The organism is Thermobrachium celere DSM 8682 (assembly GCF_000430995.1).
GTDB lineage: Bacteria > Bacillota > Clostridia > Clostridiales > Caloramatoraceae > Thermobrachium > Thermobrachium celere.
On the sequence record NZ_HF952018.1, the window covers coordinates 516,113 to 573,783 of the forward strand.

Here is a 57,671-nt window from a genome sequence, read left to right on the forward strand (position 1 = left end):
TGGAGGAAAGACAGCAACATGTGTTGTAACTGTTGCAAATGCAACTACTACCATAAGCAGTTTGAGAATAGAACCATCATCGGTGAGCAAAGCACCAGGTGAGACAGAACAGCTAAAAGTAATAGCAACAATGTCGGATGGAAGTACAAAGGAAGTAACAAGGGAAAGTGGAATAATATATACAACAAATAGTACATCAGTAGCAACAGTAAATGGGAATGGAGAAGTGACAGTATCACCTTCAGCAAGTGTAGGATTTAAAGCAACAATAACAGCAAAGTATGGAGGAAAGACAGCAACATGTGTTGTAACTGTTGCAAATGCAAATTAGAAATTTAATGGGGTTGCACATTTGAATTCTTAAAGTAACCATAATACCTACTAGCGCCACCCAGGTGAAAATAGAAGTGAGGGAAATAATGGAATTAACATAATAAAACTAACTAATCAATTAATCTTATAAAAATCTATACTTAAGGAGGCGTTACTATGGACATAGTAACGCCCTATCAATTAACCTTAATCAATTAAGGTAGTACAGAAAACCAGCCTTGCAGTAATGAAACTTGCAATGGACACAGGAAAACAAACAGCTAATGAAACTGTAAAGATGATTCAAGAAAGTATAGATTTTTGTTAATTAATATATATAATTATATTATATAATACATTAAAATTTTAAAGGTGGTGTTTTGGTGAACAAAAAATATAAATTCTTATCTTCTTTACTATTATCGTTGACGTTATTGTCAAACACAGCATTTGCTGGAACTTACACTATAACAACAAAAGATGATTTATATAATGCTTTAAAAACAGATGCATTAAATTTAGATACAACAGGTACTTACACATTTAAAGGACTATCTTCATCTACAGTAAATAGTTGGCTAAAAGATGCTGCATATATTATACCAGAGTATGGAAACAGTACAAAGGGTTGGGAAGGCTCATACACAATTAATGGCTCAGATGTAGTATATAATCTTCAGTTTAACAGACATCTTACAAAAGAACAATATAATCAAGTAGTAACAAAAGTTAGAGAAGTATTACCAAATATCATAAATGAAAATATGAATACATTAGAAAAAGAAAAAGCAATACACGATTGGATTATACAAAATGTTGATTATGATTATACTTATAATAGTTATGATGCATATAAAGCATTATTTAGTCAAGAACATAAAACAGTATGTAATGGGTATGCTATGTTAGCAGATATAATGTTTAGAGAGGCAGGCATAGATTCAAAGATAGTATTAGGTTATGCATATCAAAATGGTAAAAAAGTTGGTCATGCATGGAATATGGTAAATTTAGATGGAAATTGGTATCATGTAGATTTAACTTGGGACGATTTACAAAATGGAAATGTTAGATATGACTATTTTAATTTAAGAACAGAAGAAATTAAAAAAGACCATATACAAACAAGTATATCACCAGCAACTTCAACAATTCCATTTGACCAATATATAGTAAATGTATATGGCAGTGATACATCTAAATATTTAGGTTTATATGGAGACCAAATATTAGATAAAGTAGATACTATAGATGATTTAGCGACATATTTAAAGAAAGCATTAGATGAAAATAAAACGAGTGTTAAATTTGCATATAAAGGAACATTTAGCTCGGCTATTAATACTTTAAAAATATATCTTCCACAATTAACAAGCTATAGATATGCACAAACAACAATTCCAAGATTAAATGGCACAGGATACAATGTAGTAATAGTACAAGACATAGTAAAAAGCCAAACAACTCCAAAAAGTTTAACAGCTATGAAGTTTACAAAAACAACAATAGATGTTAGAAGCGGACAAACATATGATTTAAAACAAATTCTAAACATTTATCCACTTGGGATAGATACCCCTGAATTAAATTGGGAAAGCAGCAACACCAAAATACTAACAGTAACAAACGAAGGAATAGTAATTCCAGTAACAACAGGAGTAGCATACGTAAAAGTATCAAGCAAAGCAAATCCAAAAATAGCAGCGTATATAAAAGTACAAGTTCCAGTAGAAGTACAAAGCGTATCTCTAAAACAAGATAATATTTATATGAATGTAGGTTCATCTACTATACCATATGTAATATTTAATCCAACAAATGCTACTTATAGAACATTTACAATGTCATCAAATTATAGTAGCATAGTAGACGTATATAATGGTAAATTAGTAGCTAAATCAGTAGGACAAGCTACAATAACTATAACATCTACTGATAACCCTTCAGAAACAGCAACATTAACAGTATATGTAGTAAAACCAGTAACAAGTTTAACTGTAAATAAAACATCAACAATGATAAAAGCAGGAAAGACAGAAGCTATAGAAACTACTGTATTACCAGCAGATGCAACAGATAAGACATTAATATGGGAAAGTAGTAATCCTACTGTAGCAGAAGTAAGTCAAGATGGTATAATTACAGCAAAAGCACCAGGCACAGTAAGAATAAAAGTATCAAGTAAAACAAATCCAAATGTATATAAAGTGATAAATGTAACAGTTCCAGTGGATTTACAAGGAATATCAACACCATATTCAAATTTTTATGTTAAATTAGGTTCAACTTATACACCATCTATAACTTATAATCCAACAAATGCAACAATAAAAACAGTAACTTATGAAAGTGACAATCCATCTGTATTATCAATAGTAAATGGTAAGCCATTAGCAAAGGCTTTAGGCACAGCAAACTTAACAGTTAAAGCAGTAGATGGAGATTATAAAGTTACAATAAAAGTAACTGTTATACAAACACCTGTAACATCAATAGGTTTGAATAAAACAACTATGAATTTAGCAGTAGGAGGTTCAGACACATTAACAGTAACAGTATATCCAACCAATGCTTCAATAAAAGATTATTACTTTATTAGTAGTAATGAATCTGTAGCAAAAGTAGATGAAACAGGAAAAGTTACAGCTGTATCAAAAGGAACAGCAGTAATAAAAGTTGTATCAGTGCAAAATCCTTCAATAACAAAAACTTGTTATGTGTATGTTAAATAATTTTTATTTACCCAATAGTGTCACATAGGTGAAAATGGAATTGCGGAAAATAATGGAATTAACACAATGATAATCATTAATCAACTAATTTGCTAAAAATCAATACTTAAGGAGGCGTTACTATGGACATAGCCGCCCTATCAATTAATCTTAATCAAGCAAAGGTAGTACAGGAAACCAGCCTTGCAGTAATGAAACTTGCAATGGACACAGGAAAACAAACAGCCGATGAAACTATAAAGATGATTCAAAAAAGCATAGACTCAAACCTTGGCAAAATATTAGATATAAGCGTGTGATAAAATGGATGAAAAAGAACCCTAAAAGAAGGACTACAATGGGTAAAATACAGAATAAAGATGCTTGATTTGATAGAAGAAAAACTACACATAATGAGAAGCTTAGTTGAAAGAGTAAAGGATAATGAATTAAATGAAGCAGAAAGAATTGAGATAAATAAAAAGATAGAACAACTAAGACTCTTTGTCAAAGCTAAGGGTGGGTATTTGCTTAGAATGCCTGTCCTTTCTTATTTGAGAAAGATTTTAGAAAGATAGATTGGTTTTGAGGGAGTTTATCTAAAAATTTGCGTGGCAAAAATATCAATGGCAGTCAAAATATCTAATATAATTATCAGCACATTTTTGGAATTCCTTAAGACCACTATTTTGAGCAAGTTTTATCCATTCTTTTAATAAAGCACGAGCTTCTGCAGAAGAAGATGCAGTTTCGGTAATTTTTAATAGTTTTTCTTTTAATGTATGGGCGATAGCTAATTCGCTAAATCTCTTACCACACGAATTACAACGATACCTACGTTTTTTAATAACAAGAATAGTAGGTTTTAAGAATAAAGGAAGGTGCTTAATGCGTTGAGTTTATAATAACATATTTAAAATCGAGTAAATTTTTGATAGAACTATTAGTGTGCACTTGTTGGATGCCTCCTTTCGGGTGATATGTTGTTGTATATAATTTATTTTATCAGGCATCTAAACAGGTGCATATTTTTTTGTAAAAAAATATGCTGGGGCTACGCCCCAACATTTATTATAGAACCATTTTTTATATCCTTCATCATTTCTTAATGTTTCAATGTGCATGAAATATTAAAATAAATTAAAATATAACAAATTTCTTTAAATAATAATTTTCTTTTGATATAATATATAAAAAGCTGCTGTATAAACAGCGGATTATTGAAAAAAATAATTTCTAGATATTTATAAGGAGGTTATATTATGCCTAGAAGGACACAGACAATGGATGGCAATACCGCTGCGGCTTACATATCCTATGCATTTACCGAAGTAGCAGCAATTTATCCAATAACTCCATCATCTAATATGGCAGAGCTTGTAGATGATTGGTCTGCAAATGGGAAGAAAAATATATTTGGACAGAGAGTAAAGGTTGTTGAAATGCAGTCAGAAGCTGGTGCAGCTGGTGCTGTACATGGTTCTTTGCAAGGTGGAGCATTAACAACTACCTATACAGCTTCACAGGGGCTTCTACTTATGATTCCAAACATGTACAAAATAGCAGGAGAGCTTCTGCCAGGTGTTTTCCATGTAAGTGCTAGAGCAATAGCAGCTCATGCTTTGTCAATTTTTGGAGATCACCAAGACGTCATGGCAACAAGACAAACTGGATTTGCACTACTAGCTTCAAACAACCCTCAAGAAGTTATAGAACTTGGGGCAGTAGCACACCTTTCAGCAATTAAATCAAGGGTTCCATTCTTGCACTTCTTTGATGGATTTAGAACATCACATGAAATAAAAAAGGTTGAACTTTTAGAATATGATGAACTTAAAAAACTTATAGACTACAATGCATTAAATGAATTTAGAAAAAGAGCTTTAAATCCAGAACATCCAGTTACAAGAGGAACTGCTCAAAATCCAGATATTTACTTCCAAGGAAGAGAGGTTGCAAACAAGTTCTATGATGCAGTACCTGACATAGTAAATTACTACATGCAGGAGATAAATAAACTTACAGGAAGAAACTATAAGCCTTTTAATTATTATGGTGATCCAAATGCTGAATATATTATAGTTGCAATGGGATCAGTATGTGATACAGCAGAAGAGGTAGTAGATTATTTGATGTCAAAAGGACAAAAGGTAGGATTAATTAAAGTTCATCTATATAGACCATTCTCATCAAAATATTTCTTTGATGTTCTACCAAAAACAGTAAAGAGAATAGCGGTCTTAGATAGAACAAAGGAACCAGGATCAGCAGGAGAACCTCTATATCTTGATGTTGTTAAAATGTTCTATGATTATGAAAATAAGCCTCTTATAATAGGTGGAAGATATGGATTAGGTTCAAAGGATACAACTCCAGCCCAAATAATAGCTGTATATGAAAACTTAATGAGTCAAAATCCAAAGAACAACTTTACAATTGGAATATTAGACGATGTAACATATACATCACTTGAAGTTGGAGAAGATATAGAAACAACTCCAAAGGGAACAATAAGCTGTAAATTCTTTGGTCTTGGTTCTGATGGTACTGTAGGTGCAAACAAGCAAGCTATAAAGATAATTGGAGAGCATACAGATCTTTATGTACAAGGTTATTTCTCCTACGATAGTAAAAAATCAGGTGGAACAACTGTATCCCATTTAAGATTTGGAAAGGAACCAATTAAGGCTCCGTATCTAGTTAACAATGCTGATTACATTGCATGTCACAACAAAGCATTTATATACAACTATGACTTATTAAAGGGATTAAAGAAGGGTGGAACATTTGTATTAAATTGTCCTTGGGATGTTGCTGAACTTGAAGAAAAACTTCCTGCCAAGATTAAAAGGTATATTGCTCAGAATAATATAAACTTCTACATAATTGACGCTATTAAGATTGCACATGAAATAGGACTTGGCGGAAGAATAAACATGATTATGCAAGCCGTATTTTTTAAGCTTGCTAATATAATTCCAATAGAAGATGCAGTAAAATATCTAAAGCAGTCTATTGAAAAGACATATGGTAAAAAAGGTGCAAATATAGTTGAAATGAACCAAAGAGCTGTAGACAAGGGACTTGCAAGTGTTGTAAAAGTAGATGTTCCGCAAAATTGGGCAGATGCTAAGGACCAAGAAGAAATAAGTACAAAGGATGAACCTGAATTTATAAAGAATATATTAAGACCTATGGCAAAACTAGAGGGAGATAATCTTCCAGTTTCAGCCTTTGTAGGTATGGAGGATGGAACTTATCCAAATGGTACAACAGCCTACGAAAAGCGAGGTATTGCTGTTTTAATTCCAGAGTGGCAGTTAGATAAATGCATACAGTGTAATCAATGTTCATTTGTTTGTCCGCATGCAGTTATAAGGCCAATACTTCTTGATGAAGAAGAGGTAAAGAAAGCACCTGAAACCTTTAGGACAAAGCAGGCAACAGGTAAGGGATTTGAGCATTTACAATACAGAATCCAAGTAAGTCCATATGATTGTACAGGTTGTGGCAACTGTGCAGATATATGTCCAGCTCCTGGTAAGGCGCTTGTAATGAAGAGTGCAGAAGAACAAATAGAAAAAGAGGCAGAAAACTGGGAATTTGCAACTAAAGTAAAGGTTAAAGATAATGTTATGAACAAGTTTACTGTAAAGGGAAGTCAATTTGCACAGCCTCTATTTGAATTCCACGGTGCATGTCCAGGTTGTGGAGAAACTCCATATATTAAGCTAATTACTCAACTATTTGGAGATAGAATGATTATTGCAAATGCTACAGGATGTTCGTCAATATATGGAGGAAGTGCACCATCAACTCCTTATACTAAGAATGCATTAGGAAAGGGACCAGCGTGGGCAAATTCATTATTTGAAGATAATGCAGAGTTTGGATTTGGAATTGCAATTGCATATGCACAAATAAGGGATAAGATTGCAGAATTGATGCAAACAGCAATTAAGGAAAACATAGGCGAGCCATTTAAGAGTGCCTTTGATGAGTGGTTGAAGGTTAAAGACAATGGAGAACTATCAAAGGCTGCAAGTGATAAGGTGCTTAAAGCGTTTAAGGAGGAAAACTTTAAAGGAAATGATATATTAGAACAAATATATGAAAGAAAGGATTATTTAGTAAAGCCGTCAATATGGATAATTGGAGGAGATGGATGGGCATATGATATAGGATTTGGAGGATTAGATCATGTAATTGCCCAAGGTATAGATGTAAATATACTAGTGCTTGATACAGAAGTTTACTCAAATACAGGTGGTCAATCATCCAAGGCAACACCAACCTCAGCTGTTGCAAAATTTGCAGCTGCAGGAAAGAATATTAGAAAGAAGGACCTTGGAATGATAGCAATGAGCTATGGATATGTTTATGTAGCTCAAATTGCCCTAGGAGCAAATATGAACCATGCATTAAAGGCTATAACTGAAGCTGAAAATTACAATGGACCATCTTTAATAATTGCATATTCACCATGTATTAACCATGGTATAAAGACTGGTATGGGAACAACAATAAATCAAGCAAAGAAGGCAGTTGAAACAGGATATTGGCATCTATATAGATTTAATCCAGAACTTAAAGATCAGGGCAAGAATCCATTTATACTTGATTCAAAAGAACCAAAGGGATCCTTTAGAGATTTCCTAATGAGTGAAATAAGATATACATCATTGATGAATACTTTCCCAGAAAGAGCAGAAGAGCTATTTAAAATGGCAGAAAAGCATGCTAAAGAAAAATTTGAAACCTACAAGCGTCTTGCAGAAATGCAATAAAAAAGTGGCCCCTTAAATTGGGGTCACTTTTTATTTTCCTCTACATATTCCTTTGCGTTTTCAACGTCTATTATATCGGGAATAGGTACATTAGATTCAGGTTTTGTCTTTTTTATATTTGCCCATGCTGCTGTATCATGCTTTTCTACAGGTTGTCTTTTCTTTACCATATCAAAACCTCCTTCCTATATATTATGAGCTCATACAGTCTATTTTATATAGTGCCACCCAGGTGAAATGTGAAATTATCCAAAAATTGTAATATAAAATTCAAAAAAAATATAACTAGTGTAGAAATGTTAATATTAACACTTTATGATGTATGATGTATTATTTGTTTTTCATTATGCATATTATCCTTAAACTTTAGATTAAATAAACATATTGTAAGTCTCCTACTTAGTGTTAGTATTTGCTAAAGCTAACAGTAAGTGATAAAATCAATGGGGTAGGTTTTGTTTTATTTGTTCACTTCAAAATAATGGATGTAAAACGAAGAAAGATATTTAAAAACAAATGGGTGAAAATGGGAAATGTCACATTTCACCTGGGTGGCACTTAAGGGAGGAGTGTTTATGAAGTTTCATAGAGCTGTTGCGGTGTATATTTTGAATTCAAAGAACGAAGTTTTGCTTCTTTATCATAAAAAGCTAAAGACGTATCTTCCACCTGGAGGGCATGTTGAGGATGGAGAGTTGACACATGAAGCAGCCCAAAGAGAGGCTAAAGAGGAGGCAGGAGTTAAAATAAGGTTTATACATATTAACGATAAACTTGGTGATGATAGGGCAACTCCGCTGCCAACACCTTTTCTTGTTCAGCTGGAGGATTTAGGAGACCACTATCATGAGGATTTTGTTTATTTAGCAAGGGCAGAGAGTGATGAACTTGAAAATTGTGAAAACCATGAAGATATAGGTTGGTTTTCAATTGATGAAGCGTTAAATCTTAAGCTTTTTGAAAATGTAAAAAGACAGCTCATACATTTAAAGAGCATAATAGGAAAGTCTTAATTACAAAATGATTTCTAGGTTATTTTAAATAATTAATTTTAGTTGCAAACTTAAGGGGCTTGGCATATAATAATATATGAACAATTATTCATATGTTCAAGTGAGGTGAATTTATGGATAAAAGAATAGATACATGTTCCTGCAATATAATACATGATGAAATTGTAAATGAAGTTAAAAAGAAGATGCCAGAGGAAGAAGTTTTATTTGACTTAGCAGAGTTTTTTAAGGTTTTTGGAGATAGTACAAGAATAAAAATAATGTATGCACTGTTTGAACATGAAATGTGTGTATGTGATATAGCAGCTCTTCTAAATATGACTCAATCTGCTGTGTCACATCAATTAAGAGTGCTAAAACAGGCAAGGCTTGTAAAATATAGAAAGGAAGGAAAGGTTGTTTATTATTCTCTAAATGACGAACATATAAAAGATATTGTTAAAGAGGGGCTTGAACATATCAATGAAGGGAGATGAGGGTTTTGAAATATGAATTTTATCTTGAGGGGCTTGGATGTGCTAATTGTGCAGCCAAAATGGAAAAAAAGATAAAGGAACTTGAAGGTGTGAATTTTGCAAGTATAGATTTTGTTAATAAAAAGTTGGTTATTGAAACTGAAAATGTTGATATAGTTTCCAAAAAGGCAGAGGAGATAATAAAAGGTATAGAATCTCATGTTAATATGGTAAGTATTAAGGATGAAGTAGAAAAAGAGGATAAAATTGATAAAGGGATTATTATAAAGTATTTGATTGGAGTAGTCTTATTTATATCAATGCTTTTTATGAAAAATGGTACTAGTAAATTAATATTTTCATTAACATCGTATGTATTAATCGGTGGGGATATTGTATATAGGGCATTTAAGAATATTTTAAAGGGACAAGTTTTTGATGAAAATTTTTTAATGACAGTTGCAACATTTGGTGCATTTTTAATTGGAGAGCTACCAGAGGCTATATCAGTTATGCTTTTTTATAAAATAGGAGAGACGCTTCAAGATATGGCTGTAGATAAGTCAAGAAAATCAATAAAAAAACTTTTATCTTTAAAGGCTGAATGTGCAAACCTAGTAAAAGGTGAAGAAATATTAAAGGTAAAACCAGAGGAGTTAAACTTAGATGATATTATTTTAATCAAACCAGGTGAAAGGGTTCCTGTTGATGGAGTTATAATAGATGGAAGAAGCTCTCTTGATGTAGCTGCACTTACAGGAGAGTCAATACCTTCTTATGTAGAACAGGGAAGTTATATTTTATCTGGAAGTATAAATCTAGAAGGTGTATTAAAGGTTAGAGTATTAAAAACTTATCAGAATTCAACCGTAAAAAAGATCTTAGATCTTGTGGAAAATGCAGCTTCTAAAAAGGCAAAAACTGAAAATTTTATAACTAAATTTGCAAGATATTATACACCAGCAGTTGTTGGGTTAGCCTTTATATTAGCTGTTATTCCGCCTGTTTTAGGCTTTGGAGATTTTAAAAGATGGATATACAGAGCATTAGTCTTTTTAGTTGTATCTTGCCCATGTGCCCTAGTTATATCAATTCCACTTAGCTTTTTTGGTGGAATTGGACTTGCATCAAAAAGGGGTATATTAATAAAGGGCAGTAGTTTTATAGAGGCTCTTTGTGAAATAAAGGCGGTAGTTTTTGATAAAACTGGTACATTAACATGGGGAAGATTTGAAGTATCAGAAATTGTTCCACTAAATGGATTTAGTAAAGAAGAAGTTTTGAAATATGCAGCTTTATTAGAAAGTTTTTCAAATCATCCGATAGCAGTATCAATTGTAAAGGAGTATAAAGATATAATAGACAAAACAGAAGTAAAAGATTTTAAGGAAATTTCAGGATGTGGAGTTTGGGGTAAGATTTTTGATAAGGAAGTAGCTGTAGGAAACTCCAAGTTAATGAGACAATTAGGAATAAATTTAGAAGAAAATATTAATTTAACCACTGTCTATGTTGCTGTAAATGGAGTTTTAGCAGGGGTTATTAAGGTTACTGATAGCATAAAAAGTTCAGCAAAAGAGGTTATTGATAATTTAAAGAAACAGAATATCAAAACATTTATATTAACAGGTGATAATAAAGCATCTGCTTATTATGTAGCAGATAAGCTAGGAATAGATGAGTACTACTTTGAACTTCTTCCTCAAGATAAGGTAGAAAAGTTTAATGTGATAAAAAATTCACTAGATGGCAAAGTTGCCTTTGTTGGAGATGGAATAAACGATGCACCTGTATTAAAGCTTTCAGATGTTGGAATAGCTATGGGGGCTTTAGGGCAGGATGCAGCAATTGAAGCAGCAGATGTTGTAATAACAACTGATGAAATAGAAAAGGTATATGAAGCTATAAAGATTTCAAAATACACAAGAAAAATAGTGGTACAAAATATAATACTTGCCCTATCAATTAAAGTATTAGTATTAATTTTAGCAGCTTTTGGTCTTTCTAACATGTGGGAGGCAGTGTTTGCAGATGTTGGAGTAGCCTTACTTGCGGTAATAAATTCTAGAAGGATAATAAAATAGTGCATGTAAAAAGCTCGCCATTTGGCGAGCTTTTATTACTTAATTTCCTTTAAGACAGCAAGTAGATAATCCCACATTCTCTTTACAGATGAGATGCTTATATGTTCATCTGGTGTATGAACATCATATAGGTTTGGTCCAAATGAAATCATATCAACATCTTCTCCAAGCTTTTCTTTAAATAGTCCACATTCTACACCCGCATGAATTGCAACTATTTCAGCATCTTTTCCAAACATTCTCTTATATACATCCATAAATAGTTGTCTTAGTTTTGAATCTGGGTCATATTGCCATTCTGGATAGTCTGAATCTGCAACAAGTTCAGCACCTAGAACTTCAGCAACCTTCTTTGCTTGATTTAATATGTTGTATTTTAAGCTTCTAACTGAGCTTCTTACAGCTGATTGGAATATAACTTCATCTTCTCTTGTTTCAACAACTCCAAGGTTTGTAGAACTTTCAACTAGTCCTTCAATTGCCATGCTCATTGTTTGGATACCATTTGGAATTAAAACAAGTGAAGCAATAACCTTTTTCTTTGTTTCTTCATCAAAGCATCTTTCAACTGCATTTTCAAGTTTAGTTACAAAAACATGCACATTTGCATCTGAACTTCTAAGTTCGTTCTTTAGAGTCTTATCCCATTCTTCTATTTTATCTTGTAGCTTTTGAACATCGCTTTCATTAATAAGTATAGTTGCGTCGCATTCTCTTGGAATAGCGTTCATCTTAGAACCACCATTTATTTCAGCTAGGTCAAAGTTTATAGTATTTAAAAGATCATCAAGAATTCTTCCCATTATCTTGTTGGCGTTTCCTCTGCCTTTGTCTATTTCCATTCCTGAATGTCCGCCCTTTAATCCTCTTATGCTGATTGTATATGCTACCTTGTTCTTATCAGCACTTACATATGTAGCCTTAACTTTATGAGTTGTTCTAACACCACCTGCACAGCTAACTAGAAGTTTTCCTTCTTCTTCAGAGTCAATGTTAATAAGCATCTTACCACTTAAGTTCTTTCCATCAAGTGCCATTGCACCGCCCATACCTGTTTCTTCTTCCACAGTAAGAAGAACTTCAATTGGTGGATGTGGAATATCATTTGAAGCTAATATAGCAAGTGCATATGCCATTGCAATTCCATTATCAGCACCAAGAGTTGTTCCATTTGCATATATGTAGTCATCAACTATTCTAAGTTCAATAGGATCCTTTTCAAAATCATGTCTTTTATCCTTATTCTTTTCACAAACCATATCCATATGGCCTTGTATTATTACAGTTGGAGCATTTTCATATCCAGGTGTACCTGGTTTTTTAATTATTACATTTAGAGCTTTATCTTGAATAACCTCAAGGTTATGCTTTTTTGCAAAGTCTACAAGATAATCACTTATAGCCTTTTCGTTTCCTGATCCTCTAGGAATTCTAGAGATTTCTTCAAAATAGTGAAAAACTGATTGTGGTTCAAGATTTCTTAATACTTCTGCCATTTTTATACCTCCCTATAGGTTTATTACATTATAATTATATGAAATTAAAAAATATTAATCAATCTTATTATTTAGAAAAATTCTAATAATATATTGACTTCAAAATTCAGATAATTTATAATAAAATCAAACACAAACAAACACAAATGAACATAAAATATAATAAAAACAAACATAAACAAACATGAGGTGAGTAGATGAAGATTATAGAATACACATTTAAGAACGAAATGGCTCTACATGCACGACCAACAACTATTCTCATATCAGAGGCCAATAAATTTAAATCAGATATTATAATAGAAAAAGATAATATGACAATAAATGCCAAAAGCCTTATAAGTGTTTTAAGCCTTCTTATTGAAAAGGGAGATACAATAAAAATAAAGATTGATGGACCAGATGAAGATAAAGCAGCAGATGCTATAAAAGAAATACTAAAAAATATTGAAGAATAGGTGGTATTATGTTTGCTGAAGAGAGAAAAAGTAAAATTTTAGAAATAATCAAATCGGATAATAGCGTTAGGGTTTCAGAACTTTCGAAGCTCTTTAATGTATCAGAAGCTACAATAAGGCGTGACTTGATAGAATTAGAACAGGCTGGTTGTATTGTAAGAACCCATGGTGGAGCTGTTTCAACAAACAGTACAAATTTTGAGCCATCCTTTAAAGAAAAGCAGGATAAGTTTTTAAAGGAGAAGGAGCAAATAGCTAAAAAAGCTGCTTCACTTATAGAGGATGGAGATACTGTAACAATTGATTCAGGTACGACAACACAATTTATTTCAAGATACATTACTGCAAAGGGAGTTACTGTTGTTACAAATTCAGTAAATTTGGCAGATGAATTATCAGATAGAGAAGATATAGAGGTTATTGTAACAGGTGGAATTTTAAGAACCAAAACTAAGGCAATGGTTGGACCACTTGCAGAAGAAATATTAAAACAGCTTAAAGTAGACAAACTCTTCTTAGGTGCAAACGGAGTATCCATAAAATCAGGAGTTACAACTCCTAATATAGTTGAAGCAAGTACTAAAAGGGCAATGATAGAGGGAGCAAAGGAAGTATATCTTGTAGTTGATAGTTCTAAATTTGATGAAGTCAATTTTTCTCTCATATGCAATGTTTCAAGAATTGATTACATTATAACAGACAAGCTCCCTAAGGATTATGAAAAATATGAACATTTAGGGGTTAAATTTATTCTAGCATAAGAAGGTGATAAATTGATTTACACGGTAACATTAAATCCAGCAATAGATAAAACAATAGTACTTGATAGTTTAAATTTAGGACATGTAAATAGAAGCTTATTCTCCCGTGATGATATTGGTGGGAAAGGAATAAATGTTGCAAAAGTAATTAAAAAATTAGGACATAATGTTGTTGCTATGGGGTTTATTGGGAGAGAAAATAGCAATTATGTTTATAAAAAACTTTATGAATACGGAATATGTTGTGATTTTATTGAAGTAGATGGAGAAACAAGAACAAATATAAAAATAGTAGAAGAAAGAGAAGGAAGGTTTACAGATATAAATCAGTTAGGTTTTGAAACAGATAATTTTGATTTAGAAAACCTAATAAAACGAATAAAAAGCAGAGTTAATTCTAATGATGTTGTAGTTTTATCAGGAAGTCTACCTAAGGGACTTAATGTTGACACTTATAAGATAATGATAGAAAAACTAAAGGAAATAGGTGTAAAGATAATATTAGATGCAGAAGGTGAAGCTTTAAGAAAGGGAATAGAGGCAGGACCATTATTAATAAAACCAAATTTAAATGAGTTAAAAACTATTGTAAATTGTGGAGAGAGTTTAGAAGATATTAAAAAAGCAGTTTCTGTAATAGTAGATAAAGGAATAACAACTGTTGTCTCAATGGGTGAAAAGGGAGCAATTTTATTTAATAAGGACGAATGCTTTTATTCAAAACCAATAAAGGTTGATGTAAAAAGTACTGTAGGTGCTGGCGACTCAATGGTTGCAGCATTTGCCATAGGTATACATGATAATTTACCTTTTGAAGAATCATTTAGGCTTTCTATTGCTGCATCGACCGCCAAAGTCACTAAAGAAGGTAGCCAAGCACCAGACAGGAATGAAATACTAAAATATCTAGAATTAGTAGAAATACAGAGGAGGTAACTAAAATGGAGCTACAAAAAATTTTAACACCAGAGAGAGTAGAATTTAATCTTAAATCAAAATCAAAACTTGAAGTAATAGATGAATTGATTGACATTTTATATAGAGACGGAAAGATAAAAGATAAAGAAAGATTTAAAGGGGTGGTGATAAAAAGAGAAGAAGAGTTTACAACTGGAATTGGAATGGGTGTTGCTATACCTCATGGAAAGGACGAAAGTGTAGTTGAACCTGCACTAGCTTTTGGTTTATCTAAGGAAGGAATAGAATATGATTCTATGGATGGTAAGCCAGCACACATATTCTTTTTAATAGCAGTACCTAATAATGCAAATAATGAACATTTAACAATATTAAGTATGCTATCAAGAAGGCTGATGTATGATGAGGTTAGAAATAGGCTTTTTAATGCCTCAAGTTATGAAGATGTAATAAATGCATTCAAAGAATGATGGGGGGAAAGTATATGAAACTTTTAGCAGTGACTTCATGTCCAACAGGTATTGCCCATACTTATATGGCTGCTGAAGCTTTGAAGATTGCAGCAAAAGAATTAGATGTTGATATTAAAATTGAAACAAGAGGTTCTGTAGGTGTTGAAAATGAAATAACACCAGAGGATGTTAAAGAAGCACATGCTGTTATTATTGCTGCAGATACAAAAATTGATAAAACAAAATTTAATGGACTTCCAATGATTGAGGTATCAGTAAAGGATGCTATTAAAGATGCAAAGGGTTTAATTGAATCAGCAATGAAGCTTGAAAAGAAAAATAATTATGTTGATAAGGTATTTGAGGCAAAACAAGAGGAGAAGAAAAAGATAACAGGTGCATATAAACATCTAATGACTGGTGTATCCTTTATGATTCCTTTCGTTGTAGCAGGTGGTATATTAATTGCTCTATCCTTTGCCTTTGGTATTAAAGCATTTGAACAAAAGGGAACACTTGCGGCAGCACTTATGGACATAGGTGGTGGAGGAGCATTTTCACTTATTGTTCCGATACTAGCAGGATATATAGCATATTCAATTGCTGATAGACCTGGTCTTGTTCCTGGTATGATAGGTGGTGTTCTTTCAAGCAAACTAGGTGCAGGTTTCTTAGGTGGTATTATTGCAGGTTTTGCTGCAGGATATGTAGTTGAATTTTTAAAGAAGACTATAAAATTACCAAAAACTATGGAAGGTTTAATGCCTGTTTTGGTTTTACCATTGTTATCAACTTTAATTGTTGGTTTGGGAATGATTTATGTAGTTGGTACTCCAGTTGCTTCTATAAATAAAGCAATGGAGGGATGGCTAAATAGTTTAAGTGGAGGAAGTGCAATAACCCTTGGAATAGTATTAGGACTTATGATGGCATTTGATATGGGTGGTCCGGTAAATAAAGCTGCATATACGTTTGCTGTAGGTACTATAGCATCAGGACAACCATCAACTGTTATGGCAGCAGTAATGGCAGCAGATATGGTACCACCACTTGGGGTATTCTTAGCAACAAGAATAGCAAAAAATAAGTTTACTAAAGAAGAAATAGAAGCAGGTAAAGCAGCATTTTTCCTAGGTATATCATTTATTACAGAGGGTGCAATACCATTTGCTGCAGCAGATCCATTAAGAGTTATACCTTCAATTATGTTGGGTTCAGCTGTAACTGGTGCATTATCAATGGCATTTAAATGTACACTTGCTGTACCACATGGAGGAATATTTGTTCTTCCAATACCAAATGCGGTTGGGGGCTTGTTATTATATACAGTTTCAATAATAGTAGGTACAATAGTATCAGGAGTTATGATTGCAACTTTAAAGAAATAAAAAGGGACCACATGGTCCCTTTTTTATTTACATTCAAAGCTTCCACAGTCAGTTGCTTCTTTATCCTTGGCTGGATTATGATGATTTACTATTTGAATTGCATTTAGTGTGCAATAGTTTTCATTTCCAGCATGATGTCTACAATCACGAACAGTACAAGCAATATTTCTATTAACCATAAGTTTCCCTCCTAAAAATTAAATTTTACACGATTATTTTGCACATTTAAAAAACAAAGTATTCATTAATTAAAGTTTAAAGTCATATTTTATAATTAAGTGATTAATTGGGGGGAGACGATGAAAAGGAGGTATATTGCACTTTTTATAATAATTTTAATGTGTATTGTTGTTGCAGTTGGTGGAACACTAATATTTGTAAGAAGCGACAGCGTGTTTAAAAAGGATAAAAATTCAAGTTCAAGGTATTATATTTTTGTTGATGTAACAATTAATAGATTGTATTTATATAAAGATAATGAACTCATAAAAACATATCCAATAGCATCAGGAAGACCAAATACGCCTTCACCAATTGGGGTGTGGAGGATAATAAGCAAAGACACATGGGGTGAAGGATTTGGCGGAAGATGGATGGGATTTAATGTACCATGGGGTAAATACGGTATACATGGTACTAGTGAGCCATGGTCAATAGGGCATGATGAGTCAGAAGGATGCATTAGAATGTTTAACAAAGATGTTAGAGAGCTTTATAAAATAGTTCCAATAGGCACAACAGTTAGAATATATGGTGGTCCATATGGACCTTTTGGAGAAGGTTTTAGAATTTTAAGACCAGGAGATAGAGGAGCAGATGTATACGAAGTTCAAAGGCTTTTAAAGGAAAAGGGTTATTTTAAAGGATATGTAAATGGAATTTATGGTGAGGATATGAAACAAGCTGTTTTTAATTTTCAAAGAAAAAATGGTTTGAGAATAAGTAATGAAATTGGATATAGTTTTTATGAAAAATTAGGTATAAAACTAATGGATTAATGGGCATGCTTTTTTATGCATGCCTAAATTAATTGTTCACATAGGAAAATTTTATATTATAATTAGAATATAAATACTTTTAAGGGGTTGGCTGCTATGTTTGATATTAATAGTATGATATCAATCTTAAAACATTTAACAGTTCTTAATGTTATAGACATTACAATAGTTGCCTATATTTTTTATAAACTTTTTATACTGATTAGAAAGACAAGAGCTGAACAGCTAGTTAAGGGACTTGTACTTATTCTGCTTGTAATGAAAATAAGTGAAATATTAGGACTTATAACACTTCATTGGCTTATACAAAATACATTGACTGTTGGTTTAATTGCACTTATCATAATATTTCAACCTGAACTTAGAAAGGCATTAGAGCATCTTGGAAGAAGTAAGATATTAAATAGGAGATTATTTGATAGTGATGAAGAGGTTGAGAAGGTTGTAAATGAAATTGTAATTGCTGCAGATAATCTTTCAAAAAATAGAACAGGTGCACTTATTATAATAGAGCAGGATACAGGTTTAAATGATTATGTAGAGAGCGGTACAGTTATAGATGGAATAGTATCCTCACAACTTCTTGAAAACATTTTTGTAGAAAATACTCCTCTGCACGATGGTGCTGTTATTATAAGAAAGGATAGAATAGTTGCTGCATCATGTGTTTTGCCTCTTACAGAACAGTTTGTATCAAAGGAGCTTGGAACAAGGCATAGAGCAGCAATTGGTATAACAGAGACATGCGATGCTATAGCAGTTGTTGTTTCAGAAGAAACAGGAACAATATCTATATCTATAAATGGTAAGCTTGTTAGGGGATATAATGCTGAGAGGTTGAAGAAGGTATTATATGGAATACTGAAAAAGAACATAGAGATAGATAATACATTTTTTAAGAGGGTGAAAGAATGGCTAACAAAGATAAACAACAAATAATGGCAATAGTACTTTCAGTATTTATTGCCTTTATACTTTGGCTTTATGTGATGGGGGAGAAAAATCCAGTTCAAATAAGAACAATAGAGGATATTCCTGTTACTTTATACAATGTTGAAAATGTAAAAAATTCAAATCTAGTTATGCTTCCAAATCAAAACTTCACAATTAATTTAACAATAAAAGGTAGAGCCCTTGATGTTTTTAAAGTTACTAAAGAGGACTTTAAAGTAGAAGCTGACATGAGTGGTTATTTAAAAAGGGGAGATAACAATATACCTGTTGAAATAAAGAAAAAACCTCAAGGGGTGGAAATTGTAACTGATGGAATATATCCTTATATAAGGGTAAAACTTGATAATCTAGTGGCAAAATCTTATCCTGTAAATATAAATATTACAGGTATACCAAAAGAGGGATATGATACATTAGAGCCAGTTGTTAGGCCTTCTGAAATTATTGTAATTGGACCTGAAGAATACATAAACAAGGTAAGCTATGTTGAAGGTCAAGTGGATGTTACAGGAGCATTTTCAGATATAAGCAATTCAATAATTGTCAAGGCCTACGATAGAGAAAGAAAGCAGGTTTCTAATGTAGAAACTGATCCTAAATATGTAGACGTTTTAGTCAGCGTAAAGCCTACAAAGGAAGTACCTATAAACGTTATTACAAAAAATACACTTCCTAAGGGTAAGGTTATAAAGTCTATAAATCTATCACAACCTAAGGTATATATTTTAGGAGATGTAAATGTTATAAATAAAATTAAAGAAATTGAAACAAAACCTATAGATTTGCAACAGATAGGACAAAGCACATCCCTACAAGTAGAACTTAATTTGCCTAAGGGAGTATATGTAAAAAGCAAAGATAAAAGTATACAGGTGGATTTAGTTGTAGAAAATATCATACAAAGGGAGATAAAAATTCCTGTACTTATGAAAAATCAAGTTGATACATATAGCTATACACTTTCACAAAACGAAGTTACATTGACTGTTAGAGGAAGTGAAAGCCAAGTAAATGCACTAGATGAAAAACAACTATCCTACGAATTAGATGTTTCACAATATGATGAGGGTGAACATACTGTTCCAATAAAGATAACAAAAATATCAAATATAGATGTGATTGATATTAATCCAACAAGTATAAAACTAAGAGTAAACAAATGATAATGGAGGGTGTATATGACAGTAAGAGTTAATAATATAAGAATTTCGCTAGATGACAGCATAGATAAGGTTATGGATATTGCTTGTAAAATGGCTAAGGTACATAAAGATGACATTTGGGATTATAAAATATTAAAGGAATCTATTGATGCAAGGCGTAAAAATAAAATTGATTTTGTTTATCAAGTTGAGTTTAAGTGTAATAATGAATCAAAAGTTGTAGCAAGAGCAAACAGTAAAGATGTTTTACTTGATCAAACTATGCTTGATGATAATTTTGATTTTGGAAGTCAGAAGTTAGAAAAAAGACCAATAATAGTTGGGACAGGACCGGCAGGGTTATTTGCCGGTCTTATTTTGGCAAAAAACGGTTACAAACCACTTATATTGGAAAGAGGATCAAGTGTTGAAAAAAGAACCAAAGACATACAAAATTTTTGGAATACAGGAGAGTTAAATTTAGAGAGTAATGTACAGTTTGGTGAAGGTGGTGCTGGAACATTTTCAGATGGAAAGCTAACCACAAGAATAAAAGATACAAGAATAACATATGTACTTGAGGAGTTTGTAGAGGCTGGTGCACCAAAGGAAATAATGTATTCAGGCAAACCACATATTGGAACTGATATACTACAGACAGTTGTAAAAAACATTAGAGAGAAAATTAAGGCACTAGGTGGAGATGTAAAGTTTGATTCAAAGGTTACGGATATTATAGTAAAGGATGGACACATAAAGGGTGTAATTGTTAATAATGAATATGAAATATATTCAGATGTTGTTGTGTTTGCAATAGGACATAGTGCAAGGGATACCTATGAGATGCTTTTAAAAAGAGGGGTAGAGTTTGAACAAAAACCATTTGCTATAGGAGTTAGAATTGAACATCTACAGAAGATGATAGATGAAAATCAATATGGCAAATTTGCAAACCATCCAAAGTTAAGAGCGGCAGACTATAGATTAACTTATACAAGCAAAAACTATGGAAGACCTTGCTATAGTTTTTGTATGTGCCCTGGTGGACTTGTCGTTGCTGCAGCTTCAGAGGAAAAAAGGCTTGTTACAAATGGAATGAGTGAGTATAGAAGAGATAGAGAAAATGCCAATAGTGCTATAGTTGTTGGAGTAGGACCAAATGACTTTGCAAGTTCTCATCCACTTGCAGGTATGGAGTTTCAAAGACATTATGAAGAGTTGGCATATAAAGTAGGTGGAGGAGGGTATATTGCACCTGTTCAGCTTGTTGGAGACTTTTTAAAGGATGAAGTTTCAAAGAAAATAGGAAAGGTAAAACCAAGCTATACAAGAGGATATAACTTTGCAAATTTAAAGGACTGCTTACCAAATTATGTTATAAACGTATTAAAAGAGGCTTTAGTTGATTTCGACAGAAAAATTAAAGGATTTGCAAGTTTTGATGCAGTTTTAACAGGAATTGAAACTAGAACTTCAGCACCTGTTAGAATTATAAGGACAGAAACCTTCGAATCAAGCACAATTAAGGGGCTTTATCCATCAGGAGAAGGCGCTGGTTATGCTGGAGGAATAATGTCTGCAGCAGTTGACGGAATTAAAACAGCAGAGAAAATAATGCAAAAGTATGCACCAATAGAGTGAAATATATTTTGCAAATTATTAAATAAACATAATAATTTATAAATATTTTTGTTGCATTTATGTACCATTATACATTAAAATAAGAATAGAGAAAGTTTTTAGAAAATTAAATAACATATTTATTCATAGGGGTGGAGATTTTATGAGGGGACTAATTCTTGCAATAAATCCAGGGTCAACATCAACAAAAATTGCAGTATTTGAAAAAGACGTGAAGGTTAAACAGACAAATATTACTCATGATGCAACAGAACTTGCAAAATATGAAAGGATTGCAGATCAGTTTGAATTTAGAAAACAACAAATTATTACATATTTAAACCAAGAGGGGATAGACATTAGAGAATTTGACTGCATTGTAGGACGTGGTGGACTATTAAGACCAATGCCATCAGGTACATATAAGGTAACGGAAAAGATGATAGAGGACTTAAAAATTGGCTATCAAGGGGAACATGCATCAAATTTAGGGGGAATAATTGCAAAATCAATAGCAGATGAAATAGGAAAAGAGGCCTACATTGTTGACCCTGTGGCTGTTGATGAGTTTGAAGATATAGCTAGAATCTCAGGTATACCAGAGATACAAAGAAGATCACTTGTGCATGCACTAAATATCAAAGCAGTATCAAGAAGGGTTGCTAAGCAGCTTGGCAAAAAACTTGAGGATTGCAATTTCATAGTAGCTCATTTAGGTGGGGGGATTTCAGTTGCACCTTTAAAAAGGGGTAGAATAGTTGATGTAAACAATGCAAATGAAAGTGGTCCATTCTCACCAGAAAGATGTGGGCAGGTACCTGTAGGAGACCTAGTAAAACTTGCTTTTTCAGGAAAATATACATATAAAGAGCTTAAAAAGAAGATGGTAGGTCAAGCAGGGCTTGTTGGTTATCTTGGTACAAATGATGCTAGAGTTGTAGAAGAGATGATTAAAAACGGCGATGAAAAGGCAAAACTAATATTTGAAGCAATGTGCTATCAAATTGGTAAAGAAATAGGTGCGGTTAGTACGGTGTTGTTTGGGGATGTTGATAGAATAATTTTAACTGGAGGTCTTGCTTATTCAGAAAGACTTGTAAACTATGTAACAGATATGGTTAAGTTTATTGCGGATGTGGTTGTAGTGCCAGGAGAAGATGAAATGCAGGCACTAGCAGAGGGGGCCTATAGAGTTCTAATTGGAGAAGAAAAGGCTAAAATTTATGAGGAAGAGGTGAAAATATGATTAGAACATTTGAAGAAATTTTAAACAAAGTAAAATGTGGTGAGAGAAAGAAGATAGCAGTTGCAGTAGCACAAGATGAACCAGTTTTAGAAGCAGTTAGAGATGCAAAGGCTATGGGGCTTGCTGATGCTGTATTAGTTGGTGATAGGGAAAAGATCGAAGAGATTGCAAAAACATTAGGAATTAACTTAGATGAATTTGAAGTGATAGATGAAAAGGATAATGCAAAGGCAGCAATGAAGGCTGTTGAGCTTGTATCAACAAAGAAGGCAGATATGCTTATGAAGGGACTTATAGATACAGCAACCTTCTTAAGAGCAGTTCTTGATAAAGAAAAGGGATTAAGAACAGGAAGAGTATTATCACATGTTGCTGTTTTTGAAGTTCCAGCACTTCAAAGAATTCTACTTGTGACAGATGCTGCTATGAATATAGCACCAGATTTAAATACTAAGAAACAAATACTAGAAAATGCTGTAAAGGTTGCTCATGCTATTGGAATTGAAGTTCCAAAGGTTGCACCAGTATGTGCAGTTGAAGTAGTAAATCCAGATATGCAGCCAACACTTGATGCAGCAGCACTATCAAAGATGAATGATAGAGGACAAATAAAGGGTTGTATTGTTGATGGCCCACTAGCAATAGACAATGCTCTATCAGAAGAGGCAGCAAAACATAAGGGAATAAAGAGCCCAGTTGCAGGTAATGCAGATATCATACTTGTTCCAAATATCGAAACAGGAAACGTTATGTATAAGACTTTAACATATACAGCAAATGCGAAAAACGGAGGAATACTTGTTGGAGCAGCAGCACCAGTAATATTAACTTCAAGAGCTGATAGCAATGAAAGCAAGCTCTATTCAATAGCTCTTGCGTGCCTTGTTGCATGCCTATAATTTAAAAGGAGGATGTAACATGAATAGAATGCTAATTATAAATCCAGGTTCTACATCAACTAAAATAGCAGTTTACGATGATTTAAACCCAGTATTTGTAGAGACACTAAGACATTCAGCAGAAGAGCTTGCACCTTATGCAACAATATTTGATCAATATGAATTTAGAAAGAATGTTATTATAAAGGCTGTTGAAGATAAGGGAATAGATTTAAGTACATTAAATGCAGTAGTTGGACGTGGTGGATTATTAAAACCAATTGAAGGTGGTACATATTCAGTAAATGAAAAGATGCTTGAGGATTTAAAAATAGGTGTACAAGGGCAACATGCTTCTAATTTAGGTGGAGTAATAGCTTATGAAATAGCAAAGAAGTATAACATACCTTCTTTTATTGTAGACCCTGTTGTAGTTGATGAAATGCAGGATGTTGCAAGAATATCAGGTATGCCAGAAATTGAGAGAAAGAGCATATTCCACGCATTAAATCAAAAGGCTGTTGCTAAAAGATATGCAAAAGAAAAGGGAGTAAAATACGAAGACCTAAATCTTATAGTTGCACATATGGGTGGTGGAATTTCAGTAGGTGCTCACAAAAAAGGAAGAGTTGTTGATGTAAACAACGCACTTGATGGTGAAGGACCTTTCTCACCAGAAAGATCAGGAGGACTTCCAGTAGGAGACCTTGTTAAGATGTGCTTCTCAGGAAAATACACACAAGATGAAATAAAAAAGAAAATTACAGGCAAAGGTGGACTTGTTGCTTATCTTGGTACAAATGATGGAAGAGAAGTAAAGAAGATGATGGATGAAGGTAACAAGGAAGCAGAACTTATATATAAGGCTATGGCATATCAAGTATCAAAGGAAATTGGTAGCTGTGCAGCAGTTTTAAAGGGTGAGGTAGATGCAATTATACTAACTGGAGGTCTTGCTTACGGAGAAGAATATGTAAGCTGGATAAAAGAAAGAATAAGCTTCATTGCACCTGTTGTTGTGTATCCAGGTGAAGATGAAATGCTTGCACTTGCTGAAGGTGGACTTAGAGTTTTAAAGGGAGAAGAAACAGCTAAGGAATATAAATAGGATGTGATTAAATGGAGTCAAGAATAAGAATATTTACAGGACATTTTGGAAGTGGCAAAACAGAAATCTCTATAAATTATGCTATAAAATTAAGGGATGAAGGGAAAAAGGTATGTATAGCAGACCTTGATATAGTAAATCCATACTTTTGTACAAGGGATGAAAAGGAATACCTTGAGAGCTTAGGAATAAGAGTTATAGCAACACCAAAAGAGATGGCAAATGCAGAACTAGGTACAATTCCACTTGAAACATTAGCAGTATTTAACGACAAAAGCTATGATGTAGTTCTTGATGTTGGTGGTGATGACCAAGGGGCTGTTGCCCTTGGTCAATATAACAGATATTTCAAAATGGAAGACTACGATATGTATTTTGTTATAAATACTACACGTCCCTTTACAAAGGATGTAGAAGGAATATTGGAATATATAAGAGATATAGAGGCAGCATCAAGATTAAAGGTTAAATATCTTGTTAATAATTCAAATTTATCCTATGAAACAACAATAGATGATATACTAAATGGACAAAAGATTGTTGAGGAAGTTTCAAGAATAACAAATATACCAATAAAATTTACAGCAGTAAGGGAAGACTTGGTTGAAGAAGTAAAGGATAAAATACAAAATGAGATTTTCCCAATCAAGATATTTATGCTCCCTCCATGGAGAAAGTATCTTGATGAATAAATAATAAATTTTTAGGAGGTAGACTATGGGAAAGGTAACTTTTAGAGAAGAAAGATGCAAAGGCTGTGGACTTTGTATCGAAGTTTGCCCAGTAAAAATAATTGAATTTGATGAAAAGTTAAACACAAAGGGTTATCACCCAGCAACTGTAAAGGGTGATAATATGCAAAAATGTATTGCTTGTGCATCATGTGCAAGAATATGTCCTGACGTTGTTATAAAGGTTGAAAAATAAAGGGATTAAGGAGGTAAGCTTAGATGGCTCAAAAGGTTTTAATGAAGGGAAATGAAGCAATTGGTGAAGCTGCCATTCATGCTGGATGCCAATGTTTCTTTGGATATCCAATAACACCACAAACTGAAGTTGCAGCTTACATGTCAAGAAGAATGCCAAAGGTAGGAAGAGTTTTCCTACAAGCAGAAAGTGAAGTAGCAGCAATAAACATGGTTTATGGTGCTGCAGGTGCAGGAGTTAGAGTAATGACTTCTTCATCAAGCCCAGGTATAAGCTTAAAGGCAGAAGGAATTTCATATATAGCAGGTGCAGAACTTCCATGTGTTATTTTAAACATTGTTCGTGGAGGTCCAGGACTTGGAGGTATTCAACCAGCACAATCAGACTATTTCCAAGCAACTAAGGGTGGAGGACATGGAGACTATAAATTAGTAGTTCTTGCTCCATCATCAGTTCAAGAAATGGTTGACTTTGTTCAAGATGCCTTTGATATTGCAGACAAGTACAGAACACCAGTTATGATAATGGGAGACGGTATGCTTGGACAAATGATGGAACCAGTTGAATTTAAGGAAAGACCAAAGAAGGAACTTCCAGAAAAGACTTGGGCAGCAAATGGACTAAGAGGAAGAGAAAAGCATAATGTAATCAACTCTCTATTCCTAAAGCCAGAAGAACTTGAAGCACACAACAACAAACTTCAAGAAAAGTATAGAGAAATTGAAAAGAATGAAGTAAGATACGAACTTTACAATTGTGATGAAGAAATGGACCTTGTTATAGTATCATATGGTACATTAGCAAGAATATGTAAGAATGCTATTAAGATGTTAAAGAAGGAAGGAATTAATGTTGGTTTAATAAGGCCAATAACTCTATGGCCATATCCAGTAGAAGCATTTGATAAGGTTGTAGATAAGACTAAACATGGATTTATTTCAGTAGAAATGAGCTGTGGACAAATGGTAGAAGACGTACAACTTGCTGTAAATGGTAGAAAGCCAGTTCACTTCTATGGAAGAAGTGGAGGTATGGTTCCAACTCCAGCTGAAATTGCAAACAAGATAAAGGGAATTGTAGGAGGTGCTAAATAATGACAGTAGTATTTGATAGACCAAAGGCACTACTTGATGTGCCAACTCACTATTGTCCAGGATGTACACATGGTGTTATCCATAGATTAGTAGCAGAAGTAATTGATGAACTTGGAATACTTGATAAAACAATAGGTGTTGCTCCTGTTGGATGTTCAGTTCTTGCATATGATTATTTTGCATGCGACATGTATGAAGCTGCACACGGTAGAGCACCAGCAGTTGCAACAGGAATTAAAAGAGCAGTTCCGGACAGCGTTGTATTTACATATCAAGGAGATGGAGACCTTGCTGCTATAGGTACAGCTGAAATTATTCATGCTGCTGCAAGAGGAGAAAAGATTACAACAATATTCGTTAACAATGCTATATACGGTATGACTGGAGGACAAATGGCACCTACTACACTTCCTGGTCAAGTTACTGAAACTTCACCATATGGAAGAGATGTTAAAACAGCAGGATACCCAATTAGAGTTGCAGAAATGATTTCAACATTAGATGGTGCTGTTTATGTTGAAAGAGTATCAGTTGACAGCGTTCCAAATATAATTAAAGCTAAGAAGGCAATCAAGAAGGCATTTGAAATACAACTTCAAGGATTAGGTTTCTCCCTTGTAGAAGTATTATCAATATGCCCAACTAACTGGGGTCTATCACCAAATGAATCAGTTAAGTGGCTAAGAGACAACATGATTCCATACTATCCACTTGGAGTTAAGAAGGATGCAACTACAGGGGAGGTGAAGTAATATGGCAAATCAAGAAATCATATTTGCAGGATTTGGAGGACAAGGAATTCTTTCAATGGGTAAGTTCCTAGCTTATGCTGGACTTGAAGAAAACCTAAATGTTTCATGGTTCCCATCATATGGACCTGAAATGCGTGGAGGTACTTCAAACTGCTCAGTAATTTTATCAGATGAACCAATAGGATCACCACTTGTTGTTGATGCAACAACAGTAGTTGTAATGAATAGACCATCACTTGACAAGTTTGAAAGCCATGTTGTTAAGGGTGGATTATTGATAATAGATAGTGACCTTGTAAATAGAGAACCAGAAAGAACAGATATAGAAATTATAAAGATACCAGCTCAAAGAATAGCTGAAGAAGTTGGTTCAAAGAAGATTGCTAACATGGTTCTACTTGGAGCACTTGTTGAAAAGACAAAGATAGTAAAGATGGAATCACTTCTAAAGGCTCTAAAGGAACACGGAAAAGAGCAATTCTATGAACTAAATAAGAAGGCCCTTGAAAGAGGAGCTGAGTTTGGAAGATAATAAAGGAGGCTGCAGAATGCAGCCTCCTTTAATTTGGTCAAAATTTTGGATATTTATATAATTATTTGGATTGTTCAGAATATTCATTCTTGTTAATATTAAATTAAGAAAAAATGAAGGGGGAATTGAAGGTGAAAAAAATTTTAAGTTTAGCTTTAAGTTCATTGATGATGTTATCTTTGGCATCATGTACAAATTCAAAGACACAAACAACAAATAGCACAAATAATGATTCCAAGAAAGTAGTAATTTATTGTCCACATCCAGTAGAATTCATCAATCCTATAGTTGCAGAGTTTGAAAAGAGTACAGGTATTACGGCAGAAGTTGTTACAGCAGGAACGGGAGAACTTTTAAAAAGAATTGAAGCAGAAAAGGATAATCCATTAGGAGATGTATTATGGGGTGGTTCATTATCAACTGTAAAGCCTAAGATGGATTTATTCCAGGAATATAAGAGTAAAAATGAGGATTCAGTATTAGATGATTGCAAAAATACAGAGGGTATGATTACAAGATTTACAATGATTCCAAGTGTTATTATGGTAAATAAGAACTTAATAGGTAATATAAAAATTGAAGGATACAAAGATTTACTAAATCCTGCATTAAAGGGAAAGATCGCATTTGCTGATCCTTCAAAATCATCTTCATCCTTTGAACATCTTGTAAATATGCTATATGCAATGGGACAAGGTGATCCAAATAAGGGATGGGAATATGTTGGACAACTTTGTAAGAACTTAGATGGCAAACTTTTAAGTGGCTCATCAGCAGTATATAAGGGTGTTGCGGATGGTGAATATACTGTAGGGCTTACATTTGAAGAAGCAGCAGCAAAGTATGTTAAAGATGGTGCTCCTGTTGAAATTATCTACATGAAGGAAGGAGTTATTGCAAAACCTGATACAGTTCAAATAATTAAAGGAGCAAAGAATTTAGAAAATGCTAAGAAATTTATAGATTTTGTAACTAGTAAAGAAGCTCAAACTTTAATTGCAAATCAGTTATGTAGACGTTCAGTAAGAAAGGATGTTCCAGCAGCTTCAGGACTTAAGGCACTAAATGAAATGAATCTAATTAAGGACGATGAGGCAACTGTGAATAAGAGCAAACAAGAATGGCTAGATAAGTTTAAGGAAATATTTACAAGCAGTAAATAATAAAGATTGAGGCCTGCGACGTTTGTTGTAGGCCTAATTGTTAAGGGGGGAATATATATGAGCGTAGCTATTATAATTGAAAATGTTGTTAAAAGATATGAAAAAACGACTGTTATACCTAATTTGTCCTTACAAATAAAAAATGGTGAATTCTTTACTCTACTTGGTCCATCAGGATGTGGAAAAACAACATTATTAAGGATGATTGCAGGTTTTAATAGCATTGATGGAGGCTGTATAAAATTTGATGATAAAGTTATCAATGAAATACCTGCGTATAAAAGAAATATAGGTATGGTATTTCAAAATTATGCAATTTTTCCTCATCTTACAGTAAAAGAAAATGTTGAATATGGATTGAAGCTTAGAAAAGTGCCTAAATCTGAAAGTGATAGAAGAGTAGAAGAAATATTAAAAACAGTTAAAATGTATGATTATAAAGACAGGCTTCCTGATAAATTATCTGGTGGTCAGCAACAGAGAGTTGCTCTTGCACGTGCAATAGTAATACGTCCCAATGTTCTTTTAATGGATGAGCCTCTATCTAATCTTGATGCAAAGCTTAGAATAGAGATGAGAAGTGTTATAAGGGACATTCAAAAACAAATAGGAATAACAACAGTTTATGTAACGCATGATCAAGAGGAGGCACTTGCTATTTCAGATAGAATTGCTGTAATGAAGGATGGGGTTGTTCAACAAGTAGGAACACCATGTCAAATATATAAAAGGCCAACTAATATATTTGTTGCAACCTTCATAGGAAGTTCAAATTTAATTAAAGCTAAAATAAATATAGAAAATGGTGAAAGATATGTGGTATTTAATAAGGACTATAGAATAAAAATGAATAATTTGAGCAGTAATGTAAAAGATGGACAGGATGTTATTGTTTCAATAAGACCAGAGGAACTAAAAATTGCAAATAAGGGACTTAAAGTAAAGATTTTAAAGGGAACATTTTTTGGTAAGTTTATAAATTATGAATTTACATTAATTGATGATAATGTTTTTGGAGAAAACAAGGTATGTGAATTTGTTCAGGATATATCAGACACAAATAAATTTTTAAGAGAAAATGATATTATCTATTTAGAACCAGATTTATCAAGGATAAACGTATTTAATGAAGATGGTAGCATTAATTTGATAGAGGATGTGATTTTATATGAATAAAAGATTCAAATTTGATTTTTGGACAATAGTTACTTTGACTATTTTAGGCATTTTTTTATTGTTTTTGGTGTATCCTTTAACTACACTTTTTATTGATGCTTTTAAGGAACCTTTAACTTCTAAATTTACCTTGGCAAACTTTCAAAAGTTCTTTAGTAAAAAATACTATTATCAAGCATTAATAAACAGTATTGTTTCTGCAACAAGTGTTACACTATTATCAATTATAATCGGACTTCCAATTGCATATTTGATGACAGCATATAAGATAAAGGGAAAGAGATTGCTTGAAGTTTTAATAATTATATCCATGCTTTCACCACCTTTTATAGGTGCATATTCTTGGGTTTTATTATGTGGTAGAAGCGGGGTTATTACTAAATTTTTTAAGCACAATTTCAATTTAAATATTCCTACTATTTATGGATATGTAGGTATATTACTAGTTCTAACTTTAAAATTATATCCCTTTATATATTTGTATGTATCTGGTGCATTAAAGAAAATAGATTCATCCTTAATTGAAGCAGCAGAAAGTCTAGGCTCAAAACCATCAAGAAAATTAGCTTTTGTTATTATTCCTTTAATTTTACCAACTTTACTTGCAGGAGCTCTTTTAGTTTTTATGAATGCAATAGCAGATTTTGGTACACCCGTTTTAATAGGAGAAGGATATAATGTTATGCCAACATTAATCTATTCTGAGTTTATAAGTGAAGTTGGTGGTCAGGCAAACTTTGCTGCTGCAATGGCAACAGTTATGGTATTTTTAACTTCAATTATGTTTTTAATTCAAAGGTATATAATAAACAAAAAATCTTATGTTATGAGTTCACTTAGGCCAATACAAATAGGTGAGCTAAAGGGAATATCAAACTATTTAGCGCATATATTTATATATTTAGTAGTAATATTATCAATAATTCCTCAACTTACAGTAATATATACTTCATTTTTAAATACAAGAGGAGCTATGTTTTTACATGAATTCTCTTTAAAGAGTTATAGAACTGTGTTTAGTAGACTAGGTAAATCTATTACTAATACTTATGTGTATGGGTTTATAGCTATAATTATAATCATTCTTATTGGAATGCTAACTGCATATATCTCAACTAGAAGAAGAAGTACTTTGACAACAGTTATAGATACAGTAACAATGTTTCCATATATAATTCCTGGGTCAGTACTTGGAATTACTCTTCTGCTTGCATTTAATAAAGGATATATCATATTAAGTGGTACAGCTACTATTATGATAATGGCATTTGTTATCAGAAGATTACCATATACACTAAGATCTAGTGCAGCAATACTATATCAAATAAGTCCAAGTATTGAAGAGGCGTCTATTAGCCTTGGTTGTTCACCGGTTAAGACCTTCTTTAAGGTGACTTCAAAGATGATGCTTCCTGGAGTGTTGTCTGGGGCGATTTTAAGCTGGATTACAGTAATAAATGAATTAAGTGCATCGGTTATACTTTATACATCTAATACAAGAACAATGTCTGTAACTATATATACTGAAGTTGTTAGGGCAAGCTATGGTACAGCAGCCGCACTTTCAACAATATTAACAGTAACCACAATTATATCATTATTGATATTCTTTAAGCTAACTGGAAGCAAAAATATTAGTATATAGTTGGGAGGACAGATAATGAATTTTAATGGCATATTAGTTGTTTCAGATTTAGATGGTACACTTATGGATTCAAGTAAAAATATATCAAAGAAAAATATTGATACATTAAGGTATTTTGTTAACAATGGAGGCCTATTTACTGTTGCAACAGGACGAACAGAATTAAATATAAGACCATTTATTAGAGATTTACCAATAAATTGTCCTGCTATTTTATATAATGGTGCTGCAATTTATGATTTTAAAAAAGAAAAATTTATAAAGCATGCCTGTTTGGATAATAGTATTTTAGCTCATGCTATAAGAGATGTACTTTATGAATATAATGAGATATGTGTTCAGATTTTTACAGTTGGAAAGATGTATATAGTTTCAGGAACAAGATACATTGATCCATATGTTATACACGAAAAACAGCCCTATGAACTTGCAGATGTGTTAGATATTATAAATGAAAAATGGCTTAAAGTAATTTTAAATGGAAAAAATGATAAGCTTAAAGGTATATTGAAAAAAATTGAAAGTATTATTCCAAAAAACAAGTTTAATTGTATGTTTTCTACTGATGAATATCTTGAAATTTTACCATTTGGAGTATCAAAAGGAAGTGCATTGAGGGAACTAATTAAATTAATAGGTGTTAATGAAAATAAAGTTGTTGCAATTGGAGATTATTGTAATGATATTGAAATGATAAAGGTAGCATACCTTGGAGTTGCGACTGCAAATGCTCATAATGATTTAAAAAAAGCAGCAAAATGCATTACTGTAAGCAATGACAATAGTGCTGTTGCTACACTAATAAATGAAGTTATACCAGAATTTATAAGTGTATAAAAAAGGCTGTATAGTAGATTTACCTACTATACAGCTTTTTATCTTCCTGTTTTAAAAACTCTGTGGGAGAAATATTTAGATACTTTTTAAATGTGTTGAAAAAATTTTTATAATCTCCAAAACCAACTAATTCCGATATTTCGTATACTCTGTATTTACCAGATAATAATAGGTCTATTGATTTTTTAATTCTATATTGATTTAATATGTCCATAAATGTTTGGGAGGTTATTGATTTAAATTTTCTACTTAGATAGCTTGGGCTTACTCCCAACATTTCGGATATACTTTCAAGAGAAATTTTTTTACTGTAGTTGTTTTTTATTTCTAATAATGCTTGATTTACATAGTAATTATCTTTGCTATTTATTATGTATGAATCAATATCAATTATATTTTGATTATTTGATATTAACTTATTTTTAATCCTATCTTTTATTTCCTGTTTAACATTATTTATGGTTTTAATAAGTTCATCTTCATCAATAGGTTTTAATATATATTCATATACTTTAAGGCTAATTGCTTGTTTAGCATATTCAAATTCTGAATAACTAGTTAGAATTATACTATAAAAAGAGACATGCTTTAAAGCTTCTTTTAACATTTCAATTCCATCCATTACAGGCATTTTTATATCTGTAATAACTATATCAGGTTTATGTTCTTTAATTAAATTTAATCCTTCAAGTCCATTTGATGCTGTTCCTACAACAGTACAATCCAAAGAAAGCCAATCTATAGTAAAAACAAGTCCATTTCGTATAATTTCTTCATCTTCTACTATAACTATTTTAAACATATTAACACTCCTTTTTAAAATTTAAAGGCAATTTTATAAAAACTTCAGTGCCAACATTTTCTTTACTTTTAATTTTAATTCCATATTCATCTCCATACAAAAGTTGAATTCTTCTGTGTACATTATAAATACCTAAATGATTTGATTTGTTTTGGTTATTTTTTAATATTTCATTTATTTCTTCTAATTTACTTTGGTTTATACCTATACCGTTATCTTTTATGGATATATTTAAGTTATTGTTTTTATTTTCTATGCAAATATCAATATTCAGTTTATTATCACCTTTATATCCGTGTTCAACACAGTTTTCTATTATAGGTTGAAATATAAGCTTTGGAACCAAGCAATTAATTAGATGGTTGTCCACTTTTATATCATATTCAAATTTTTCTTTAAAACGAGTCTTTATTATTTCAAGATAAGATTTAGTGTAATTTAGTTCATCTTCTATACTTACTTCAGAATAATTATTATCAATACTATACCTTAAAAGCTTTGAAAGGTTTATAATCATTTTTGTTGCATCTTGAGGATTTATTTTGATCATATATTTAATCACCTCAAGTGTATTAAAAAGAAAGTGAGGATTAAATTGCGATTCTAGTTGTTTAATTTCAGATATTATACTGTGCTTTGCTTCTTCTTTATTTAATTCAATTAAGTTTTTTATGTCATCTAGCATTTTATTGTAAGCATCAGATATTATTTTAAATTCAATGTTAGTTTTTATATTAAGTCTTGTATTCAGATCCCCATTTTGAACGTTTTCGAGAGCCTTTAGTATCTTATCTAAATCTCTTGTTTTGTTTTTAGATACTTTAGATGATGAATACATTAAAAATGCTATTAAAATAATTATAAATGTAATGAGAAGTATACCTATTATTTTAAAGATGGTTATCATATTACCTAAAGAATTGATTGTGTATATATTGAATATGCCATTATAACTGTTACTTTTAGTTATAAAGTAATAACATTTAAAATATTTTATAAACCCAGCATTATCCTTTATAAAATTTTCTAGCTTACCTTGTCTTGTTATAGGTAATGTACTTGTTGTAAAAAGTACATTTTCATATCTATCAGTTAATACTGTTATTAATGAATAATCGGAAAGATAGTGCTTAATAAGAGAATCTGCGTATATGTCAAATGTCAAGTATCCAATTACTGTATTATTTTCTTTTATTTTTGCTCCATATGTTATTGTATTTTCAAGATTAGTTGAATCTAAGTTGCACTCTACTAAATGATCTTCCTTTGAGGTTTCTAAACGAGACAAAATTCCAAGATTATACTTATTTTTTTCAGCATATAGAGGTGTTTTATTTGTGTTTGATATAATTATATTTTTATCTTTATCAAATACATAAAAGTATGTTTTTACACCTGTTGAATTTATATAGTTATAAAGTAATTGACATGTTTCTACGTCAGTTTGTTTAGATTTTATAGTACTAATTATTGAGCTGTTTTTAGATAGATCATTTAATATTGTTTCATAGTTTTTGAAATATTCATTTAATGAATCTTGCAAATGTCTATTTTGATTTTGGTTGTATGAAGATGTATTATGCATAAAAATATAAACTGATATCATGTAAGATGAAAAAGCAAGTATTACAATTGGTATTATTGTGTAAAACATAAAAGTTCTTTTTATATCATATTTAAATGTGTTTTTATGTTGCAAATTCATCCCCCCATAAATGATTATACCATTAAAAACAAAAATGACATAATGTTTTATTAAATGTTAATTTTCAGAAAAAAGAAATAAATTTCTGAAGGAAGTCATAAAGTTCTGTAGAAGATAATATATAAAAAATAAGGAGGGGGTTTTTTTGAACAAAAATGAGTATATTAAAATGTTAGCTCAAAAGTTTGAAAAATATTTTGATATAGAGTTTGATAAAAACATTTTAAACTTAAAATTAGACTTGTTTGCTAAACACTATAGTTTAAATGGTAGAACATTTTTGACAAAAAAAGATGTAATAGATGAATTTGAAAATTATGAGTATGTATTTTTAAAACACTATAATTATATTGATGTACATGCAATTAATGAATTTATAGATTTTTTAAAGAAAGTATCCGAAGAAGTTGTTAACCCTACAAAAAATCATATGTCTACATACATAAATGGAGTTGTACTATTTGATTCAATTGATGAAGGGGTAAAGGATGTAATTAAAAGATTTAAAAATTCCAAGACATTCTTATTTGGGCTTAGGGGATGGTTTGATACAAGACTTTTGGCAGTTGATTTAAATGGACAAGACATTATTTGTAATAGGGAGGGTAAACGGGTTAAAAAGGTGTATCAAATTACACCTTAAAATAAAAAAGGAGGGGTTTTATGAGTTCTTTATGGCTTATCTTTATTGGCATCATTGTTTTTCTAGTAGCTTACGTTTCGTATGGAGCTTATCTTGCAAAACAGTGGGGAATTGACCCAAAGAGACCTACACCATCCCACACAAACTTTGACAACGTGGATTATGTTCCAACCAATTCAAAGGTACTTTTAGGTCACCACTTTGCATCAATTGCAGGTGCAGGACCAATTGCAGGACCAATTCAAGCGTCAATATTTGGATGGCTCCCAGTATTTTTATGGATTGTAATAGGAAGCATTTTCTTTGGTGCAGTTCACGACTTTGGTTCACTTCTTGCATCAATAAGACATGGAGGAAAGTCAATCGGAGAAATAATTGAGGTAAACGTAGGTAAAAAGGGTAAAAAGTTGTTTAATACATTTGCTTGGTTAACATTAATTCTTGTTGTTGCTGCATTTACAGATATAGTTGCATCAGCCTTTGCTTATAATCCTGAGGTTAAGGGATTCCAAGCAGGACCAGCTGCAGGAACTGCTTCAGTTTTATTTATATTCTTAGCTGTTTTATTTGGCTTTATGGTTTATAGAAAGGGATATAACTTAGCTGTTTCAACAGTTGTAGGTGTAATACTAATTTTCCTTGCAATATATATTGGATATAAATTCCCATTCATTGCACTTAGTAAAAAAGCATGGTACGTTATATTATTAATTTATATATTCCTTGCATCAACACTTCCAGTATGGTTACTACTTCAACCAAGAGATTATCTAAATTCCTTCCTACTATATGCAATGTTAATTGGAGGCTTCCTTGGAATTCTAGTTATGAGACCTACATTACAACTTGCAGCATTTAAGGGATTTACTGTAACAACTAAGGCAGGAGCACAATACCTATTCCCAATACTATTTGTTACAGTTGCATGTGGTGCAATTTCTGGATTCCACTCACTTGTAAGTTCAGGTACATCTGCAAAGCAAATAGATAAGGAGAGCGATGCACAGCTTGTAGGATATGGTGCAATGCTTATTGAGGGCTTCCTTGCTATTATTGCATTAATATCAGTTGCATATGTTGCAAAGGCAGAGGGAGCACCAGCAGCAGTTTTTGCTTCAGGTGTTGCAACATTTATGTCTAAAATAGGAATACCATTTGAAGTGGGTAAGGTATTTATAACTCTTGCATTTACAGCATTTGCATTAACAAGCCTAGATACAGCAACAAGACTTGGAAGATATATTTTCCAAGAATATGTTGAAACAGTATGGGGTAAAGAATCTAAACTTAACAATATGTATGTATCAACTTTAATTACAGTAGTTATTTCAGCATTACTATTGATGTATGGTTATCAAAAGATATGGCCAATATTTGGAACAGCAAACCAATTACTTTCAGCTCTAGCACTCTTAGCTGTTACTGCATGGCTTGCTAGAAATAATAAGAAGAATATAATGACTATAGTTCCCATGGTATTTATGTTTGCGGTAACACTTACAGCACTTGTTATATTATCACTAAACTTCCTAAAGGCAAAGAACTATGTTCTACTTGTAATAGCAATTCTTCTATTTATATTTGCTATAGAGTTAATTGTTGAGACATATAAAGTTTTATCTAGTTCAAAGGCTTCAAAGGGAACAGATGTTAAAGCATAAGCTTAAATTATAGTAGCTCTGATTTAAAAAAGCCCCATGAAGTGATTCTTAGATGGTCTATGAAATAATACCTAAGATATCCTTCATGGGGCTAATCTATATTAGTTATTGTAAAAGTTTTACTTAAGTAGAACTTAATAAATTTCCTCTTTAACATTTGATAATTCTATGTTATCATAGATTAGGTTGTAATTACATAATGGTTGGGAGGATAATCATGGGAAGAATGTTTGGAACAGATGGAGTAAGAGGTATTGCAAATACAGAACTTACTGCAGAACTTGCATATAAATTAGGAAGAGCTGGTGCATATGTCTTAACAGAAGGAGCTCATAAGCCTACAATAGTAGTTGGTAAGGATACAAGAATATCAGGTGATATGCTTGAGAGTGCACTAGTTGCAGGTATTATGTCTGTTGGTGCACACGCTATTTGTGTTGGTGTCGTTCCAACTCCAGCAGTTGCATATTTAACAAGAAAGCTTGGAGCAGATGCAGGTGTTGTAATTTCAGCATCCCATAATCCAGTTGAGTATAATGGAATAAAGTTCTTTAATAAGGATGGGTATAAGCTACCAGATGAAGTAGAGGATAGAATAGAAGAGGTTATAAAAAATGGATTAGCAGAAGTCCCATCACCAATAGGTGAAGATTTAGGTGTAAGAGAACATAGAGGGGATGCAGTTGAACTTTATGCAGAATTTCTAAAAGAAGTTGCAGGAACAAGATTAGATGGTATGAAGATTGCACTTGACTGTGCAGAAGGAGCATCCTACTATATAGCACCAAAGGTATTTAGAGAGCTTGGAGCAGAAGTACATGTAATCCATAACAATCCTAATGGAAAGAATATAAATAAAAACTGTGGTTCAACACATATGGATGAATTAAGAGAATTTACAGTAAAGATGGGTTGTGATTTAGGTCTTGCATTTGATGGAGATGCAGATAGATGCCTTGCTGTTGATGAGAAGGGTAACATTGTAAATGGTGACTTCATAATGACAATACTTGCAAGTGAAATGAAAAAGCAGGGTAAACTAGATAAGGATACTTTAGTTGTTACTGTAATGAGCAATATGGGATTAGATATTGCTTGCAAAAAGGAAGGTATAAATACAGTAAAGACTAAGGTTGGAGATAGATATGTTCTAGAAGAGATGATTAAGGGTGGATATAAGATAGGTGGAGAGCAATCAGGACATATAATATTCCTTGACCATAACACAACAGGAGATGGATTAATTACAGCACTTAAGGTTGCAATAACCCTTAAAAATAGTGGTAAGAGGATGTCAGAGCTTGCTTCAATTATGAAGGAGCTTCCACAGGTTTTAGTTAATGCTAAGGTAACAAATGAAAAGAAATATGCATATACTGAAGATGAGGTTATTGTTTCAGAAATTCAAAAGGTAGAAAAGGCACTAGAGGGAAGAGGAAGGGTACTAATTAGACCTTCAGGTACAGAACCTCTTGTTAGAGTAATGCTTGAGGGAGAAAATCAAGAAGAAATAAATGATATGGCAACAAGACTTGCAAAGCTAATTGAAGAAAGAAGTAAATAATTTGTTAATTTAATAAAATAATATTATACAAGAAGATAAATTTTTGTATAATTAAAATAAACTGCCTCTTTTGAGGCAGTTTTTGAAATCTTTAAAGGAGGTGAGGTAAAAGATAGGTAGGCTGTTAGTTAGAATAACAAAAATAAAAGCGCCGGGACTTACCAATGGTAAGTTGACGAGGACAGGGTTTATCGAGTAATCGGCGGATGCCCTGCGGCTGACCACCGAAAGCGGCCAGACAAAACCTAAAAGCGATTTTAGGGACAAAGGGGCCAGGTCAAAGACAAAATAAATTAGGAAGGAGACATTAATATGTGTGGAATAGTAGGATATATTGGTAAAAGACAGGCGGCGCCACTCTTAGTAGAGTGTTTATCAAAGCTTGAATATAGAGGATATGACTCCGCAGGAGTTGCTATAATAAATGAAAAGGGTATAAACATCGAAAAGTGCAAGGGTAGACTTAAGAATCTTGAAGAAAAACTAAACCAAAGTCCAATTGAAGGTACTATGGGTATTGGACACACAAGATGGGCTACACATGGAGAACCATCAGATGTAAACTCACACCCACATTACAATAAGGACATGACAATAAGCGTAGTTCACAATGGTATAATTGAAAACTACCTTGAACTTAGAGAATGGCTTCAAACTTTAGGATATGAATTTAAATCAGAAACAGATACAGAAGTTGTGCCACATCTTATAGACTACTTCTATGAAGGAGATATAGTAAAGGCTGTAATGAAGGCACTAGATAAAATAGAAGGTTCCTATGCACTAGGAGTTGTATGTAGCCATGAACCTGATAAGATGGTGGCAGTTAGAAAGGACAGCCCACTTATAGTAGGTCTTGGAGAGGGAGAAAACTTTATAGCTTCAGATATACCAGCAATACTTGCATATACAAGAGATGTTTATCTATTAAATGATAAGGAAATAGTTGTTTTAACTAGAGATAAAGTTGAAATAATGACAAAGGAAGGTCTTCCAGTTCAAAAGGAAGTATTCCATGTAACTTGGGATGCTGAAGCGGCTGAAAAGGGTGGATATGAACACTTTATGATTAAGGAAATCCACGAACAGCCAAAGGCAATAAGAGATACTCTAACAAGAAGAATAGTTGCAGATTCAGATGAAATAGTTTTAGATGACATTAAGCTTACAGCAGAAGACCTAAAGAATATAGACAAGATTTACATTGTGGCTTGTGGTACAGCATACCATGCAGGATTAGTTGGAAAATATGTTATTGAAAAGCTTGCAAGAATTCCAGTTGAAGTTGATATTGCTTCAGAGTTTAGATATAGAGATCCAATTATAAACGAAAGAACTTTAATGATGGTAATTTCACAATCAGGTGAAACTGCCGATACTTTAGCAGCATTAAGAGAAGCTAAAAACAGAGGAGCAAGAGTAATAGCTATAACAAATGTTGTAGGAAGCTCAGTTGCAAGAGAAGCAGACGATATACTATATACTTGGGCAGGACCAGAAATTGCAGTTGCTTCAACTAAGGCATATGTAACTCAGCTTATTGCAATCTATATAGTTGCACTATACCTTGCAAGATTAAATGGCAAGATGACAGTAGAGGAGTATAGAGTAATAAGAGATGAACTATTAAAGCTTCCTGAAAAGGCAGAAGAAGTTCTAAACAGAAAAGAAGAAATCCAAAAGTTTGCTGCAAAGAATTATGGTCATAAGGACATCTTCTACCTTGGACGTGGACTTGACTTTGCAGTAGCATTAGAAGGAGCACTTAAGATAAAGGAAATATCATATATCCATGCAGAGGCTTATGCTGCAGGTGAATTAAAGCACGGACCAATAGCTCTAATTGACAAGGGAGTTCCTGTTATCGCACTTGCAACACAGGAAGATCTATTTGAAAAGATGGTAAGCAATATTAAGGAAGTAGTAACAAGAGGGGCAAAGGTTTTAGGTGTTGCATTTGATGGACATGAAGATATAGAAAAGGTAGTTGACCAAACTGTTTATATTCCAAAGACACTACCACTACTTGCACCAGTTCTATCAGTAATTCCTCTACAACTACTATCATATTACACAGCAGTTGAAAGAGGTTGTGATGTTGATAAGCCAAGAAACCTAGCAAAATCAGTTACAGTTGAGTAATGAAAAACTCACACTTAGATTTATCCTAAGTGTGAGTTTTATTTTAAGAGAAGATTTTGAAATAATCTTTAATTAATTAAGGTATAAATTTTAATTTTATAACTATTATGGTAAAATTATCTTTAGTATTAAAAATGGGGGGATAAATATGAATATAACCTTTTTTGATTTAGGAAGTATAAGTGATGATGATTTTGATTATGTATTTATATTTGCTCTTTACGATAATAAATGGGTATTTGTACGTGAGAAGGGGAAGGATACATGGGAGATGCCTGTAGGACATAAGGAGAAGAATGAAAATGTTTATGAGGCAGCAGCTAGAGAACTGTTTGAAGAAACAGGTGCAATAGGTTTTAATCTTGAAGCTATTTGTGATTATTCAGTTACAATAGAGGATAGAACTACATATGGAAGATTGTTTTATGCAGATATTAAGGAATTAGGAAAACTACCTGAGAGTGAAATAGAAGAAGTAAAATTATTTACAAAGGCTCCAGATAATTTGACCTATCCTAAGGTGCATAATGTGTTATTTGAAAGATTGATGGAATATTTATCCAAAAGATAGGCATAATATATATTGTTATACTATTTGTTATTTGGAGGTCAAAATGAAGTATATTAAAAGCTATTTTACAACACTTTTTATATTGATTATATTAATCTTCACAGTAGGCTGCAGAGGGACAGAATATCAAAAATCCATATATTATGATGATAAAAAAATAGCATCTGAGGGGGATAGCTATACATTTTTAGTAAGAAATGGAGTAGTTGAGGATAATAAGACAAGCATAAAATTTTCAAGCTTCACAGGTATGGAGACAATTTATATTATTGAAGCTGCTAGTAACTCAAAGCTAAAGATAGATTTTAATTCAAAGGTTTCAAAGGGTAAATTTAAGGTAGTTTTTATAGATACAAATAATAAAATAACTAAAATATTGGAAGGAACTCAAGAGGGAAGTATGGAACTAGATTTGCTTAAGGGTAGAAGCAGAATAAAGCTGGTTGGTAAAGATACAGGTGGAGAAGTTAGAATTGTATTATATCCTTCTAATAATATAGAGATAATGGAGAAAAACCAATAAGATGGGCCAAAACCCATCTTTTTTATATTAATATATAACTAATAGCTGTTGACATTGTATAGTAAAAGGTATAATATAAGTATATAATTAAATTCTTAAATAAAGGAGGCATAAATATGTTTATATTTAGTTGGCTAAATGACCAACTTCTTAAAATGAAGTGGTTGTCTGATTTAGTTAAAGCATTTGTTGAAAATGTATTAAGATTAAATGTAAATACAAGAGTTGGTGGAAGTATACATTTCTTTATATATGACACAATAAAGATATTTATACTTCTATCTGTATTAATATTTCTTATTTCATACATTCAAAGCTATTTCCCACCAGAGAGAACCAAAAAGATACTGGGCAAAATAAAGGGGATAAAGGGAAATATACTTGGTGCGCTACTTGGAACTGTAACTCCCTTCTGTAGCTGTTCAAGTATTCCAATATTTATTGGTTTTACTTCAGCAGGACTTCCAATAGGGGTAACCTTTTCATTCCTAATATCATCACCATTGGTTGACCTTGCATCCTTTTTACTGCTAATGTCCTTCTTTGGACTTAAAATTGCTCTTGCATATGTTGTTGTTGGTTTAATACTTGCTGTAATAGGAGGTACTTTAATAGATAAGCTTGGACTTGAAAAATATGTTGAAGGCTATGTAAAAGAGATTGAGAATGTAGATGTAGAAGTGCCAGAGATGACAAGAAAAGATAGAATAGATTATGCAAAGGGACAGGTTAGAGACATTATAAAAAGAGTATGGATTTACATCTTAATAGGTGTAGGTATTGGTGCAACAATACACAACTGGATACCACAAAATGTTATAGAAAATGTTGTGGGAGGTAAAAATCCTTTCTCAGTTGTACTTGCAACAATAGTTGGAATACCGATGTATGCAGATATATTTGGAACACTACCAATAGCAGAGGCTCTATTCTTAAAGGGAGTAGGAATTGGTACAATATTATCCTTTATGATGGCAGTAACAGCCCTATCACTTCCTTCAATGATAATGCTAAGTAAAGTAGTAAAGCCAAAGCTATTATCAATATTTGTTGCAATAGTTTCAATTGGAATACTAATAATCGGATATTTATTTAATGCAGTGTCATATTTATTTGTTTAATATAAATCCCATATGAATTTTAAAGTTCATATGGGATTATTTTTATTAGTATCAATTTCTAATAGAAAAAATAAAATACAATAATTTGAATTTATATCGAATATATATTAAAATAGTATGGAAATTAGGTGAAGGGAGTGGTGTGATGAAAAAGGTTTTAAGGACTTTAGTAATTTTTTTAATCACTTTATCTATGACAAGTACAAGCATAGTTAAAGCTGAAGGTGAAACAAGTGTAAGCGATGTAAATACTCAACAATTAAGCACTCAGGCTCAAAGCAACATAATAGACATTACAATTTCTGCAGCAGGTGACTGTACATTAGGGTATGATGTAAATTTTGGTTATACAAATTCCTTTAATGATGAATTTTTTAAACAAAATAAAGACTATACATATTTCTTTAAAAATGTAAAGGACATATTCAGTAGAGATGATTTAACTATAGTAAACTTTGAAGGAACACTTACAAACGAAACAAAAATGGCAAATAAAAAGTTTAGATTTAAGGGGTTGCCTGAGTTTACAAATATTTTAAAGGCTGGTAGCATAGAGGCTGTTAATCTTGCAAATAACCATACATACGATTATTTAGTTAAGGGATATAAAGACACAATAAACTATTTAGGAAAAAGTGGAATAATATATTTTGGTAGAGAACATAGGAGAATAGTTGAAATAAAGGGAATAAAGGTTGGATTGTTAGGATATGAAGGTTGGAGTAATACCAAGGCATTAAGAAACAGAATAAAGAGTGATATAAAATACCTAAAATCAAAGGGAGCAAAACTTGTTATAGTTAGCTTCCACTGGGGAGAGGAGAGAAAATATTTTGCCAATGCAACTCAGAAAGGCCTAGCTAGGTTTACAATAGATTCAGGGGCAGATCTAATACTAGGACATCATCCACATGTAATTCNGCCTTGGAAATAACATAACAACTGGTCTGATCGCTGGTAAAATAAATGGTGAAGATGCAAAACCATTTACAAGAATTCTAACAGTTAAGGATCAATATGGAAATGATTATATACCAACAATTAATGATGATAATAAAGAAGTTACTGTATCAACTTCAGGTGTAGAAGGATTAAAAGCTGAATTAAAATATTATAAACTAAATAATAACCATACATACGATTATTTAGTTAAGGGATATAAAGACACAATAAACTATTTAGGAAAAAGTGGAATAATATATTTTGGTAGAGAACATAGGAGAATAGTTGAAATAAAGGGAATAAAGGTTGGATTGTTAGGATATGAAGGTTGGAGTAATACCAAGGCATTAAGAAACAGAATAAAGAGTGATATAAAATACCTAAAATCAAAGGGAGCAAAACTTGTTATAGTTAGCTTCCACTGGGGAGAGGAGAGAAAATATTTTGCCAATGCAACTCAGAAAGGCCTAGCTAGGTTTACAATAGATTCAGGGGCAGATCTAATACTAGGACATCATCCACATGTAATTCAGGGTGTAGAAAATTATAAGGGTAAAATGATAATATATAGTCTTGGAAACTTCTGCTTTGGAGGAAACAAAAATCCTCAAGATAAGGATACATTTATATTTAAGCAGACATTTAAATTTAAAGATGGTAAATTGATTGATAATAAAAACTATGAAATAATACCATGTTCAGTTTCGTCAGTAACAAATCGAAACAACTATCAACCAACTCCTCTTAAAGATAAAGATGCAAAGAGAGTTCTAGACAGAATAAAAAGCTATAGTAGGTGATAAATAATTTTAAGCACCAATGGGAGCACTTTAGACTCCTTATTGGTGCTTAATTTTATGATTTATTTTCTTTAACCAAATATATTCTTTTCTTGCTCAAGTAGATACTGATTTGTGTACAACCTATAATAATATCCCCTCTTTTTCATAAGTTCTTTGTGGCTACCATCTTCGATTATTTTTCCATCCTTTATAACAAGTATTCTGTCAGCTGATTTTATTGTAGAGAGTCTATGGGCAATTATAAAGCTTGTTCTTCCCTTTAAAACCTTTGCTATTGCCTGTTGAATTAGGTGTTCAGTTTCAGTATCTACAGAGGATGTTGCTTCGTCCAATATAAATATGCTAGGATTTGCAACAATTGCTCTTGCAATTGATATAAGCTGCCTTTGACCAACGGAAAGTTTAGCTCCACCTTCACCAACTTCGGTGTCATACCCCTTTTCTAGTGACATTATAAAATCATGTGCGTTTGCAAGTTTTGCAGCCTCAATAATCTCTTCAATACTTGCATCTAAATTAGCGTATTGAATATTTTCCTTTATAGTTCCACTAAAAAGGTGTGGCGTTTGAAGTACATATCCAAGGCTTGAATGTAGAAGGGATAGTGGTATTGATCTATAATCTACTCCATCTATATAAATTGTTCCCTTTGTTGGTTCATAAAACCTGCATAAAAGATTAACAATGGTACTCTTTCCAGAACCAGTTTCTCCAACAAGAGCAATGCTTTGACCCGCCTTAACCTTTAGGTTAAAATTCTCAAGTACGTTTTTCCCATCCTCATATGAAAAACATACATCTTTAAACTCAATATCTCCCTTTATTTTTTTAATTTTTGATTTCTCACCAGTATCCTTTATTTCAACCTCAGCATCTATTAATGATATAACCCTTTCTGCAGCTGTTTGAGCAGATATAAATTCAGCCATGACTCTAGCAAGTTCTCTAACAGGATCAAAGAACTGAATGGAATAGGAGATAAATGCAGCTAAAGTACCAAAACTAATCTTTTCAAGAATAACACCCTTTCCTCCAAAGTTAAGTGCAAGGGCTGTGCCAATGCTTCCAAGGGTCATAACAAGAGGCATATATATGGAGGATAATACAGCTGCTCTTACAGAGGATGAAAACATACTATTTGTCAAATTCTTAAATTCATATATATTTTTATCTTCAATGTTTAATATTTTTGATGTCTTTGCTCCCATGATTCCTTCATTAAAGGCTCCTGTAATTTGTGAATTTATCCTTCTTACCTTTCTGTATTCAAATAAAATTTTATTTTGAAAATACAGGCTCAATATAACAAGAAATGGGACAACACTTAATGTAATTATTGCAAGCTTGACATTTAGTATAAACATGTAAACTACAATAGAGCCCATTATAGCAATTCCCCAAATAAAATCAACAATACCCCAAGCCAAAGTGTCTCCAATTCTTGAAACATCTGATGTAAGCCTTGCCATAATCCATCCAACTGGCGTTTTATCATAGAAGGAAAATGAGAGTTTCTGTAGCTTATTAAAGGCACTTTTCCTTATATCATAGCAAAGTCCCATATCTATTTTTCCAGCAAGAGCAATAAGCCACCATACATTAAATACCTGAAGAACAATAAAGGCTATATAAATTAAAATGAATTTCCAAAATCCATTTAGTGAACCTTTTTTTACATAGTTATCAATGGCATATTTATTTAAGAAAGGAAAAGTCGCATCAATTATTCCAACTCCTATCATAACAAAAACCAAAACAACTACAGAATTTCTATACCTTTTTAAGAAATCAAACAATCTCTTCCAAAGGTGTAGATCGAAATTCTTTTTAAACTCCTGTTCTTTAATCTCCATAAAATCACCACCTTATTCTTCATCAAGCTGACTTTGAATATCCCATAGCCTTTTGTAGAAACCACCTTTATTTATAAGTTCATCATGACTTCCCATTTCAACAATTCTACCCTTATCAAGTACAATTATTCTGTCGCATTCGTGGGCTGTTGTAAGTCTGTGGGTTATTATGATTGTTGTTATATCTTTACTCCTTTCTTTAAGCCTTGTTTTTATATGCTGTTCAGTTTCCGTATCAACAGCACTTAATGAATCATCAAAAATTAAAATTTTATAGTTTTTAAGTACACACCTTGCGATTGCAACCCTTTGCTTTTGCCCTCCAGATAGGGTAACCCCCTTTTCACCAACCTGTGTTTCATACCCCTTTTCAAAGGACAAAATTGTATCGTGTATATCTGCAATTCTACTTGCTTCATATATTTTCTCTTCATCTACACCTTTTTCAGCAATTGAAATGTTTTCTTTTATGGTCTTAGAAAATAGAAAGCAATCCTGTGGAACAAGCCCTATATTTTGCCTTAAAAAGTTTTTATTGATCTTTTTTAGCTCAACTCCATCAATCTTAATAGAGCCTCTATTATAGTCATAAAGTCTTAAAAGTAAATAAGCCAATGTGGATTTACCTGAACCTGTAGGTCCTATTATTGCTACTGTTTCTCCCTTTTTTATATTAAATGTTATATTCTTTAAAACTTCCTTTCCATCCTTATATGAAAAGGATAGATTTTTAAACTCAATATTACCTTCAATTTTTGGTTTTTCTCCAAAGTTGCAATCCTCAAGAGGCGTTTTTAATATTTCATTTATACGTTCAATTGCAACAAAACTTTTACCCATATCAGATAAAATTCTTCCAAGCTGTCTTACTGGCCAAAGAAGCATAGAAATATAGCTAATAAAAATTATAAGTGTTCCTAATGTGATTACTCCCTTTGATGCAAGATTAACGCCATATATTACAACTAAGAAGGTTTGAAGCATACACATAGCATCTGAGGAGGACCAAAAATAGGCAAATGTTTTCATAAGTTTTAAAAGATGATCTCTATATGTTCTATTTTTTTCTTCGAATTTTTCTATTTCATATTCTTCTCTATTAAATGCTTTAACAACTCTGATACCAGTTAAGTTTTCCTGAAGGACTGCAGACATTTCACCTTCTGCCTCATCACAAAGCTGAAATTGTTTTCTAACTTTTTTAAAGAATATATAAGATGCAGCAAATATTAATGGAAGTAGAGAAATTGAAACAAGAGCATATTTAACGTTGTAGTAAAACATTATGGATAATATAAATATAACCATAAATACTGTTCTTCCAATTTCTACAAATTGAACAGCCAAAAAGCTCTTTATGGTTTCAATATCTGAAGTACACCTTTGAATTAAATCTCCAGTTTTAACTTCAACATGAAAATCATAGTATACCCTTTGAAGATGGCTATAGAGATTATCTCTTAAATTTTTAGCAACAGCTTCAGCAGACTCATTTGCCCATTTTCCCTTTATATACATAAAAAGTCCATTTAATGCTGTTACAAGAACAATCAAAAGGGCAACTATATAAATATTTTGTCTTAAATAATTCCTATCTCCAAGAGAATTAAAAAGATAAAGTATATATTTTTCTTCAATTGCTTTATTCCCAATAATTGAGTCAATACTTGTTTTGATAATTATAGGAATAAGAACAGACAAAAGAGATGAAAGGATAATTGATATACTTGCAAATATATATTTTATTCTATATCCCTTCATGAATTTAAAAAACATATAATCACCTCCAAGCAAATAAAAAAGGCCATAGGTACTAAACCTATGACCATACTTACACAAGGATAATATATTAATCGGACGTATTAAGGTCAGGTTGTACCATAGATACAATACTATTTAATTTGATTAGAAAATATTTCTTATTAAGCATTAGTACAACCTCCCTTCCTAAAATTAGAATAATATTACATTTCATTACTACTATAACATACCTTAAATTACAAATCAAGAAAATTTTGAAAATAACAATTTAGAATGGAACAAATATTTTATTCTATTTTTTAAAAATAGGGAAAAATAAGTTTAAAAAATATGAGGGAGTGATTAAGATGAATAGATTGATACATGAAAAATCCCCATATCTACTTCAACATGCCAATAATCCTGTTGATTGGTATCCATGGTGTGACGAAGCCTTTAAGGAAGCTAAGGAAAAGGATAAGCCTATATTTTTAAGTATAGGCTATAGCACTTGCCACTGGTGTCATGTTATGGAGAAGGAGAGCTTTGAAGATGAAGAGGTTGCAAAGATGTTAAATGATACATTTATATGCATAAAGGTAGATAGAGAAGAAAGGCCAGATATAGATAGTATCTATATGATGTATTGCCAGATGATGACAGGACATGGAGGATGGCCCTTAACTATTATAATGACTCCTGATAAAAAGCCATTTTTCTCAGCCACATACATACCAAAGGAGACAGTATATAATAGAATAGGCATGAAGGATTTAATAAAGAGAATTGATGACCTTTGGAAAAACGACAGAAAAAAGCTACTTGATTCTTCAGAGAAGCTCTATCGAGAATTATGGAAATTAAACAATGAAGACAAAAAGGGAACATTAAATAAAGAGGATGTATTTGAAACTGTAGAGGAATTTAAGGTTGTATTTGACAGGCTTCATGGTGGTTTTAATAAGAGGCCCAAATTTCCAATTCCTCATAACTTGTTGTTTTTGATGAGCGTTTATGCAGAAAATAAAGATGAAGAAATAAAAGAGATGGTAACAAAGACACTTGATCATATGATGAGGGGTGGAATATTTGATCACGTTGGGTTTGGATTCCACAGATACTCAACAGATAGGGAATGGAAGCTTCCTCATTTTGAAAAGATGTTGTATGACCAAGCACTATTAACTCTCACCTATGCTGAAGCCTATAGAATGTTTAAGTATGAAAAGTATAGGGAGGTTGTAGAAAAAGTTATAGAATATGTAAAAAGAGATCTAACTTCAAAGGAGGGGGCATTCTATTCTGCAGAAGATGCTGATAGTGAAGGAGTAGAAGGAAAATTTTACACATTTACACTAGAGGAGTTAAAGAACATTTTAGATGAAGAGGAATTTAAAATAGCAAATAAGGTATATAATCTATTTGAAGAGGGAAACTTTGAGGAGGAGGCAACAGGTGAAAAAACAGGACAGAATATACTATATAAAACACAGGATTATGATGAATATAAAGAAAAACTTGAAGTAATAAGGGAGAAGCTTTATAAATTTAGGGAAAATAGAATAAGGCCACTTAGAGATGAGAAGATATTAACAGATTGGAATGGGCTTATGATAGCTTCTTTATCGAGAGCAGGATTTATATTAAATAATAGTGAATACATCAACATGGCAAAGAGGGCAGCAGATTTTATATTGAACTTATCAAAGGATGGATTAAAGCATAGATATAAGGATGGAGAATATTCAATAGAACCTATTTTAGATGATTATGCCTTCTTTACATGGGGATTAATTGAGCTGTATTTATCAAGTCAAGAAGTAAAATATTTAAAGGAAGCTTTGATGTTAATTGATAAAATGATTGAGAATTATCTAGATAAAGAAAAGGGAGGATTTTTCTTAACAAAGGAAACAAAAGAACTGATTTTAAGATGCAAAGAAATATATGATGGTGCTGTACCATCTGGAAATTCAGTTGCTTCATATGTGCTATACCTTGCTTATAGAATTACAGGTGACACAAAATATTTAGACTTATCAAAGGGAATTCTAAATTGCTTTGCAAAGGAAATTAGGGCAATAAAATCTGCCCACAGCTTTGCTATGCTAGTTCAGGATTTGATATTATCAGAGCCTATTGATGTAGTGATAGCTTCAAAGGATATTAAAGAAGTAGAAAGATTTATAGAGCCTGTAAGAAGCAAATACATAAAAAACCTTTTAGTAATATCAAAAACAAAGGATGAGGATGAGAGATTAATACCTCATATAAGAGAGATTCAAATAAAGGATGAACCCCTTGCATATGTTTGTAAAAACTTTACCTGCGGACTGCCAAAGAATATCAATGAGTTTTTAAAGGATAAACTGCTTTTATCTTAAAATTTAAAAAGCCCCATTATTGGGGCTTTTTAAAATAATTTATATTTGTATTTTACACAACTGGCTCAAATGTATAGGCCTTATTTATCGGTCTTTTTACATCCCACGTACACTTTAATCCCTTTGGGAATGTTACAAGCATTCCTTCGTTAATTGTTACAGTTTCAATTGGAGTTGTAACTATAACTTCTCCTTCAAATATATAGCATGTTTCAGTTTCATCATATTCCCAATCAAATTTTGAAACACCGCAGCTCCATCTTCCCCAATTGTCAATTCCAAGCTTTTTAGCCTCTTCCAGTGACATTTGTTTTATTTTAATCTTTTCCATATTTAAACCTCCCTTCCAAATGTATTATATCATAAAAATAAATTACGACAAAATACAATGCTGTACCATATATAATTGGAATATAATGTATATCTAAATAAAAAATAAAATTGATGTCATCAAAAATTGAAATATATTGTTGAAAAAATATTTGTCATTATTCTCAAATTTCAACATATATTAAAATGGATGCATGCTAAAATATAATAGAAAATTAAATTAAGGGGGATAATTATGAGAGACGTTGTTGAAATAGCTAGCTGTAGAACAATATTAGACGACAACAAAAGTTATGTATATAAATACTATTTAGTTAAAAATTGTAAAAAAATAAACGTTGGGGATGATGAATTTGATATAAAGTGTTTTGGTATTGAGGTGTTGAGAGAAGAAATAGTAGATGATAAAGTTATAAGCATCGAAAAGAATTGGGTAGATTATGTCAGCACAGATAGAACAAAGGTATTAGAATTAATAATTTATCTACAGAAAAATGAAGTATCTCCAGTACATCTAGTTGAAATTATAGGAGAGTATGTTGATGAATGGGTAAGCGATTTTGACAATGAAGTTTCTAAGATAGAAGCAAAGCTTGTACTTGCATAAAATTAGAGTTACAATTAAATAAAAAAAGGTGATATATGTGGTAAAGGGAGTAGGAACAGATATAATAGAGATAAGCAGAATAAAAAGAGCAATAGAAAAAACAAACTTTATAAATAGAGTTTTTACAGAAAATGAGATAGAATACCTTAAAAATAAGAATGTCGAAAGTGCTGCAGGATATTTTGCAGCAAAGGAGGCAGTATCAAAAGCCCTAGGAACAGGTATAAAGGGCTTTTCTTTTAAGGATATTGAAATACTAAAAAGAGATGGGGCACCCTATGTGGTTCTACATAGAGGTGCTAAAAAAATTGCAGAAGAAAAAGAAATAAAAAATATACAGATTTCAATATCACACTGTAGAGAATATGCTGTTGCTTTTGTGGTTATGGAGGGGTAGAGAAATGAAGGTTGCTAAGGCACAAAATATGAGAAATATAGATAAAAGGGCTATTGAAAAATTTAAAATCCCTGGCATTGTTCTTATGGAAAATGCAGCATGGGCTGTTTTTAAAAGAATTAAAGAGAGGGATGCAAAAAGAATAACAGTAGTATGTGGTATAGGGAATAATGGCGGAGATGGTTTTGCACTATCACGCCTTTTATATATAAATGGATATGAAGTAAATGTATACTTGTTTGGAGATGAAAGCAAAATAAAGGGCGATGCAAAGACAAACTACGATATTCTACTGAATATGGGAGTTTTAATAAAAAAGAGATTAGATGAGTTGATAAATGATATAAAATTTAGCGACATTACAGTTGATGCACTATTTGGAACAGGCCTTGATAGAGATGTTGAGGGAATTTTTAAAGAAGTAATAGAAATAATAAACAGCCATTCAAAGTATACAATTTCAGTTGACATACCATCTGGAATCAATTCAGACAATGGTTTTAAAATGGGATGTGCAGTAATTTCAAATGAAACAGTAACCTTTGGGACACTAAAGCTAGGACTATTATTAAATGAAGGAAGAGAACATGCAGGAGATGTTTTTGTGGATAACATTTCAATTCCAAAGGCCTGCATTGATGAAGAGGAGTTAAACATAACATCAACCTATGGAGGTTATCCCAAACACCTTTTAAAAAAAAGACATTATGATGTAAATAAAGGGAGTTGTGGTAAGGTTGCAGTAATAGGTGGATGCTACTATATGTCGGGGGCGGTAACATTAGCTGCAAAGTCAGCCCTAAGGACAGGAAGTGGTATCGTAACATGTGTAGTTCAGGGAAGTATTGTAGATAGAATTGCATCATTTTTGCCTGAGGCGACATATAAAGTATGTGGAGAAACTGATGGATACATTACATTAAAAAATGAGGATGTAGATGAAATAATAAAAAACTATGATGCAGTTGCAATTGGAGTAGGTCTTGGAAAAAACCAAAACTTTATTTCTACTCTATCATATATACTAGAAAACTTAACAAAGCCATTAATTATAGATGCAGATGGCCTAAACTTACTTTGTAACATAAAGGAAAAACTTAATTTTAAAAAATGTCCTATTATATTAACACCTCATCCTGGTGAATTTTCACGACTTACAGGCCTAAGTATAGATTATATAAATAAGAATAGGGTAGAGGTAGCTTTAAAATTTGCAAAGGAATATGAATGCATAGTTCTACTTAAGGGAGCAAGTACAGTAGTAACGGATGGAGAGATGGTATATATAAATACAACTGGAAATACTGGAATGGCAACAGGAGGTTCAGGAGATGTTTTAACTGGAATTATTTTATCTTTAGTAGGCCAAGGATATAGTCCATATGATGCTGCAGTTCTTGGAGCGTATTTACATGGAGCTGCTGGAGATTGGGCATATAAAAAGTATGGAAATGGATTGGTTGCTAGTGATATAATAGAATATATAGGACAGGCTATGCTTTAGTAATAAATCACCTACAAAAAGAATAATTATAAATGTAGTATTTTTGTAGGTGATTTTTTATATGAAAAAGAGGTTATATATTTTTTTAACACTAATATTCACAATATTCACAATTTCATGTACAATTTTTAAAAAGGACAAGGGTGTTGAGGATTTTCTTTTAAATTTAAAAACCTACAGGGCAGAAGTTGAAATTGAAATCTATGGAAACAAAGGCACATCAAAGTATAGACAGCTTCAGTTTTATAAATTCCCAGACAAAGTAAGAATAGAGACACTTGAGCCAGAATTTTTAAAGGGAAAAATTATGATTTTAAATGACGGAAAATTAGAAATATTCCATCCATTAATTAACCAAAAATTTGAAGGTGATCTTCAGACAGAGAAGTCCTTTATTCACCTTGGAATTATACAAAATAGCTTTATTAAAGATAAAGAATATAAAACTAGCCACTGTGTAGTAGATGGGCTAGATGCAATAAAACTTAGGATAAAGATTGAGGGTGATAACATATACAAACATGAGGCAGTTGTTTACTTTACAAAGAAGGAAATTAGACCACTATACTTTGAAATTTACGACAACAGTGGTACTTTACGCTATAGGGCAAAATTTATAAACTTTGAATGTAATAAAGAGATCAAGGAGGACACTTTTACTCTAAACTTAAATTAAGGGGGAAGATGGGATGCTAAGGCCATATTATGCTGAAGTTAATCTTGATAATATAAGACATAATATAAATGAGGTTAAAAGGATTGTAAAGGATAAAAGAATAATTGGGGTTATAAAGGCAGATGCTTATGGACATGGAGCTTTTGAAGTTGCATCTGTACTAAAGGAAGAAGGTGTTGACTTTTTTGCAGTAGCAGTTGTAACAGAAGCTCTACAGCTAAGAAGAGAAGGTATTCAGGATGATATTTTAGTTCTTGGTTATACATCAGAGGAATTTTTTGAAAGAGTTTTAGAAAACAACATAACACTTACAATATATAATTTTGATCTTGCACAAAAACTTAATTTAGCAGCACAAAAAATGAATAAAAGGGCTAAAGTTCACATAAAAATAGATACTGGTATGGGAAGATTGGGATTTCAAATAAATGAAGATGGAAAAAGAGAAATAGTTAGAATATGTGCCCTTAGCAACTTAGAAGTTGAGGGTATATATTCTCATTTTGCTTGTGCTGATGAAAAGGATAAAACATATTCATACCTCCAACTTGAGAAATTTAATTGGATGATTAATGAACTTGAAAAAGAGGGAATTAAATTTAAAATTAGACACATTGCAAACAGCGCAGGAATAATAGACTTAAAAGAGAGCTACTTTGATGCTGTACGTCCAGGCATAATGCTTTATGGCTACTATCCATCAGATGAGATAAATAAAGATGAAATAAAACTTAAACCTGCAATGAGTCTTAAGGCAAAGGTTGCAATGGTAAAAAAGGTAGACAAGGGTACCTCAATAAGCTACGGAAGAAGATATATTGCACCTGACACAAGAATAATTGCAACACTTCCCTTTGGATATGCAGATGGTTTTACAAGAATGATGTCTGGAAATGCAAAGGTATTGATTAAAGGAAAAGAGGTTGAAGTTGTTGGAAGAATTTGCATGGATCAATGTATGGCGGATGTTACAGACGTTGAAGATGTAAATATAGGTGATGAGGTTGTTGTAATGGGTAAATCAGGTGATAAAGAGATTACTGCTGACACAATTGCTGCGAGGTTAAATACAATAAGCTATGAAGTTTTATGCATGGTTTCAAAAAGAGTTCCGAGAGTTTATATAAAAAATGGAGAGATTATAAAAATTAAAAATTTAGTATGACATAATTTTGTGTAAATTGGAAACAATGATAAAGAGGAATAAAGGTTGCAAATAAAGTAAGTAAAGTGCTATAATAGTTACATGCTGAGCCTCGCCTACATAGGTAAATTTAGGGGGTATGATGATGAAAAATAAAAAAATTACAGTGAGCCTCCCCGAGAGCTTGCTAGATGAGTTTGATGAATTTATAGAATGTAAAAATGGTAAAAATAGAAGTCAATTTATAAAGGAAGCTGTAATATTATATATTAAGGAACATAAAAAGAAGAACATTAGGGAACTTATGAAGAAGGGCTATCAGGAGATGGGTAGCATAAATCTTGAAATAGCAGAATGTGGGATGGACTGCGATCTTAAGGAGCTTGTTAAATATGAAGCAGAGCTTGCGGAGAGTGATATATTAGATGGTTCAGGTGGTGAAAAGAGGAGATATATTCTATGCTGATTTAAGCCCTGTCATAGGTTCTGAACAAGGAGGAGTAAGGCCTGTACTCATAATACAAAATGACGTAGGAAATAGGTACAGTCCTACTGTAATCGTGGCGGCCATAACTTCACAGATAAACAAAGCAAAGCTTCCAACCCATGTTGAAATATGCTGTGAGGACTATGGACTAACAAAGGATTCTGTTATACTACTTGAACAAGTTAGAACAATAGACAAAAGAAGGCTTAGAGAAAAGATAGGACACATTAGTGATGAACTAATGAAAAAGGTAGATGAGGCACTACTTATTAGCCTAGGACTAATCGACTTCTAAAGTGCCACCCAAGTGAAATGTGACATTTCCCAATTCATACCATAAGCATCAGAAGAAAATTAAGAAGTGACTACAAGTGTCAATCACCCGATTGACACTTTTTTGTTTTATAGTGCCACCCAAGTGAAATGTGACATTTTCCAAATTATAGAACATTGCATACAAAAGTTTAAAAAATGTCAATGCAAAAATAGTGTGTATTTTGTCAAAATATGTGTTATAATATTTGTGCGGTTAGAAAAATAAGCCTTATGGCATACTAAATATAAAGATCAAAAGGAGGGAACAAGATGAATAGAGACATCAATAAACTAAAAGAAATAGCAGTTGAAGTTAGAAAAAACATAATAAAGATGTTAACTGAGTCACAATCAGGACATCCAGGTGGTTCACTTTCAGCTGTTGAAATCTTAACATCACTTTATTTTAGCGAAATGAGAGTGGATCCAAAGAATCCAAAGTGGGAAGATAGAGATAGATTTATTCTATCAAAAGGACATGCTGCACCAGTTCTTTATGCAGTTCTTGCAGAAAAGGGATTCTTTGATAAGTCAGAACTTATGACTCTAAGAAAGATTGACTCTAATCTTCAAGGACACCCAAGTATTAAGAACACTCCAGGTGTTGACATGTCAACAGGCTCACTAGGACAAGGACTTTCAGTTGCAAATGGAATGGCACTTGCAGCAAAGCTTGATAATAAGGACTATAGAGTGTACATACTTTTAGGAGATGGAGAACTTGAAGAAGGTCAAGTTTGGGAAGCTGCAATGACAGCGGCACACTACAAGCTTGATAATGTAACTGCTTTTGTTGATTTCAATGGACTACAAATAGATGGACCATGTACACAAGTTATGAACGTAACAC

57 protein-coding genes (1 of these 57 cut by a window edge) are annotated in these 57,671 nt (G+C 32.3%); 48 read left to right on the forward strand and 9 right to left on the reverse strand.

The genetic code is table 11. From position 1 onward, the window contains the following. The 5 genes from TCEL_RS03030 to TCEL_RS03040 all read left to right on the forward strand — a co-directional run. Nucleotides 1-331: Ig-like domain-containing protein (locus TCEL_RS03030; protein ID WP_040683731.1), on the forward strand; the 331-nt coding region annotated here is incomplete at its 5' end. Nucleotides 332-571: 240 nt separating this feature from the next. Beyond that, nucleotides 572-640, forward strand: a complete 69-nt coding sequence (locus TCEL_RS14370) for a hypothetical protein (protein WP_423219074.1) — start codon at nucleotides 572-574, stop codon at nucleotides 638-640. A gap of 55 nt (nucleotides 641-695) precedes the next feature. Further along, nucleotides 696-3,044: an Ig-like domain-containing protein gene (locus TCEL_RS12745; protein WP_018660995.1), complete on the forward strand. Its 2,349-nt coding sequence runs from the start codon at nucleotides 696-698 to the stop codon at nucleotides 3,042-3,044. Between the two features lie 122 nt (nucleotides 3,045-3,166). Then, on the forward strand, nucleotides 3,167-3,343 hold the full coding sequence (locus tag TCEL_RS13130) for a YjfB family protein (protein ID WP_018660997.1): 177 nt from the start codon (nucleotides 3,167-3,169) through the stop codon (nucleotides 3,341-3,343). 60 nt (nucleotides 3,344-3,403) lie between these two features. Further along, complete coding sequence (locus TCEL_RS03040) at nucleotides 3,404-3,601, forward strand: hypothetical protein (RefSeq protein ID WP_018660999.1); 198 nt, start codon at nucleotides 3,404-3,406, stop codon at nucleotides 3,599-3,601. 45 nt (nucleotides 3,602-3,646) lie between these two features. Here TCEL_RS03040 and TCEL_RS14375 read toward each other — a convergent pair whose 3' ends face one another. Further along, nucleotides 3,647-3,913, reverse strand: a complete 267-nt coding sequence (locus TCEL_RS14375; protein WP_084739350.1) for a transposase — start codon at nucleotides 3,911-3,913, stop codon at nucleotides 3,647-3,649. A 372-nt stretch (nucleotides 3,914-4,285) separates the two neighbouring features. Here TCEL_RS14375 and nifJ point away from each other — a divergent pair, with 372 nt between their 5' ends. Continuing rightward, nucleotides 4,286-7,810 carry a pyruvate:ferredoxin (flavodoxin) oxidoreductase gene (gene nifJ, locus TCEL_RS03045; protein ID WP_018661001.1) on the forward strand — a complete coding sequence of 1,175 codons (3,525 nt, stop codon included), beginning with the start codon at nucleotides 4,286-4,288 and terminating at the stop codon, nucleotides 7,808-7,810. Nucleotides 7,811-7,833: 23 nt separating this feature from the next. Here the strand turns inward: nifJ and TCEL_RS13140 are convergent, their stop codons facing one another. Continuing rightward, entirely contained in the window at nucleotides 7,834-7,980 is a 147-nt protein-coding gene (locus tag TCEL_RS13140) for a CDIF630_02480 family spore surface protein (protein WP_018661002.1), read from the reverse strand. Between the two features lie 405 nt (nucleotides 7,981-8,385). On the opposite strand from TCEL_RS13140, the gene TCEL_RS03050 reads away from it, so the two are divergent. The 3 genes from TCEL_RS03050 to TCEL_RS03060 all read left to right on the forward strand — a co-directional run bounded on the left by TCEL_RS03050 (nucleotide 8,386) and on the right by TCEL_RS03060 (nucleotide 11,362). Next, on the forward strand, nucleotides 8,386-8,823 hold the full coding sequence (locus tag TCEL_RS03050; RefSeq protein WP_018661004.1) for an NUDIX hydrolase: 438 nt from the start codon (nucleotides 8,386-8,388) through the stop codon (nucleotides 8,821-8,823). A gap of 113 nt (nucleotides 8,824-8,936) precedes the next feature. Continuing rightward, on the forward strand, nucleotides 8,937-9,299 hold the full coding sequence (locus tag TCEL_RS03055) for an ArsR/SmtB family transcription factor (RefSeq protein ID WP_018661005.1): 363 nt from the start codon (nucleotides 8,937-8,939) through the stop codon (nucleotides 9,297-9,299). Then, nucleotides 9,296-11,362, forward strand: a complete 2,067-nt coding sequence (locus TCEL_RS03060; RefSeq protein WP_040683732.1) for a heavy metal translocating P-type ATPase — start codon at nucleotides 9,296-9,298, stop codon at nucleotides 11,360-11,362. The genes TCEL_RS03055 and TCEL_RS03060 overlap by 4 nt, the downstream gene beginning before the upstream one ends. Before the next feature lie 35 nt (nucleotides 11,363-11,397). Here TCEL_RS03060 and TCEL_RS03065 read toward each other — a convergent pair whose 3' ends face one another. Beyond that, complete coding sequence (locus TCEL_RS03065) at nucleotides 11,398-12,858, reverse strand: aminoacyl-histidine dipeptidase (RefSeq protein WP_018661009.1); 1,461 nt, start codon at nucleotides 12,856-12,858, stop codon at nucleotides 11,398-11,400. 197 nt (nucleotides 12,859-13,055) lie between these two features. On the opposite strand from TCEL_RS03065, the gene TCEL_RS03070 reads away from it, so the two are divergent. From TCEL_RS03070 to TCEL_RS03090, 5 genes are read left to right on the forward strand one after another with little or no spacing between them, the layout of a single operon-like run. After that, nucleotides 13,056-13,316, forward strand: coding sequence for an HPr family phosphocarrier protein (locus TCEL_RS03070; RefSeq protein ID WP_018661011.1), 261 nt, complete (start codon nucleotides 13,056-13,058; stop codon nucleotides 13,314-13,316). An 8-nt stretch (nucleotides 13,317-13,324) separates the two neighbouring features. Then, entirely contained in the window at nucleotides 13,325-14,077 is a 753-nt protein-coding gene (locus TCEL_RS03075; RefSeq protein WP_018661013.1) for a DeoR/GlpR family DNA-binding transcription regulator, read from the forward strand. Nucleotides 14,078-14,089: 12 nt separating this feature from the next. Continuing rightward, nucleotides 14,090-15,013, forward strand: a complete 924-nt coding sequence (gene pfkB / locus TCEL_RS03080) for a 1-phosphofructokinase (RefSeq protein ID WP_018661015.1) — start codon at nucleotides 14,090-14,092, stop codon at nucleotides 15,011-15,013. Between the two features lie 5 nt (nucleotides 15,014-15,018). Next, nucleotides 15,019-15,465, forward strand: coding sequence for a PTS sugar transporter subunit IIA (locus tag TCEL_RS03085; RefSeq protein WP_018661017.1), 447 nt, complete (start codon nucleotides 15,019-15,021; stop codon nucleotides 15,463-15,465). Between the two features lie 14 nt (nucleotides 15,466-15,479). Next, a complete protein-coding gene (locus tag TCEL_RS03090) occupies nucleotides 15,480-16,835 on the forward strand; it encodes a PTS fructose transporter subunit IIC (protein WP_018661019.1) in 1,356 nt (451 codons plus the stop codon). A 23-nt stretch (nucleotides 16,836-16,858) separates the two neighbouring features. On the opposite strand, the gene TCEL_RS13145 is transcribed toward TCEL_RS03090, so the two are convergent. Then, nucleotides 16,859-17,014 carry a DUF1540 domain-containing protein gene (locus TCEL_RS13145; protein ID WP_018661021.1) on the reverse strand — a complete coding sequence of 52 codons (156 nt, stop codon included), beginning with the start codon at nucleotides 17,012-17,014 and terminating at the stop codon, nucleotides 16,859-16,861. 120 nt (nucleotides 17,015-17,134) lie between these two features. Between TCEL_RS13145 and TCEL_RS03095 the strand changes: the two genes are divergently transcribed. The 16 genes from TCEL_RS03095 (at nucleotide 17,135) to TCEL_RS03170 (ending at nucleotide 32,907) form a co-directional block, all read left to right on the forward strand. Further along, nucleotides 17,135-17,833, forward strand: coding sequence for a L,D-transpeptidase family protein (locus TCEL_RS03095; protein WP_018661026.1), 699 nt, complete (start codon nucleotides 17,135-17,137; stop codon nucleotides 17,831-17,833). Between the two features lie 96 nt (nucleotides 17,834-17,929). Beyond that, nucleotides 17,930-18,772 carry a diadenylate cyclase CdaA gene (gene cdaA / locus TCEL_RS03100; protein WP_018661028.1) on the forward strand — a complete coding sequence of 281 codons (843 nt, stop codon included), beginning with the start codon at nucleotides 17,930-17,932 and terminating at the stop codon, nucleotides 18,770-18,772. Next, nucleotides 18,745-19,950 carry a CdaR family protein gene (locus TCEL_RS03105; RefSeq protein ID WP_018661030.1) on the forward strand — a complete coding sequence of 402 codons (1,206 nt, stop codon included), beginning with the start codon at nucleotides 18,745-18,747 and terminating at the stop codon, nucleotides 19,948-19,950. The genes cdaA and TCEL_RS03105 overlap by 28 nt, the downstream gene beginning before the upstream one ends. 15 nt (nucleotides 19,951-19,965) lie before the next feature. Next, a complete protein-coding gene (locus tag TCEL_RS03110) occupies nucleotides 19,966-21,570 on the forward strand; it encodes an NAD(P)/FAD-dependent oxidoreductase (RefSeq protein ID WP_018661032.1) in 1,605 nt (534 codons plus the stop codon). 142 nt (nucleotides 21,571-21,712) lie between these two features. Next, nucleotides 21,713-22,795, forward strand: coding sequence for a butyrate kinase (gene buk / locus TCEL_RS03115; protein WP_018661034.1), 1,083 nt, complete (start codon nucleotides 21,713-21,715; stop codon nucleotides 22,793-22,795). Next, nucleotides 22,792-23,694 (forward strand): phosphate butyryltransferase, encoded by a 903-nt coding sequence (gene ptb / locus TCEL_RS03120; RefSeq protein WP_018661036.1) that lies wholly within the window; start codon nucleotides 22,792-22,794, stop codon nucleotides 23,692-23,694. Before buk (TCEL_RS03115) ends, ptb begins: the two co-directional genes overlap by 4 nt. A gap of 19 nt (nucleotides 23,695-23,713) precedes the next feature. Then, nucleotides 23,714-24,781: a butyrate kinase gene (gene buk, locus TCEL_RS03125; RefSeq protein WP_018661038.1), complete on the forward strand. Its 1,068-nt coding sequence runs from the start codon at nucleotides 23,714-23,716 to the stop codon at nucleotides 24,779-24,781. An 11-nt stretch (nucleotides 24,782-24,792) separates the two neighbouring features. Beyond that, on the forward strand, nucleotides 24,793-25,473 hold the full coding sequence (locus TCEL_RS03130; protein ID WP_018661040.1) for a nucleotide-binding protein: 681 nt from the start codon (nucleotides 24,793-24,795) through the stop codon (nucleotides 25,471-25,473). Between the two features lie 25 nt (nucleotides 25,474-25,498). Beyond that, entirely contained in the window at nucleotides 25,499-25,708 is a 210-nt protein-coding gene (locus TCEL_RS03135; RefSeq protein WP_018661041.1) for a 4Fe-4S binding protein, read from the forward strand. A gap of 23 nt (nucleotides 25,709-25,731) precedes the next feature. Next, on the forward strand, nucleotides 25,732-26,802 hold the full coding sequence (locus TCEL_RS03140; RefSeq protein WP_018661042.1) for a 3-methyl-2-oxobutanoate dehydrogenase subunit VorB: 1,071 nt from the start codon (nucleotides 25,732-25,734) through the stop codon (nucleotides 26,800-26,802). Next, entirely contained in the window at nucleotides 26,802-27,554 is a 753-nt protein-coding gene (locus tag TCEL_RS03145) for a thiamine pyrophosphate-dependent enzyme (protein WP_018661044.1), read from the forward strand. The genes TCEL_RS03140 and TCEL_RS03145 overlap by 1 nt, the downstream gene beginning before the upstream one ends. A gap of 1 nt (nucleotide 27,555) precedes the next feature. Then, nucleotides 27,556-28,086 carry a 2-oxoacid:acceptor oxidoreductase family protein gene (locus TCEL_RS03150; protein ID WP_018661046.1) on the forward strand — a complete coding sequence of 177 codons (531 nt, stop codon included), beginning with the start codon at nucleotides 27,556-27,558 and terminating at the stop codon, nucleotides 28,084-28,086. A 131-nt stretch (nucleotides 28,087-28,217) separates the two neighbouring features. Next, nucleotides 28,218-29,249, forward strand: a complete 1,032-nt coding sequence (locus tag TCEL_RS03155; protein WP_018661048.1) for an ABC transporter substrate-binding protein — start codon at nucleotides 28,218-28,220, stop codon at nucleotides 29,247-29,249. Nucleotides 29,250-29,306: 57 nt separating this feature from the next. Further along, nucleotides 29,307-30,425 (forward strand): ABC transporter ATP-binding protein, encoded by a 1,119-nt coding sequence (locus tag TCEL_RS03160; protein WP_018661050.1) that lies wholly within the window; start codon nucleotides 29,307-29,309, stop codon nucleotides 30,423-30,425. Next, on the forward strand, nucleotides 30,418-32,070 hold the full coding sequence (locus TCEL_RS03165; RefSeq protein WP_018661052.1) for an ABC transporter permease: 1,653 nt from the start codon (nucleotides 30,418-30,420) through the stop codon (nucleotides 32,068-32,070). Before TCEL_RS03160 ends, TCEL_RS03165 begins: the two co-directional genes overlap by 8 nt. A 15-nt stretch (nucleotides 32,071-32,085) precedes the next feature. Continuing rightward, complete coding sequence (locus TCEL_RS03170) at nucleotides 32,086-32,907, forward strand: Cof-type HAD-IIB family hydrolase (protein WP_018661054.1); 822 nt, start codon at nucleotides 32,086-32,088, stop codon at nucleotides 32,905-32,907. 19 nt (nucleotides 32,908-32,926) lie between these two features. Here TCEL_RS03170 and TCEL_RS03175 read toward each other — a convergent pair whose 3' ends face one another. After that, complete coding sequence (locus TCEL_RS03175) at nucleotides 32,927-33,709, reverse strand: response regulator transcription factor (RefSeq protein WP_018661056.1); 783 nt, start codon at nucleotides 33,707-33,709, stop codon at nucleotides 32,927-32,929. 1 nt (nucleotide 33,710) lies between these two features. Then, nucleotides 33,711-35,408 carry a sensor histidine kinase gene (locus tag TCEL_RS03180; RefSeq protein ID WP_018661058.1) on the reverse strand — a complete coding sequence of 566 codons (1,698 nt, stop codon included), beginning with the start codon at nucleotides 35,406-35,408 and terminating at the stop codon, nucleotides 33,711-33,713. 151 nt (nucleotides 35,409-35,559) lie between these two features. On the opposite strand from TCEL_RS03180, the gene TCEL_RS03185 reads away from it, so the two are divergent. The 9 genes from TCEL_RS03185 (at nucleotide 35,560) to TCEL_RS13150 (ending at nucleotide 45,381) form a co-directional block, all read left to right on the forward strand. Continuing rightward, nucleotides 35,560-36,057, forward strand: coding sequence for a DUF8052 family protein (locus TCEL_RS03185; RefSeq protein WP_018661061.1), 498 nt, complete (start codon nucleotides 35,560-35,562; stop codon nucleotides 36,055-36,057). A 20-nt stretch (nucleotides 36,058-36,077) separates the two neighbouring features. Further along, the gene (locus TCEL_RS03190) at nucleotides 36,078-37,718 is read left to right on the forward strand and encodes a carbon starvation CstA family protein (protein WP_018661063.1); all 1,641 of its coding nucleotides are present in this window, start codon (nucleotides 36,078-36,080) and stop codon (nucleotides 37,716-37,718) included. A 217-nt stretch (nucleotides 37,719-37,935) separates the two neighbouring features. Beyond that, a complete protein-coding gene (glmM, locus tag TCEL_RS03195; protein WP_018661064.1) occupies nucleotides 37,936-39,282 on the forward strand; it encodes a phosphoglucosamine mutase in 1,347 nt (448 codons plus the stop codon). 312 nt (nucleotides 39,283-39,594) lie between these two features. Continuing rightward, complete coding sequence (glmS, locus tag TCEL_RS03200; RefSeq protein ID WP_018661066.1) at nucleotides 39,595-41,424, forward strand: glutamine--fructose-6-phosphate transaminase (isomerizing); 1,830 nt, start codon at nucleotides 39,595-39,597, stop codon at nucleotides 41,422-41,424. 148 nt (nucleotides 41,425-41,572) lie between these two features. Further along, nucleotides 41,573-41,995, forward strand: coding sequence for an NUDIX hydrolase (locus TCEL_RS03205; protein WP_018661068.1), 423 nt, complete (start codon nucleotides 41,573-41,575; stop codon nucleotides 41,993-41,995). Nucleotides 41,996-42,038: 43 nt separating this feature from the next. Beyond that, nucleotides 42,039-42,518 carry a hypothetical protein gene (locus TCEL_RS03210; RefSeq protein ID WP_018661070.1) on the forward strand — a complete coding sequence of 160 codons (480 nt, stop codon included), beginning with the start codon at nucleotides 42,039-42,041 and terminating at the stop codon, nucleotides 42,516-42,518. Nucleotides 42,519-42,634: 116 nt separating this feature from the next. Continuing rightward, nucleotides 42,635-43,639, forward strand: a complete 1,005-nt coding sequence (locus TCEL_RS03215; protein ID WP_018661072.1) for a permease — start codon at nucleotides 42,635-42,637, stop codon at nucleotides 43,637-43,639. Between the two features lie 193 nt (nucleotides 43,640-43,832). Then, entirely contained in the window at nucleotides 43,833-44,573 is a 741-nt protein-coding gene (locus TCEL_RS03220) for a CapA family protein (protein WP_423219075.1), read from the forward strand. Nucleotides 44,574-44,679: 106 nt separating this feature from the next. Further along, the gene (locus tag TCEL_RS13150) at nucleotides 44,680-45,381 is read left to right on the forward strand and encodes a CapA family protein (RefSeq protein WP_242823448.1); all 702 of its coding nucleotides are present in this window, start codon (nucleotides 44,680-44,682) and stop codon (nucleotides 45,379-45,381) included. Nucleotides 45,382-45,452: 71 nt separating this feature from the next. Here TCEL_RS13150 and TCEL_RS03230 read toward each other — a convergent pair whose 3' ends face one another. Further along, on the reverse strand, nucleotides 45,453-47,237 hold the full coding sequence (locus TCEL_RS03230) for an ABC transporter ATP-binding protein (protein WP_018661077.1): 1,785 nt from the start codon (nucleotides 47,235-47,237) through the stop codon (nucleotides 45,453-45,455). A 12-nt stretch (nucleotides 47,238-47,249) separates the two neighbouring features. Further along, entirely contained in the window at nucleotides 47,250-49,013 is a 1,764-nt protein-coding gene (locus tag TCEL_RS03235; RefSeq protein ID WP_018661079.1) for an ABC transporter ATP-binding protein, read from the reverse strand. A gap of 332 nt (nucleotides 49,014-49,345) precedes the next feature. Between TCEL_RS03235 and TCEL_RS03240 the strand changes: the two genes are divergently transcribed. After that, a complete protein-coding gene (locus TCEL_RS03240) occupies nucleotides 49,346-51,361 on the forward strand; it encodes a thioredoxin domain-containing protein (protein WP_018661081.1) in 2,016 nt (671 codons plus the stop codon). A 52-nt stretch (nucleotides 51,362-51,413) separates the two neighbouring features. Here TCEL_RS03240 and TCEL_RS03245 read toward each other — a convergent pair whose 3' ends face one another. Beyond that, complete coding sequence (locus tag TCEL_RS03245) at nucleotides 51,414-51,692, reverse strand: cupin domain-containing protein (RefSeq protein ID WP_018661083.1); 279 nt, start codon at nucleotides 51,690-51,692, stop codon at nucleotides 51,414-51,416. A 234-nt stretch (nucleotides 51,693-51,926) separates the two neighbouring features. Here TCEL_RS03245 and TCEL_RS03250 point away from each other — a divergent pair, with 234 nt between their 5' ends. The 8 genes from TCEL_RS03250 to TCEL_RS03285 form a co-directional block, all read left to right on the forward strand. Next, nucleotides 51,927-52,298, forward strand: coding sequence for a DUF6514 family protein (locus TCEL_RS03250; protein WP_018661084.1), 372 nt, complete (start codon nucleotides 51,927-51,929; stop codon nucleotides 52,296-52,298). A gap of 37 nt (nucleotides 52,299-52,335) precedes the next feature. After that, on the forward strand, nucleotides 52,336-52,695 hold the full coding sequence (gene acpS, locus TCEL_RS03255) for a holo-ACP synthase (RefSeq protein WP_018661087.1): 360 nt from the start codon (nucleotides 52,336-52,338) through the stop codon (nucleotides 52,693-52,695). A gap of 4 nt (nucleotides 52,696-52,699) precedes the next feature. Further along, the gene (locus tag TCEL_RS03260; RefSeq protein ID WP_018661088.1) at nucleotides 52,700-54,199 is read left to right on the forward strand and encodes a bifunctional ADP-dependent NAD(P)H-hydrate dehydratase/NAD(P)H-hydrate epimerase; all 1,500 of its coding nucleotides are present in this window, start codon (nucleotides 52,700-52,702) and stop codon (nucleotides 54,197-54,199) included. A gap of 61 nt (nucleotides 54,200-54,260) precedes the next feature. Continuing rightward, nucleotides 54,261-54,875 carry a hypothetical protein gene (locus tag TCEL_RS03265; protein WP_018661089.1) on the forward strand — a complete coding sequence of 205 codons (615 nt, stop codon included), beginning with the start codon at nucleotides 54,261-54,263 and terminating at the stop codon, nucleotides 54,873-54,875. Nucleotides 54,876-54,888: 13 nt separating this feature from the next. After that, nucleotides 54,889-56,040, forward strand: a complete 1,152-nt coding sequence (gene alr, locus TCEL_RS03270) for an alanine racemase (RefSeq protein WP_018661091.1) — start codon at nucleotides 54,889-54,891, stop codon at nucleotides 56,038-56,040. A 124-nt stretch (nucleotides 56,041-56,164) separates the two neighbouring features. Then, complete coding sequence (locus tag TCEL_RS03275) at nucleotides 56,165-56,485, forward strand: CopG family ribbon-helix-helix protein (protein WP_242823433.1); 321 nt, start codon at nucleotides 56,165-56,167, stop codon at nucleotides 56,483-56,485. Further along, on the forward strand, nucleotides 56,445-56,801 hold the full coding sequence (locus TCEL_RS03280) for a type II toxin-antitoxin system PemK/MazF family toxin (RefSeq protein WP_018655915.1): 357 nt from the start codon (nucleotides 56,445-56,447) through the stop codon (nucleotides 56,799-56,801). Before TCEL_RS03275 ends, TCEL_RS03280 begins: the two co-directional genes overlap by 41 nt. Before the next feature lie 290 nt (nucleotides 56,802-57,091). Next, on the forward strand, nucleotides 57,092-57,671 hold the 5' portion of the coding sequence (locus tag TCEL_RS03285; RefSeq protein ID WP_018661095.1) for a transketolase. Its footprint extends 251 nt past the window's final position; the window shows 580 of its 831 coding nt (coding positions 1-580); it begins with the start codon at nucleotides 57,092-57,094; the stop codon falls past the right edge of the window.

Excerpts from the sequence above, each read along its gene's own strand:
- TCEL_RS13130 (WP_018660997.1), top strand. The coding sequence starts at position 3,167 with ATGGACATAGCCGCCCTATCAATTAATCTTAATCAAGCAAAGGTAGTA.
- TCEL_RS03040 (WP_018660999.1), top strand. The coding sequence starts at position 3,404 with ATGCTTGATTTGATAGAAGAAAAACTACACATAATGAGAAGCTTAGTT.
- nifJ (WP_018661001.1), top strand. The coding sequence starts at position 4,286 with ATGCCTAGAAGGACACAGACAATGGATGGCAATACCGCTGCGGCTTAC.
- TCEL_RS13140 (WP_018661002.1), bottom strand. The coding sequence starts at position 7,980 with ATGGTAAAGAAAAGACAACCTGTAGAAAAGCATGATACAGCAGCATGG.
- TCEL_RS03050 (WP_018661004.1), top strand. The coding sequence starts at position 8,386 with ATGAAGTTTCATAGAGCTGTTGCGGTGTATATTTTGAATTCAAAGAAC.
- TCEL_RS03055 (WP_018661005.1), top strand. The coding sequence starts at position 8,937 with ATGGATAAAAGAATAGATACATGTTCCTGCAATATAATACATGATGAA.
- TCEL_RS03060 (WP_040683732.1), top strand. The coding sequence starts at position 9,296 with ATGAGGGTTTTGAAATATGAATTTTATCTTGAGGGGCTTGGATGTGCT.
- TCEL_RS03065 (WP_018661009.1), bottom strand. The coding sequence starts at position 12,858 with ATGGCAGAAGTATTAAGAAATCTTGAACCACAATCAGTTTTTCACTAT.
- TCEL_RS03070 (WP_018661011.1), top strand. The coding sequence starts at position 13,056 with ATGAAGATTATAGAATACACATTTAAGAACGAAATGGCTCTACATGCA.
- TCEL_RS03075 (WP_018661013.1), top strand. The coding sequence starts at position 13,325 with ATGTTTGCTGAAGAGAGAAAAAGTAAAATTTTAGAAATAATCAAATCG.
- TCEL_RS03085 (WP_018661017.1), top strand. The coding sequence starts at position 15,019 with ATGGAGCTACAAAAAATTTTAACACCAGAGAGAGTAGAATTTAATCTT.
- TCEL_RS03090 (WP_018661019.1), top strand. The coding sequence starts at position 15,480 with ATGAAACTTTTAGCAGTGACTTCATGTCCAACAGGTATTGCCCATACT.
- TCEL_RS13145 (WP_018661021.1), bottom strand. The coding sequence starts at position 17,014 with ATGGTTAATAGAAATATTGCTTGTACTGTTCGTGATTGTAGACATCAT.
- TCEL_RS03095 (WP_018661026.1), top strand. The coding sequence starts at position 17,135 with ATGAAAAGGAGGTATATTGCACTTTTTATAATAATTTTAATGTGTATT.
- cdaA (WP_018661028.1), top strand. The coding sequence starts at position 17,930 with ATGTTTGATATTAATAGTATGATATCAATCTTAAAACATTTAACAGTT.
- TCEL_RS03105 (WP_018661030.1), top strand. The coding sequence starts at position 18,745 with ATGGCTAACAAAGATAAACAACAAATAATGGCAATAGTACTTTCAGTA.
- TCEL_RS03110 (WP_018661032.1), top strand. The coding sequence starts at position 19,966 with ATGACAGTAAGAGTTAATAATATAAGAATTTCGCTAGATGACAGCATA.
- buk (WP_018661034.1), top strand. The coding sequence starts at position 21,713 with ATGAGGGGACTAATTCTTGCAATAAATCCAGGGTCAACATCAACAAAA.
- ptb (WP_018661036.1), top strand. The coding sequence starts at position 22,792 with ATGATTAGAACATTTGAAGAAATTTTAAACAAAGTAAAATGTGGTGAG.
- buk (WP_018661038.1), top strand. The coding sequence starts at position 23,714 with ATGAATAGAATGCTAATTATAAATCCAGGTTCTACATCAACTAAAATA.
- TCEL_RS03130 (WP_018661040.1), top strand. The coding sequence starts at position 24,793 with ATGGAGTCAAGAATAAGAATATTTACAGGACATTTTGGAAGTGGCAAA.
- TCEL_RS03135 (WP_018661041.1), top strand. The coding sequence starts at position 25,499 with ATGGGAAAGGTAACTTTTAGAGAAGAAAGATGCAAAGGCTGTGGACTT.
- TCEL_RS03140 (WP_018661042.1), top strand. The coding sequence starts at position 25,732 with ATGGCTCAAAAGGTTTTAATGAAGGGAAATGAAGCAATTGGTGAAGCT.
- TCEL_RS03145 (WP_018661044.1), top strand. The coding sequence starts at position 26,802 with ATGACAGTAGTATTTGATAGACCAAAGGCACTACTTGATGTGCCAACT.
- TCEL_RS03150 (WP_018661046.1), top strand. The coding sequence starts at position 27,556 with ATGGCAAATCAAGAAATCATATTTGCAGGATTTGGAGGACAAGGAATT.
- TCEL_RS03160 (WP_018661050.1), top strand. The coding sequence starts at position 29,307 with ATGAGCGTAGCTATTATAATTGAAAATGTTGTTAAAAGATATGAAAAA.
- TCEL_RS03165 (WP_018661052.1), top strand. The coding sequence starts at position 30,418 with ATGAATAAAAGATTCAAATTTGATTTTTGGACAATAGTTACTTTGACT.
- TCEL_RS03170 (WP_018661054.1), top strand. The coding sequence starts at position 32,086 with ATGAATTTTAATGGCATATTAGTTGTTTCAGATTTAGATGGTACACTT.
- TCEL_RS03175 (WP_018661056.1), bottom strand. The coding sequence starts at position 33,709 with ATGTTTAAAATAGTTATAGTAGAAGATGAAGAAATTATACGAAATGGA.
- TCEL_RS03190 (WP_018661063.1), top strand. The coding sequence starts at position 36,078 with ATGAGTTCTTTATGGCTTATCTTTATTGGCATCATTGTTTTTCTAGTA.
- glmM (WP_018661064.1), top strand. The coding sequence starts at position 37,936 with ATGGGAAGAATGTTTGGAACAGATGGAGTAAGAGGTATTGCAAATACA.
- glmS (WP_018661066.1), top strand. The coding sequence starts at position 39,595 with ATGTGTGGAATAGTAGGATATATTGGTAAAAGACAGGCGGCGCCACTC.
- TCEL_RS03205 (WP_018661068.1), top strand. The coding sequence starts at position 41,573 with ATGAATATAACCTTTTTTGATTTAGGAAGTATAAGTGATGATGATTTT.
- TCEL_RS03210 (WP_018661070.1), top strand. The coding sequence starts at position 42,039 with ATGAAGTATATTAAAAGCTATTTTACAACACTTTTTATATTGATTATA.
- TCEL_RS03215 (WP_018661072.1), top strand. The coding sequence starts at position 42,635 with ATGTTTATATTTAGTTGGCTAAATGACCAACTTCTTAAAATGAAGTGG.
- TCEL_RS03230 (WP_018661077.1), bottom strand. The coding sequence starts at position 47,237 with ATGGAGATTAAAGAACAGGAGTTTAAAAAGAATTTCGATCTACACCTT.
- TCEL_RS03235 (WP_018661079.1), bottom strand. The coding sequence starts at position 49,013 with ATGTTTTTTAAATTCATGAAGGGATATAGAATAAAATATATATTTGCA.
- TCEL_RS03240 (WP_018661081.1), top strand. The coding sequence starts at position 49,346 with ATGAATAGATTGATACATGAAAAATCCCCATATCTACTTCAACATGCC.
- TCEL_RS03245 (WP_018661083.1), bottom strand. The coding sequence starts at position 51,692 with ATGGAAAAGATTAAAATAAAACAAATGTCACTGGAAGAGGCTAAAAAG.
- TCEL_RS03250 (WP_018661084.1), top strand. The coding sequence starts at position 51,927 with ATGAGAGACGTTGTTGAAATAGCTAGCTGTAGAACAATATTAGACGAC.
- TCEL_RS03260 (WP_018661088.1), top strand. The coding sequence starts at position 52,700 with ATGAAGGTTGCTAAGGCACAAAATATGAGAAATATAGATAAAAGGGCT.
- TCEL_RS03265 (WP_018661089.1), top strand. The coding sequence starts at position 54,261 with ATGAAAAAGAGGTTATATATTTTTTTAACACTAATATTCACAATATTC.
- alr (WP_018661091.1), top strand. The coding sequence starts at position 54,889 with ATGCTAAGGCCATATTATGCTGAAGTTAATCTTGATAATATAAGACAT.
- TCEL_RS03275 (WP_242823433.1), top strand. The coding sequence starts at position 56,165 with ATGAAAAATAAAAAAATTACAGTGAGCCTCCCCGAGAGCTTGCTAGAT.
- TCEL_RS03280 (WP_018655915.1), top strand. The coding sequence starts at position 56,445 with ATGGTTCAGGTGGTGAAAAGAGGAGATATATTCTATGCTGATTTAAGC.